Annotated in this window: 47 protein-coding genes (2 of these 47 only partly in view); 34 read left to right on the forward strand and 13 right to left on the reverse strand. The window is 43.4% G+C overall.

Annotated elements, in window-relative coordinates; all coding sequences use genetic code 11:
* From EJL04_RS02965 to EJL04_RS03015, 11 genes are all read left to right on the forward strand, one after another.
* Window positions 1-167, forward strand: partial view of an NADH-quinone oxidoreductase subunit D gene (locus EJL04_RS02965; protein WP_021854184.1) — the 3' end only. Its footprint begins 1,402 nt before the window's first position; the window shows 167 of its 1,569 coding nt (coding positions 1,403-1,569); its start codon lies beyond the left edge, outside the window; its stop codon occupies window positions 165-167.
* An 87-nt stretch (window positions 168-254) separates the two neighbouring features.
* Window positions 255-1,337, forward strand: coding sequence for an NADH-quinone oxidoreductase subunit NuoH (gene nuoH, locus EJL04_RS02970; protein ID WP_125104018.1), 1,083 nt, complete (start codon window positions 255-257; stop codon window positions 1,335-1,337).
* Window positions 1,338-1,434: 97 nt separating this feature from the next.
* Entirely contained in the window at window positions 1,435-1,965 is a 531-nt protein-coding gene (locus EJL04_RS02975; RefSeq protein WP_021854182.1) for a NuoI/complex I 23 kDa subunit family protein, read from the forward strand.
* Between the two features lie 15 nt (window positions 1,966-1,980).
* Window positions 1,981-2,493 carry an NADH-quinone oxidoreductase subunit J family protein gene (locus tag EJL04_RS02980; protein WP_021854181.1) on the forward strand — a complete coding sequence of 171 codons (513 nt, stop codon included), beginning with the start codon at window positions 1,981-1,983 and terminating at the stop codon, window positions 2,491-2,493.
* A gap of 6 nt (window positions 2,494-2,499) precedes the next feature.
* Window positions 2,500-2,808 carry an NADH-quinone oxidoreductase subunit NuoK gene (nuoK, locus tag EJL04_RS02985; protein WP_021854180.1) on the forward strand — a complete coding sequence of 103 codons (309 nt, stop codon included), beginning with the start codon at window positions 2,500-2,502 and terminating at the stop codon, window positions 2,806-2,808.
* Between the two features lie 6 nt (window positions 2,809-2,814).
* Window positions 2,815-4,794, forward strand: a complete 1,980-nt coding sequence (locus EJL04_RS02990; RefSeq protein ID WP_021854179.1) for an NADH-quinone oxidoreductase subunit 5 family protein — start codon at window positions 2,815-2,817, stop codon at window positions 4,792-4,794.
* Between the two features lie 15 nt (window positions 4,795-4,809).
* Entirely contained in the window at window positions 4,810-6,315 is a 1,506-nt protein-coding gene (locus tag EJL04_RS02995) for a complex I subunit 4 family protein (protein WP_021854178.1), read from the forward strand.
* A 15-nt stretch (window positions 6,316-6,330) separates the two neighbouring features.
* Complete coding sequence (locus tag EJL04_RS03000; RefSeq protein WP_021854177.1) at window positions 6,331-7,767, forward strand: NADH-quinone oxidoreductase subunit N; 1,437 nt, start codon at window positions 6,331-6,333, stop codon at window positions 7,765-7,767.
* A gap of 701 nt (window positions 7,768-8,468) precedes the next feature.
* A complete protein-coding gene (gene mnmA, locus EJL04_RS03005) occupies window positions 8,469-9,557 on the forward strand; it encodes a tRNA 2-thiouridine(34) synthase MnmA (RefSeq protein ID WP_125104019.1) in 1,089 nt (362 codons plus the stop codon).
* A 77-nt stretch (window positions 9,558-9,634) separates the two neighbouring features.
* Window positions 9,635-9,952, forward strand: coding sequence for a heavy metal-binding domain-containing protein (locus tag EJL04_RS03010; RefSeq protein ID WP_021854174.1), 318 nt, complete (start codon window positions 9,635-9,637; stop codon window positions 9,950-9,952).
* A 186-nt stretch (window positions 9,953-10,138) separates the two neighbouring features.
* Window positions 10,139-10,996, forward strand: coding sequence for an enoyl-ACP reductase FabI (locus tag EJL04_RS03015; RefSeq protein WP_125104020.1), 858 nt, complete (start codon window positions 10,139-10,141; stop codon window positions 10,994-10,996).
* Window positions 10,997-11,130: 134 nt separating this feature from the next.
* Here the strand turns inward: EJL04_RS03015 and EJL04_RS03020 are convergent, their stop codons facing one another.
* The 6 genes from EJL04_RS03020 to EJL04_RS03045 all read right to left on the reverse strand — a co-directional run bounded on the left by EJL04_RS03020 (window position 11,131) and on the right by EJL04_RS03045 (window position 18,374).
* The gene (locus EJL04_RS03020; protein WP_125104021.1) at window positions 11,131-11,865 is read right to left on the reverse strand and encodes an inorganic diphosphatase; all 735 of its coding nucleotides are present in this window, start codon (window positions 11,863-11,865) and stop codon (window positions 11,131-11,133) included.
* Window positions 11,866-11,984: 119 nt separating this feature from the next.
* Window positions 11,985-13,343, reverse strand: a complete 1,359-nt coding sequence (locus EJL04_RS03025; RefSeq protein ID WP_125104022.1) for a glucose-6-phosphate isomerase — start codon at window positions 13,341-13,343, stop codon at window positions 11,985-11,987.
* Window positions 13,344-13,365: 22 nt separating this feature from the next.
* A complete protein-coding gene (locus EJL04_RS03030) occupies window positions 13,366-14,361 on the reverse strand; it encodes an NAD(P)H-dependent glycerol-3-phosphate dehydrogenase (protein ID WP_053398469.1) in 996 nt (331 codons plus the stop codon).
* A 109-nt stretch (window positions 14,362-14,470) separates the two neighbouring features.
* Window positions 14,471-16,213 carry a lysine--tRNA ligase gene (gene lysS, locus EJL04_RS03035; RefSeq protein WP_125104023.1) on the reverse strand — a complete coding sequence of 581 codons (1,743 nt, stop codon included), beginning with the start codon at window positions 16,211-16,213 and terminating at the stop codon, window positions 14,471-14,473.
* 783 nt (window positions 16,214-16,996) lie between these two features.
* Window positions 16,997-17,683: a peptidylprolyl isomerase gene (locus tag EJL04_RS03040; RefSeq protein ID WP_125105285.1), complete on the reverse strand. Its 687-nt coding sequence runs from the start codon at window positions 17,681-17,683 to the stop codon at window positions 16,997-16,999.
* A 52-nt stretch (window positions 17,684-17,735) separates the two neighbouring features.
* Window positions 17,736-18,374, reverse strand: a complete 639-nt coding sequence (locus EJL04_RS03045; RefSeq protein ID WP_053398468.1) for an HD domain-containing protein — start codon at window positions 18,372-18,374, stop codon at window positions 17,736-17,738.
* Between the two features lie 275 nt (window positions 18,375-18,649).
* Between EJL04_RS03045 and menA the strand changes: the two genes are divergently transcribed.
* The 5 genes from menA to EJL04_RS03070 all read left to right on the forward strand — a co-directional run bounded on the left by menA (window position 18,650) and on the right by EJL04_RS03070 (window position 22,375).
* Window positions 18,650-19,552, forward strand: coding sequence for a 1,4-dihydroxy-2-naphthoate octaprenyltransferase (gene menA, locus EJL04_RS03050; protein ID WP_021854166.1), 903 nt, complete (start codon window positions 18,650-18,652; stop codon window positions 19,550-19,552).
* 12 nt (window positions 19,553-19,564) lie between these two features.
* Window positions 19,565-20,248, forward strand: a complete 684-nt coding sequence (locus EJL04_RS03055) for a hypothetical protein (RefSeq protein WP_125104024.1) — start codon at window positions 19,565-19,567, stop codon at window positions 20,246-20,248.
* A gap of 204 nt (window positions 20,249-20,452) precedes the next feature.
* Window positions 20,453-20,974 (forward strand): DUF4494 domain-containing protein, encoded by a 522-nt coding sequence (locus EJL04_RS03060; RefSeq protein WP_021854164.1) that lies wholly within the window; start codon window positions 20,453-20,455, stop codon window positions 20,972-20,974.
* The gene (locus EJL04_RS03065) at window positions 20,974-21,648 is read left to right on the forward strand and encodes a YggS family pyridoxal phosphate-dependent enzyme (RefSeq protein ID WP_125104025.1); all 675 of its coding nucleotides are present in this window, start codon (window positions 20,974-20,976) and stop codon (window positions 21,646-21,648) included. The genes EJL04_RS03060 and EJL04_RS03065 overlap by 1 nt, the downstream gene beginning before the upstream one ends.
* 103 nt (window positions 21,649-21,751) lie before the next feature.
* Window positions 21,752-22,375: a flavodoxin family protein gene (locus tag EJL04_RS03070; protein ID WP_021854162.1), complete on the forward strand. Its 624-nt coding sequence runs from the start codon at window positions 21,752-21,754 to the stop codon at window positions 22,373-22,375.
* Window positions 22,376-22,737: 362 nt separating this feature from the next.
* Here the strand turns inward: EJL04_RS03070 and EJL04_RS03075 are convergent, their stop codons facing one another.
* Window positions 22,738-23,523, reverse strand: a complete 786-nt coding sequence (locus EJL04_RS03075) for an EFR1 family ferrodoxin (protein WP_125104026.1) — start codon at window positions 23,521-23,523, stop codon at window positions 22,738-22,740.
* A gap of 249 nt (window positions 23,524-23,772) precedes the next feature.
* Between EJL04_RS03075 and EJL04_RS03080 the strand changes: the two genes are divergently transcribed.
* The 5 genes from EJL04_RS03080 (at window position 23,773) to EJL04_RS03100 (ending at window position 29,190) form a co-directional block, all read left to right on the forward strand.
* Complete coding sequence (locus EJL04_RS03080; RefSeq protein ID WP_125104027.1) at window positions 23,773-25,281, forward strand: ComEC/Rec2 family competence protein; 1,509 nt, start codon at window positions 23,773-23,775, stop codon at window positions 25,279-25,281.
* 178 nt (window positions 25,282-25,459) lie between these two features.
* Complete coding sequence (truA, locus tag EJL04_RS03085) at window positions 25,460-26,191, forward strand: tRNA pseudouridine(38-40) synthase TruA (RefSeq protein ID WP_125104028.1); 732 nt, start codon at window positions 25,460-25,462, stop codon at window positions 26,189-26,191.
* A gap of 47 nt (window positions 26,192-26,238) precedes the next feature.
* On the forward strand, window positions 26,239-27,156 hold the full coding sequence (locus EJL04_RS03090; RefSeq protein ID WP_021854158.1) for a DMT family transporter: 918 nt from the start codon (window positions 26,239-26,241) through the stop codon (window positions 27,154-27,156).
* Between the two features lie 100 nt (window positions 27,157-27,256).
* Window positions 27,257-28,141, forward strand: coding sequence for a 4-hydroxy-tetrahydrodipicolinate synthase (dapA, locus tag EJL04_RS03095; RefSeq protein WP_125104029.1), 885 nt, complete (start codon window positions 27,257-27,259; stop codon window positions 28,139-28,141).
* A 92-nt stretch (window positions 28,142-28,233) separates the two neighbouring features.
* On the forward strand, window positions 28,234-29,190 hold the full coding sequence (locus tag EJL04_RS03100; protein WP_125104030.1) for a lipocalin family protein: 957 nt from the start codon (window positions 28,234-28,236) through the stop codon (window positions 29,188-29,190).
* 588 nt (window positions 29,191-29,778) lie between these two features.
* Here the strand turns inward: EJL04_RS03100 and rbr are convergent.
* Together rbr and EJL04_RS03110 are read right to left on the reverse strand one after the other, a co-directional pair.
* A complete protein-coding gene (rbr, locus tag EJL04_RS03105) occupies window positions 29,779-30,321 on the reverse strand; it encodes a rubrerythrin (protein WP_021854154.1) in 543 nt (180 codons plus the stop codon).
* Window positions 30,322-30,492: 171 nt separating this feature from the next.
* Window positions 30,493-31,527 (reverse strand): asparaginase, encoded by a 1,035-nt coding sequence (locus EJL04_RS03110; protein WP_370799987.1) that lies wholly within the window; start codon window positions 31,525-31,527, stop codon window positions 30,493-30,495.
* Between the two features lie 170 nt (window positions 31,528-31,697).
* Between EJL04_RS03110 and uxaC the strand changes: the two genes are divergently transcribed.
* The 6 genes from uxaC to carB all read left to right on the forward strand — a co-directional run bounded on the left by uxaC (window position 31,698) and on the right by carB (window position 42,409).
* Window positions 31,698-33,101 carry a glucuronate isomerase gene (uxaC, locus tag EJL04_RS03115; RefSeq protein WP_021854152.1) on the forward strand — a complete coding sequence of 468 codons (1,404 nt, stop codon included), beginning with the start codon at window positions 31,698-31,700 and terminating at the stop codon, window positions 33,099-33,101.
* 151 nt (window positions 33,102-33,252) lie between these two features.
* Window positions 33,253-34,050: a polysaccharide biosynthesis/export family protein gene (locus tag EJL04_RS03120; protein ID WP_125104031.1), complete on the forward strand. Its 798-nt coding sequence runs from the start codon at window positions 33,253-33,255 to the stop codon at window positions 34,048-34,050.
* Between the two features lie 7 nt (window positions 34,051-34,057).
* On the forward strand, window positions 34,058-35,902 hold the full coding sequence (glmS, locus tag EJL04_RS03125) for a glutamine--fructose-6-phosphate transaminase (isomerizing) (RefSeq protein WP_053398456.1): 1,845 nt from the start codon (window positions 34,058-34,060) through the stop codon (window positions 35,900-35,902).
* Window positions 35,903-36,003: 101 nt separating this feature from the next.
* Window positions 36,004-37,893, forward strand: coding sequence for an amidophosphoribosyltransferase (locus EJL04_RS03130; protein ID WP_125105286.1), 1,890 nt, complete (start codon window positions 36,004-36,006; stop codon window positions 37,891-37,893).
* A 163-nt stretch (window positions 37,894-38,056) separates the two neighbouring features.
* Complete coding sequence (gene carA / locus EJL04_RS03135) at window positions 38,057-39,133, forward strand: glutamine-hydrolyzing carbamoyl-phosphate synthase small subunit (protein ID WP_021854148.1); 1,077 nt, start codon at window positions 38,057-38,059, stop codon at window positions 39,131-39,133.
* A gap of 45 nt (window positions 39,134-39,178) precedes the next feature.
* Window positions 39,179-42,409 (forward strand): carbamoyl-phosphate synthase (glutamine-hydrolyzing) large subunit, encoded by a 3,231-nt coding sequence (carB, locus tag EJL04_RS03140; protein ID WP_021854147.1) that lies wholly within the window; start codon window positions 39,179-39,181, stop codon window positions 42,407-42,409.
* Window positions 42,410-43,166: 757 nt separating this feature from the next.
* Here the strand turns inward: carB and EJL04_RS03145 are convergent.
* Complete coding sequence (locus tag EJL04_RS03145; protein ID WP_125104032.1) at window positions 43,167-44,102, reverse strand: helix-turn-helix domain-containing protein; 936 nt, start codon at window positions 44,100-44,102, stop codon at window positions 43,167-43,169.
* Between the two features lie 194 nt (window positions 44,103-44,296).
* On the opposite strand from EJL04_RS03145, the gene EJL04_RS03150 reads away from it, so the two are divergent.
* The 3 genes from EJL04_RS03150 to EJL04_RS03160 are packed head-to-tail and all read left to right on the forward strand — an operon-like array spanning window position 44,297 to window position 49,992.
* Window positions 44,297-45,403, forward strand: coding sequence for an efflux RND transporter periplasmic adaptor subunit (locus EJL04_RS03150; protein WP_125104033.1), 1,107 nt, complete (start codon window positions 44,297-44,299; stop codon window positions 45,401-45,403).
* A 27-nt stretch (window positions 45,404-45,430) separates the two neighbouring features.
* Window positions 45,431-48,625 carry an efflux RND transporter permease subunit gene (locus EJL04_RS03155; RefSeq protein WP_125104034.1) on the forward strand — a complete coding sequence of 1,065 codons (3,195 nt, stop codon included), beginning with the start codon at window positions 45,431-45,433 and terminating at the stop codon, window positions 48,623-48,625.
* Between the two features lie 2 nt (window positions 48,626-48,627).
* Window positions 48,628-49,992: a TolC family protein gene (locus tag EJL04_RS03160; protein WP_125104035.1), complete on the forward strand. Its 1,365-nt coding sequence runs from the start codon at window positions 48,628-48,630 to the stop codon at window positions 49,990-49,992.
* Window positions 49,993-50,959: 967 nt separating this feature from the next.
* Here the strand turns inward: EJL04_RS03160 and EJL04_RS16310 are convergent.
* Window positions 50,960-51,133, reverse strand: coding sequence for a PG1828 family lipoprotein (locus tag EJL04_RS16310; RefSeq protein ID WP_164511719.1), 174 nt, complete (start codon window positions 51,131-51,133; stop codon window positions 50,960-50,962).
* Window positions 51,134-51,612: 479 nt separating this feature from the next.
* On the opposite strand from EJL04_RS16310, the gene mtaB reads away from it, so the two are divergent.
* Complete coding sequence (gene mtaB, locus EJL04_RS03165; RefSeq protein WP_021854140.1) at window positions 51,613-52,950, forward strand: tRNA (N(6)-L-threonylcarbamoyladenosine(37)-C(2))-methylthiotransferase MtaB; 1,338 nt, start codon at window positions 51,613-51,615, stop codon at window positions 52,948-52,950.
* 1 nt (window position 52,951) lies between these two features.
* On the forward strand, window positions 52,952-53,986 hold the full coding sequence (locus tag EJL04_RS03170; protein ID WP_125104036.1) for a glycosyltransferase family 2 protein: 1,035 nt from the start codon (window positions 52,952-52,954) through the stop codon (window positions 53,984-53,986).
* 34 nt (window positions 53,987-54,020) lie between these two features.
* Here the strand turns inward: EJL04_RS03170 and EJL04_RS03175 are convergent, their stop codons facing one another.
* Both EJL04_RS03175 and proS read right to left on the reverse strand, forming a co-directional pair.
* On the reverse strand, window positions 54,021-54,563 hold the full coding sequence (locus EJL04_RS03175; protein WP_338142707.1) for a ComF family protein: 543 nt from the start codon (window positions 54,561-54,563) through the stop codon (window positions 54,021-54,023).
* 269 nt (window positions 54,564-54,832) lie between these two features.
* Window positions 54,833-56,314, reverse strand: coding sequence for a proline--tRNA ligase (gene proS, locus EJL04_RS03180; protein ID WP_021854137.1), 1,482 nt, complete (start codon window positions 56,312-56,314; stop codon window positions 54,833-54,835).
* Between the two features lie 411 nt (window positions 56,315-56,725).
* Here proS and EJL04_RS03185 point away from each other — a divergent pair, with 411 nt between their 5' ends.
* Both EJL04_RS03185 and mtgA read left to right on the forward strand, forming a co-directional pair.
* Window positions 56,726-57,403, forward strand: a complete 678-nt coding sequence (locus EJL04_RS03185; RefSeq protein WP_021854136.1) for a YiaD family glycine zipper/OmpA-like lipoprotein — start codon at window positions 56,726-56,728, stop codon at window positions 57,401-57,403.
* 17 nt (window positions 57,404-57,420) lie between these two features.
* Window positions 57,421-57,671, forward strand: partial view of a monofunctional biosynthetic peptidoglycan transglycosylase gene (gene mtgA, locus EJL04_RS03190; protein ID WP_021854135.1) — the start only. 493 nt of this gene lie beyond the right edge of the window; 251 of the gene's 744 nt are visible here — the first part of the coding sequence; its start codon is at window positions 57,421-57,423; its stop codon lies beyond the right edge, outside the window.

Here is a 57,671-nt window from a genome sequence, read left to right on the forward strand (position 1 = left end):
TTTATCTCAGAAGCGACGGCGGCAAGAATCCTTGCCGACTCAAGTTCCGTCCTATGGGTTTGCCGTTGGTTTCAGCCATGGATGAGATTTGCCGCGGTGAGAAGATTGCCGACCTTATATCAATCGGTGCAACTCTCGACTACGTCATCCCTGATATTGACAGATAATCAAAAGTATAAAAGTGCATGATGGCCGTATGGCTCTTGAATGCCTTTTATTATTTGAATTTCATAATATATTTAAATTTAAGCAAAGTGTTCGATTTTAGTATAGTAACAACGTGGTTTGACGGCCTTCTCAGAGATACTCTGGGATTGGGCAATTTCTTGTCAATCCTTATTGAATGCGTTTTGGTTGGGCTTATTATTCTTATGGCCTATGCCATGCTCGCCATTGTGCTTATATATATGGAACGTAAGGTCTGCGCCTTCTTCCAGTGCCGTCTTGGCCCGATGCGCGTAGGAAAATGGGGTATCTTCCAGGTCTTTGCCGACGTGGTTAAGATGCTTATAAAAGAAATCTTCCCTGTTGACAAGGCAGATAAGCTTTTGTATGCAATAGCTCCGTTCCTCGTTCTTATCGGAAGTGTTGGCGCTTTCTCTTTCATGCCATGGAACAAGGGAGCTGCTATTCTCGATTTCAACGTAGGTATCTTCCTGCTTACAGCTATATCAAGTATAGGTGTAGTTGGTATCTTCCTTGCCGGTTGGGGTTCTAACAACAAGTATTCTGTTGTGTCTGCTATGCGTGGAGCCGTACAGATGATATCTTATGAGATGTCTTTGTGCCTCTGCCTTATCACGGCTGTAGCCTTGACTGGAACAATGAGCCTGACTGGTATTGTTGAGTCGCAGAACGACGGATGGCTTGTTTTCAAAGGCCATATCCCTGCTATTATAGCTTTCCTCGTATTCCTCGTTGCAGGTAATGCTGAGGCTAACCGTGGTCCGTTCGACTTGGCTGAGGCTGAGAGTGAGCTTACCGCCGGTTACCATACAGAGTATTCTGGTATGGGATTCGGTTTCTTCTACTTGGCTGAATACCTCAACATGTTTATCATTGCAGGCGTTGCGTCAACAGTGTTCCTCGGAGGATGGATGCCTCTGCATGTAGCAGGACTTGACGGATTCAATGCCGTAATGGATTACATCCCCGGCATTGTATGGTTCCTGGCCAAGACTTTCTTCCTTGTATGGATACTGCTTTGGATCAAATGGTCTTATCCTCGTCTTCGTATCGACCAGATACTGAAGCTCGAGTGGAAGTATCTTATGCCGCTGAGTCTGCTTAACCTTGTGCTGATGACTATCGTCGTTGCTCTGGGATGGCATTTCTAAGATGTTAAATTACTGAAAATTAAAAATTATTGAATTTACAGATTAAATGCAGAAAACTGTTGTTCATTGATTCTTTAATTTCTTAACGTAAAAAATAATGGAAGATAATAATAAATCTTATTTTGGTGGAATTAAGTTTGGTCTGAAGTCTTTGCTTACAGGTCTTGGTGTCACCTTCCGTGAGTATCTTACAAAGAAGGTTACAGAGCAGTATCCGGAGAACAGAAAGACCACGCTCCATGTTTCGCCGCGCCATCGTGGACGCCTTATAATGCCACAGGATGCTGAAGGCAACAATAAGTGCATCGCATGCAAACTTTGCGAGATGGCTTGTCCTAACGGTACGATTAAAGTCGTACAGAAGACAATTGAGACAGAGGACGGTAAGAAAAAACGTGTCCTTGATGATTATATTTATGATTTGGGCGAATGTATGTTCTGTGAGTTGTGTGTAAACGCATGTCCTCATGAGGCCATTAAGTTTGTGAACGACTTTGAGAACTCAACCTTTGGAAGAGACAAGCTGGTCTTGCATCTTGACAAAGAGAAGTTTGAGCCTGCATTGCCGAATATCGAGGATGGCGGTACTCCATTGGAGATCGGTGTCTTTAATACTAAAATTAAATAAAAGGAGAACGTAGATATGGCTAATATGGTAATGTTTATAATTCTTGCTGTTGTCATTTTAGGTTCTGCACTTATGTGCGTAATGACAAAGCGGATAATGAGAGCGGCCACTTTCTTGCTGTTCGTTCTTTTGGGTGTTGCAGGTTTATACTTCCTTCTTGACTACACTTTCCTTGGCGCAGCCCAGATAAGTGTTTATGCCGGAGGTGTGACTATGATTTATATTTTTGCAATACAGCTCGTAAGCAAGCGCACATTGCAGGGACTTGTAGAGCGTTTGAAAGGTAGCCGCGTTGTATTTGGCGCGCTTATAACCTTGATAAGCCTTGTCACGGTCGTTGCAGTGTTCTTGAAGAACAAGTTTATCGATATGGCAGTGCAGATGCCTGATGAGGAAGTTTCAATGAATGTCATTGGCAACACTTTGATGGGTTCTGAGAAATATCAGTATGTGCTTCCGTTCGAGTTTATCTCTGTATTCTTGCTGGCTTGCATTATTGGTGGAATCGTAATATCTAGAAAGGAGTAATAATTTATGATACCAGTAGAATATTTCTTTGTGCTTTCAGCACTGTTGTTTTTTATCGGTGTATTCGGATTTATAACCCGTCGCAACCTGATTGCAATGTTGATTTCTGTTGAGTTGATTCTCAACTCTGTTGATATCAACTTTGCAGCATTCAACCGCTTGTTGTTCCCCGGACAGATGGAAGGTTTCTTCTTCACTTTGTTCAGCATAGGCGTAAGTGCTGCGGAAACAGCTGTTGCAGTGGCAATTATTATTAATGTTTACCGCAACTTCAATAGTGATCAGGTGAACTGTATTGAAAACATGAAAAATTAGTGCGTTATGGATTATGGTTTTGTATTTTTAATACTCTTGTTACCGGCGCTGACATTTATTTTACTCGGATTGGCGGGTATGAAGATGTCGCATAAAGTGGCCGGTCTTATCGGAACATGCTCTATCGCTGTTGTTACAGTGCTTTGCTACTACGCTGCGTTTGAGTATTTTCTGGTTCAGGGAAGAGACGCTGCCACAGGTCTTTATCCTACGGTAACGGCATTTGATATTACATGGCTTAGATTTTCTGAGCTGCTGACATTTAATATCGGTTTCCGCATCACTCCGATTTCTGCGATGATGCTTATCGTTATATCAACAGTCAGCCTGATGGTCCACATCTATTCATTCGGCTATATGCATGGAGAGAAGGGCTTTCAGCGTTACTATGCGTTCTTGAGCCTGTTTACAATGTCAATGCTCGGATTGGTTGTAGCTACAAACATCTTCCAGATGTATCTGTTTTGGGAGCTTGTGGGAGTTTCTTCTTATCTCCTTATCGGCTTCTACTATCCTATGCATGCCGCAGTGGCAGCTTCAAAGAAGGCATTTATCGTAACACGTTTTGCCGACTTGTTCTTCCTTATCGGTATTCTTATCTACAGCTTCTATGTAGGTACGTTTAATTACGATCTGTCTCAGATGTCACCTGCACAGATGACAGCGCTCAATCAGGCCGGTTGGATTATGCCTACTGCATTGTTCCTTATGTTTATCGGTGGTGCCGGTAAGAGTGCAATGTTCCCGTTGCATATCTGGTTGCCCGATGCTATGGAAGGTCCTACACCTGTCAGTGCACTTATCCACGCAGCAACCATGGTTGTTGCCGGAGTTTATCTCGTGGCAAGTCTGTTCCCGATATTTGTCAAGTTTGCGCCGGAGGCTTTGCACTGGGTTGCCTATATAGCAGCGTTTACAGCTTTCTATGCAGCAGCTGTTGCATGCTGTCAGAGCGATATCAAGCGTGTGCTTGCATTCTCAACAATTTCTCAGATCGGTTTCATGCTTGTTGCTCTTGGCGTATGTATGCCTGATCCTGAAACAGGAGCTGTTGCCATGACTGCAGAATATGCTGATGCAAACGGACTTGGTTATATGGCCGGAATGTATCATCTGTTCACACACGCCATGTTTAAGGCTTGTCTGTTCTTGGGTGCCGGTTGTATCATCCATGCCGTTCATTCTAATGAGAAGATGTACATGGGTGGACTGCGTAAGTATATGCCTGTAACACATTGGACATTCCTTATCTCATGTCTTGCAATTGCAGGTATACCGTTCTTCTCAGGATTCTGCTCTAAGGATGAAATCTTGGTAGCTTGCTATAACTTCTCACCTGTAATGGGTGCGATAATGAGCGGCATTGCTGCTATGACAGCATTCTATATGTTCCGTCTGTATTATGTAATCTTCTGGGGCAAGAGCTATTATGAAACTCACAAGGCAGAGGGCGCACATCAGCCTCACGAAGCTCCGCTGACAATGACAGTACCTCTTATCATTCTTTCTGTCATAACAATGTTGGTAGGTATCTTCGGTACATTGCATGTATTTGAGTTTGGCGAGTTTGTTTCTGCCAACGGTGTTGCATTCGGCACACATACCAACTGGTTTGTTGCAGGGGTCAGCACAGTACTTGCAATATGCGGTATCGGTCTTGCTACTTATATGTATAAAGGTGAGGAGACTCCTGTTGCAGACATGCTTGCCCGTAAGTTCCCGAAACTTCATCGTGCAGCTTACAAGCGTTTCTACATGGATGAGGTATGGATGTTTGTTACACATAAGATAATCTTCAAGTGTGTGAGCACTCCATTGGCATGGTTCGACCGCCATGTTGTTGACGGAGCTATGAACTTTATGGCTTGGGGTACGAATGAAGCCGGAGAAAGCATACGTGGCTGGCAGAGCGGTGACGTGCGCCAGTATGCAGTATGGTTCCTCACAGGTGCTATTGCATTAGTGTTGTTATGTATTTGTCTATAAAAGAAAACCGGTAAAATGAGTATATTAAGTTTATTTGTAGTTTTTCCCGTACTGATGCTGTTGGGTCTTTGGCTGGCCCGCAACCTTAATCAGGTACGTGGCGTAATGGTTGCAGGATCATCATGTCTTTTGATTTTGTCAATCTGGCTTACGGTAACATTCATACAGATGCGTGCTGGAGGCAACACAGACGAGATGTTGTTCACATACAGCATTCCTTGGTTTGCGCCGCTGAACATTGCCTACTCTGTAGGTGTTGACGGTATATCTGTGGTTATGCTTCTGCTTTCAAGCATCATCGTGTTTACTGGTACTTTTGCATCTTGGCAGCTGAAACCCATGACAAAGGAATACTTCCTGTGGTTTACTCTGCTGAGCACCGGTGTGTATGGCTTCTTCATCAGCACCGACCTGTTCACAATGTTTATGTTCTATGAGGTTGCCCTCATCCCTATGTATCTTCTTATCGGTGTATGGGGTAGTGGTAACAAGGAGTATTCAGCAATGAAGCTTACTCTTATGCTCATGGGCGGATCTGCATTGTTGATTCTTGGTATTATCGGAATCTATTTCGGTAGCGGTGCAACCACGATGAACATCCTTGAGATTGCAGCAATGCATAATATTCCTGTTGAAGTTCAGAAGGTGTTCTTCCCGTTCGTGTTTATCGGATTCGGTGTCCTCGGAGCACTGTTCCCGTTCCACACATGGAGCCCCGACGGTCACGCATCAGCGCCTACAGCTGTGTCAATGCTTCACGCCGGCGTGCTTATGAAGCTTGGAGGTTATGGCTGCTTCCGCATTGCCATGTTCCTTCTGCCTGATGCTGCTCACGAGCTTGGATGGATATTCCTGATCCTGACAACAATCTCTGTTGTATACGGTGCTCTGTCTGCATGTGTTCAGACCGACCTGAAGTATATCAATGCATATTCCTCTGTTTCTCACTGCGGTCTTGTATTGTTCGCATTGCTTATGATGACCAAGACAGCTTGCACAGGAGCTATTCTTCAGATGCTTTCTCACGGATTGATGACAGCCTTGTTCTTCGCCCTCATCGGTATGATCTACGGCCGTACACACACACGTGACGTACGCAAGCTTGGCGGTCTGATGAAGATTATGCCTTTCCTCAGCGTGGGTTATGTTATCGCCGGTTTGGCTAACCTCGGTTTGCCGGGCTTCTCAGGATTCGTAGCTGAGATGACAATCTTTGTCGGTTCTTTTGCTAATAACGATGTGTTCCACCGTACATGTACAATCGTAGCTTGTACAAGTATTGTTGTTACGGCTGTCTACATCTTGCGTGTTGTCGGCAAGATTCTTTATCAGAAGGTTGCTGATCCTCATTATCTGACACTTACCGACGCAACATGGGATGAGCGCGTGGCTGTATGCTGCCTTATATTCTGCGTAGCAGGACTTGGTCTTGCTCCGTTGTGGGCCAGTGAGGTTATCGACAATGCAATGATACCAATCCTTGACCAGATTAACAATGTTTCAGCTATTGCATCAATATAATAAATCAGCAGAAAAATGAATTACAGTCAATTTCTTAATATGATTCCGGAAGCCACATTGATGGCTATCCTTATTATCGTCTTTATTGCCGATTTTGCATCATCGCGCAACAGTGAGCGCAAGTGGTTCAATCCGCTGGTTTGCATTCTGATGCTTGCTCAGGTGATTATCAACATCTTCCCGCAGGAGCCGGTTTCGGCATTTGGCGGAATGTATGTTACAACATCGGCTGTGAACGTTATGAAGACTATTCTGGCTGCAGGTACACTCATTGTGCTCATTCAGAGCCGTAAATGGCTGAGCCGTCAGGATACATCTTTCAAAGAAGGCGAGTTCTACATGCTAACTGTTTCAACCCTGCTCGGTATGAACATGATGATGAGCGCCGGCCACTTCCTGATGTTCTTCCTTGGACTCGAAATGGCATCTGTGCCTATGGCATGTCTTGTTGCGCTCGACAAATACCGTCATAATTCAGCTGAGGCAGCAGCCAAGTTTATCCTTACTGCTACATTCTCAAGCGGAATAATGCTTTATGGTATTTCGTTCATCTATGGTGGAGTAGGTACTCTCTACTTCGATGACGTTGCAACAGTTCTTGCTCAGAAGCAGAACCTTACAATGAACGTAATGGGTATGGTATTCTTCATGAGCGGATTAGGATTCAAGATCAGCCTTGTTCCTTTCCACTTCTGGACTGCCGACACATATCAGGGTGCTCCTACAACGGTTACAGGTTATCTTAGCGTAATATCTAAGGGTGCTGCCGCATTTACACTCATGGCTATCCTCATGAAGGTGTTTGCTCCGCTCACTCCGTATTGGACTTACGTTATGTACGTGCTCGTTGTGCTCAGCATCACCATCGCCAACCTGTTTGCCATCCGCCAGAAAGAGCTCAAGCGCTTCATGGCCTTCAGTTCTATCTCACAGGCAGGTTACATCATGCTGGCAGTTATTGGCGACAATGCTCTTGGCGTAGCTGCCCTGTCTTACTATGTGCTGGTTTATGTAGTGGCCAACCTTGCAGTATTCACCGTAATCAGCGTTGTTGAGGAAAACAACAATGGTGTTACCAAGATGGATGCATACAACGGCTTCTATACAACTAATCCCAAACTGTCGTTGCTTATGACGTTTGCGCTGTTCTCTCTCGGTGGTATTCCTCCGTTTGCAGGTATGTTCAGCAAGTTCTTCGTCTTCATGGCAGCATTGGAGGAAGGTTCTGTACTTACTCACATAGTAGTGTTCGTTGCTTTGATCAACACAGTGATAAGTCTTTACTACTATCTTCTCATTGTTAAGGCAATGTACATCAAGTCTGCCGAGAATCCTCTGCCTACATTCAAGAGTGACTGCAACACAAAACTGGCTCTTGCCATCTGCACAGCCGGTGTGCTTCTTTGCGGTGTGTGCAGTTTCTTCTATGACTGGATATGGGCATCAATTTAATGTTGAAGTTTAGTTGACAAAAACATTATAACAAGCGTGGCCAAAGACATGGTTTTACACCGGTCTTTGGCCATGTTGTTTTTCAGAGCCTTGCATCTCAATTTATGTCTGCCTTGCATCCCATGTTTTTCCTTTGGTTATAAATCGTCCATTTCTGATAGATTTGCCGGTAAAAAATATTGTCAAAATTATTTTCCGTTCTAGAAAAACAAATCCACAATATTCTTGTTTCTTGCCGTTTTTCATGCACTTCAGCCTGCTTGTTCATGCATATTTTGTTGTTTTCTGCCTGAAACACATTGGTTTGCGCTGCAAAAATCAGCCTTTTGCGTTGCAAAAGACGGCTTTTTGCATTGTAAAATGTGCCCTTTTATGATGCAAAACGTGGTCTTTTGCATTGTCTGATTTCCGCTATATTTTCTTGTTTGGGCTAATCTCTTGATATACAGCGCGTTAAGCGTGAAGTGCGATTTTACGGTAAATCTTTCTTTTAGGCTGTTATTTTCTCGCCATGCCACTTTTGGAGCCCTTAACCGGAAAGGGGCTATTAGCTGCTTGTTCCTGAATATCCCATTCTGTTCAGAATATTTTAGCCGCAGTTGCGGCTCATTATTAGTGCATGTAAGCTCATATTTGTTGGTAAATTATCGTAGAATGTCGTTATTTTTATGTATGTTTGCATCACGAAAAAATGATTTGCGATGGAGAATCTGAAAGATAAAAAGATTGCAGTGCTGCTTTCCGGCGGAGTAGACAGCTCAGTGGTGGTTTATGAGTTGGCCCGTCAGGGATTGCATCCCGATTGCTTTTATATAAAGATAGGTCCCGAGGAAGAAGAGGAGTGGGACTGTTCGAGCGAGGAAGACCTCGAGATGGCCACAGCCGTTGCTGCCAGATATGGCTGCAGGCTGCAGGTGATCGACTGTCATAAGGAGTATTGGGAGCAGGTTACTAAATATACTATGGACAAGGTGCGCAACGGTCTTACGCCTAATCCTGACGTGATGTGCAACCGTCTGATAAAGTTTGGAGCTTTCGACCAGAAAGCCGGGCACGATTATGACTTGATAGCAACAGGGCATTATGCACAGACCGAAATCATAGACGGGCAGAAGTGGCTCGTTACAAGTCCCGATCCGGTGAAAGACCAGACCGATTTTCTTGCCCAGATATACGACTGGCAGTTGCGCAAGGCATTGTTTCCAATAGGACATTACATGAAGGAAGAGGTGCGCGAGATTGCCGAACGCGAACATCTTGTTAACGCCAAGCGTAAGGACAGTCAGGGCATCTGTTTTCTTGGAAAGATAAATTATAATGATTATATACGGCGCTATCTTGGTGAAAACCCCGGCGACGTGCTCGAGTTGGAGACAGGAAAGAAGCTTGGCAAGCACAAAGGCTTGTGGTTTCACACTATAGGTCAGCGCCACGGACTCGGTTTCGGAGGCGGACCCTGGTATGCGGTCAAGAAGGACATGAAGCAGAACATACTTTATGTAAGTAAGGGATATGAGCCGCTTACGGCTTATAAGAAAGACTTCAGCATACATGATTTCCATTTCCTTACATGCAATCCTTGGGGCGATGCCGGTGAGGTAAGCGTAACGTTCAAGATACGTCATACGCCCGAATATCATCCGGCAAGGCTCGAACGTAAGGCAGATGGCGAATATGTGGTGCATTCAGAACATCTTATACAAGGCGTTGCTCCCGGCCAGTTCTGTGTGGTTTATGATGAAGACCATCACAAATGTTTCGGCAGTGCTGAGATTTCATGGAGCGAATAGCTCGCTCCACGGATATTGTCGTCAGCAATTATTTTGATGTAAAGGAAAGAAATGTGTAACAGAAAAATCATACGATTATGTTATTGTCAACAACTCAGACCATTGAAGGCAGACCTGTAAGGGAGTATCTCGGCGTAGTGACGGGCGAGGTTATTGTAGGCGCCAATGTGTTTAAGGATTTTCTGGCAGGCGTCAGAGATTTCTTCGGAGGCCGTAGCAGCTCTTATGAGGGAGTGTTGCGCAAGGCTAAAGACAATGCGCTGGCAGAGATGACGCAGCGTGCCGAGGCTCTTGGAGCCAATGCCGTTGTCGGTATTGATCTCGATTATGAAACTGTAGGCGAGTCAGGCTCAATGCTTATGGTGTCGTGCAGCGGAACAGCAGTGATTCTTTAGGCTGTATGTCTGTGGCGTTATAGCCAATTTTGCTTTATTGATTTTTATGACGGCTGCTTATTCTGTAATGAGTTTGTAAGCCGTCAAGTGGCTTATGCTAATAATTCTTAACTTTAAATGTTTGCCTATTTTGTGTAAAAGTTGTAACTTTGCACTCTAAAATTAAATCAAAGAAATAAATTAAAGATGACTCACAATTTGTTGAAAGGTAAGCGCGGTATTATTTTCGGCGCGCTTAATGAAGAATCCATAGCATGGAAAGTAGCCGTGAAGGCTGTAGAAGAAGGCGCCTCAATAACCTTGAGCAACACAGCAATGGCGCTGCGCATGGGTACACTTGATCAACTGAGCAAGCAGCTCAACGCTCCTGTCATAGCAGCTGATGCTACAAGTGTTGAGGATTTGGAGAAGGTATTTGCCGAGTCTGTTCAGCTGCTTGGCGGAAAAATCGACTTCGTGCTCCATTCTATCGGAATGAGTCCTAACGTGCGTAAGCACCGTACATACGACGATCTTGATTACAATTATCTGCAGAAGACTCTCGACATTTCTGCCATCTCTTTCCACAAGATGTTGCAGGTTGCCAAGAAGCAGGATGCCATTGCCGAGTATGGTTCAGTGGTTGCCCTCACTTATGTTGCAGCTCAGCGTACATTCTTCGGTTACAACGATATGGCAGACGCCAAGAGCATGCTTGAGAGTATAGCACGCAGCTTCGGATATATTTATGGACGTGAGAAGAATGTCCGCATCAACACAATCTCTCAGTCGCCTACACCTACTACAGCAGGTAAGGGAATTAAGGACATGGACAACCTGATGGATTTTGCCAACAAGATGTCTCCGCTCGGCAACGCTGATGCTGAAGAGTGTGCAAACTATTGCGTAATGATGTTCTCTGACTTCACACGTAAGGTGACAATGCAGAATCTTTATCATGACGGTGGATTCTCTTCAATGGGTATGAGCCTTCGTGCCATGAACCAGTATGCTAAGGACCTTGCTCCTTATGAAGATGAAAACGGAAAGATAATCTACGGATAATACGTTTTTTCAACAGTACTATTATAAGCGAAAGGACAATGCCCATGTGGGTATTGTCCTTTTATTTATGTTTGCCAACTAAAGATTTTTTGTTCTTTACAGTTATTCTGGTCCTGCGGTATTTTGTTTTTTCGTTAGCGGTTTTTCCAGTTTTCGCTTAGTAAATTCCACGAATCCCTGAATGACGGCATGCTTTCAAATATCAAGTTGGCTCCTTCGTCTGCAAGCATCTTTTGTGGCAGCGGACCTGTGTTTACGGCAACGGTGAATACGTTGGCAGCAACTCCGGCTCTTACTCCCAGGGGAGCATTTTCAACAACAATGGCTTCCCACGGCATGACGCCCGCCTTCTTCAGTCCGCATAGGTAGGGCTCTGGGTTGGGTTTTCCGTGTTTCACGTCAAAGCTGCTGATTATCAGTTCATGGTGTATAAGTCCGTTGAACTCGCTTTCTAATTTTTCCAGCAAACTTCTTTGCCCGCTTCCTGTTACAACAACAATTTTTAGACCGTCAGTTTTTATTTTTCTCATAAGTTCTTCAACGCCATCCATCTTCTCTGCTTTGGGGCATTTTCTGAACTCGTTTGATTTCTCTTCATACATGTTGGCGGCTTCTTCGTCTGTCAGTTCTTTGTTCCATTGGCGCTTGGCCAATAGCTTTATCGTTTCAACACCCCTCATCCCTTCATATTGGTAGGCTTCTTCCGGTGAGATATTCAGTCCGAATCTCTCCATCGACTTATGCCAACTGACAGCATGAAAGGGCATGCTGTTATATAGAACTCCGTCCATGTCAAAAAGAACGGCTTTGGGCTTAAAAGCCTCAAAGCCGTGTCTTTCTAGATATTGTTTAATTTCTTTTTCAAACATAATATGTCATATAGTTTGATTATACGCACATACGCAGATTTACTTGCGCTTATTTTGCGCTTTTAGCGTACCTTCTTAGTCCTTTATCCATGAATCACTCATGGCTTTTCCGGATATGATTATTTCTCTTTTGCGAGGCGTTCTTTTATTGCCTTGCTGTCTTCCTCGTATCCGGGTTTGTCAAGAAGGGCAAACATGTTCTTCTTGTAAGCCTCAACACCGGGCTGGTTAAACGGATTGACTCCTAATATATTGCCGCTTATACCGCAGGCTTTTTCAAAGAAGTAGATAAGCTGTCCGATGTAGTATTCATTCAGCACAGGAACTGAAATTCTGATGTTTGGCACACCTCCGTCAACATGTGCGAGGCGTGTTCCAAGCTCTGCCATCTTGTTCACTTCGTCAACACGTTTGCCGGCAAGGAAGTTCAGACCGTCAAGATTTTCCTCGTCGTTAGGGAAGAGGAGTTTCTTTGCAGGCTCTTCAATGCTGATAACAGTTTCGTATATTGAGCGTTCGCCCTGCTGAATCCACTGTCCCATAGAGTGAAGGTCTGTCGTGAAATCGCATGAAGCAGGGAATATACCCTTGTTGTCTTTACCTTCACTTTCGCCGAACAGCTGCTTCCACCATTCGCTGATGAAGTGCAGTTTGGGCTGGTAGTTAACCATTATTTCGATTTTCTTGCCTGCCTGATCATAAAGTCCGTTGCGTACAGCAGCATAAACGGCAGCAGGGTTCTCTTCATAGGCAACATCCTTTCCGCAGGCTTTTTCCATGTCGGCTGCACCTTCAACAAGTTTGGTAATGTCAAATCCAGCACATGCTATTGGCAGAAGACCTACAGGAGTGAGCACAGAGAAGCGTCCGCCTACGTTGTCTGGAATAACAAATGTCTTGTAGCCTTCCTTGTCGGCAGCTGCTCTTGCAGCACCTTTCGTTGCATCAGTAACGGCAACTATGACTTTCTTTGCCTCTTCTTTGCCTCTTTGCTCCTCGCATTGTTTCTTCAGCAGTCTGAATGTGAGGGCCGTCTCTGTTGTTGTTCCTGATTTAGATATGTTGATTACGCCAAATTTCTTGTCTTTAAGATATTCAGTCAGCTCATACAGATAGTCTTCGCCGATGTTGTTTCCTGCGAAAAGAATTGTTGGGTTGCTCTTGTCGCCGATTAACCATGAGAAAGAGTTGCTCAAGGCTTCAATCACTGCACGTGCTCCAAGGTAGCTTCCGCCGATACCTGCAACGACAATAGCCTCGCAGTTTTCGCGTAAAGTGTTTGCGCAGTCTTGTATTTCTTTCAGAAATTCAGGTGTTATAGATGATGGCAAATGTAGCCAGCCTAAGAAATCATTGCCAGGGCAAGTGCCGTTTTCAAGAGCCTCTTGTGCCTCTTTTACTTTAGCTTCATAATTTTTTACTGTTCCTTCTTTAAGAAACTGAACGGCTTTAGATACATCTAATGTGATATTTTTCATTGCTTATTGATTTTTGTGATTCTTATCTGAAAGAATCGGTTAATAGCTTTATTTCAATTTGTGGAGATATGCGTTCGTACAAAATGTTGTAAACGGCATCAAGGATAGGCATGTTTACATGGCAGTGGCGGTTAATCTCTTTCATGCATTTTGTGCCAAAATAGCCTTCGGCAATCATTTCCATCTCAATCTGAGCACTCTTTATGCTGTATCCTTTGCCGATCATTGTTCCGAATGTGCGGTTTCGCGAGAAGTTGGAATATCCTGTAACAAGCAGGTCGCCAAGATAAACTGAGTCGGTTATGTTACGGTCTATAGGATGTATTGTCTTGAGAAAGCGCGACATCTCCTGTACAGCATTGGACATAAGTACCGATTGGAAGTTGTCTCCATACTTAAGGCCGCTGCATACTCCGGCTGCGATCGCATAGACATTCTTCAGCACTGATGAGTATTCAATGCCGATAACATCGCTGCTGATTTTAGTTTTGATGAATTCGCTGGCCAGTATCTCAGAGAACGCCAGCGCCTTTTCGCGGTCGCTGCATCCTACAGTCAGGTATGAAAGACGCTCAAGAGCCACTTCTTCCGCATGCGACGGACCTCCAAGACATGCCAAGTTTTCGTAAGGAACATCATAAACCTGATGGAAATATTCTGAACACACCAGGTTCTCGTCAGGCACAATACCTTTTATTGCGGTAATTACGAATTTGTCTTTAATTCGTGTCTTCAGCTTTTTCAGATGATTCTTGAGGTAAGGTGAAGGTGTAACGAATATAAGAGTGTCGTATGCCTGAACGATTTTGTTGATGTCGCTCGAGAATTCTATTTCGTCAATGTTGAAGCGAACGCTTGTAAGATATGCCGGGTTGTGTCCGAGCCTCCTGAAGTCTTCTATGCGGTCGTCACGGCGCATATACCATCCTAAATGATGTGTGTGCCCCACCACAATCTTGGCAATGGCGGTAGCCCAGCTTCCGCCGCCAATAACTGCTATTCTTCCGCAATCGTACATCTTTTCGATTTATGATTTATTGTTTATAATCCGTGCATAAAATGTATTTATGCATTGCGGTGACAAGCCGGCAGACTTTATGGCCTGCCGGTGTGTCACCGCATAAGAATTATTCGTTATCAGAATTGTTTACGTTCTCAATCCATTTCGCAAAATCGTCTACTTTGGGATTATCGTAGCCGAGTTTGTATTTCTTGTTTATTCCGCATACGTCCATTTGCAGTTTCTGCGGATTAACATCCTTGATGTCTGATGTAAGATTATAGCCGCATTTGTTGAACACGGGCACCCATTCTTCAGGCACACCAATAGCCTGCCATTCGGCAACGGTGCTCTTCGGAGCCTTTTTCTCCGGGCGCATCTGCGGGAAGAACAACACTTCCTGAATAGACATTTCGCCTGTCATTAGCATAACCAGACGGTCGATACCGATGCCGATACCGCTTGTAGGCGGCATTCCGTACTGCAGCGCGCGCAGGAAGTCTTGGTCGATAATCATTGCTTCGTCGTCGCCCTTGTCGGCTAGTTTCATCTGTTCGATGAATCTTTCCTCCTGGTCAATCGGGTCGTTAAGCTCAGAATATGCGTTGGCAAGCTCCTTGCCGTTTACCATAAGCTCAAAGCGCTCTGTCAGTCCGGGCTTGCTGCGGTGCATCTTTGTAAGCGGAGACATCTCTACAGGGTAGTCGATGATGAATGTTGGCTGTATGAATGTACCCTCACAGAATTCGCCGAATATCTCGTCTATCAGCTTGCCTTTGCCCATGGTGTCGTCTATTTCCATGTTGAGCTTCTTGCATACTTCGCGTATCTGGTCCTCGTCCATTCCGTTGAGGTCGTATCCTGTCTTCTCTTTGATGGCGTCAAGGATAGGCAGACGGCGGTATGGAGCCTTAAAGCTTATCACGTTGCCGTTGACTATGCTTTCGGGCTTTCCGTTTACGGCGATACATATTTTCTCAAGCAGCTGCTCTGTGAACGACATCATCCAATTGTAATCCTTATACTGTACGTACAGCTCCATGCAGGTGAACTCGGGGTTGTGAGTGCGGTCCATACCTTCGTTGCGGAAGTTTTTGCCTATTTCGTAAACACCTTCGAATCCTCCTACAATGAGTCGTTTCAGATACAACTCTGTTGCGATACGCATATACATCTCAACGTTCAGCGCGTTGAAGTGGGTTATGAACGGGCGTGCAGATGCTCCGCCTGGGATAGACTGCAGTATTGGGGTTTCAACTTCAGTGTATCCTGCCTCGTCGAGAGAGTTTCTCAGAGTTCTCAACACGGTGGCACGTTTCAGGAATGTCTCCTTCACGCCGTCGTTGACAACGAGGTCTACATAGCGCTGGCGGTAGCGCAGCTCCGGGTCTTCAAACTTATCGTATGCCACGCCGTCTTTATATTTAACGATAGGCAGCGGCTTTAAGCTTTTCGACAGCAGTGTCAGGCTCTGTGCGTGTACGCTGATTTCGCCTGTCTGTGTTCTGAATACGAAGCCTTTAACGCCGATGAAGTCGCCGATGTCGAGCAGTCTTTTGAAGACCTTATTATACATGTCCTTGTCTTCGCCGGGGCAGATGTCGTCGCGTGTGATGTAAACCTGTATTCTTCCCTTTGAGTCTTGAATCTCGGCGAAAGATGCTTTACCCATTACGCGGCGGCTCATCATGCGGCCTGCTATGCATACCTCTCTCTGCGGCTCTTCGTCTTTGAATTCCGCTTTAATGTCTGTTGAGAAAGCATTTGTTGGATACTCGGCGGCAGGATACGGGTCGATTCCCATATCGCGCAGCTCCTGAAGACTTTGGCGTCTGCCAATTTCCTGTTCACTTAGTTCTAAAACGTTCATACTTAGAATTGTTCTTTTTTGATGAATGCAAAGTCTTCTCGCTTACGGTGACTGATAGGTCTGTCAGCGGAGCAGACTTTTCATACGGTAAACAACCTGGACCTAATGCAGACAAAAGACTTTTGTCTGAAAAGATGTTGTTTGGCTTGTGCAAAAATACAAAGAATTTTGGAATATATGGACGTTATTTTGAAGAATATCTCAAAAATATCTTAAATAGGTGATGTTGTCCTTCGGCGTAGTGTTGCGTGTGGTTCGCATTTTCCGCTTTTTGCTTTCTTTTTGATTTTTCATGACGCTCTCATACTGCATAATTCTGTATTCTAAATCTTTTTTGCGTAAATATCGCAGTTTGGAGTGTGCATGCGTAAAGTGCAGTATGCCAACGGTATACTGCCAATGTTATGCAAAGTGTGCAGTTGGGCGATGCCTTATATAATGCAAAAGGCCACCTTTTGCACTCTAAAAGGTAGCCTTTTACGCCTTAATATGTAGTATTTTATATGACGATTTATATTGTTTTATCCCCCCAAAAAGCTATGTTTTAGCATGGCTGATGCCTGATTTTAGACTGAAAATGGTCGTTTTCCGCGCTCAAATGGCACGTGTGCTGCCGTTCCGTTTGCTGTTTTGCCTGCCTGAGAGTGCATACAGTCAACTTACGTTTTGTGCGGAATGCAGCCGGTATTCTTACATTCTGCATTCTTATGTTGCCTCCGTATACGGCCCGTCGCATATGTTGCCGGCTTGGCGTCAGACATGAGTTTCTGTCGGTTGGACGTGTTATTTTATCACCGATGCACGTATGATTTTTATGTCTTCAATGGGGCGGTCGTTCTTGTCGGTCTCAACCTGTTGTATGCTGTCAACGGTTTCAAGCCCTTCAATTACTTCTCCGAACACCGTATACTGTCCGTCAAGGTGAGGGGTACCGCCTAAGCGCTTGTAGGCTTCCCTTATTTCGGGTGTCAGTTTCACTGTTCCGCCTGTGTTCTTGTCCAGTTTCAGCTGCACGTCGTCGAGCATGCTGTCGTTGAAACGGCGGCCGTAGACGATGTAAAACTGAGATGCCGACGACTCTCTTTCTGGGTTTACATTGTCGCTTTCGCGTGCTGCTGCCACGGCTCCGCGCTTGTGGAATAGGGCAGGATACATTATTTCGGCCTTCACCTTGTAGCTTTCGGGCGAGTCGCCAAGCAGCTGTCCCGGGGCGGCATGTCGGCTCGCGCTGTCGCCTGTCTGTATCATGAATCTGTCTATCACGCGATGAAACAGCAAACCGTCATAGAATCCTTCCCTCACAAGCTTGATAAAGTTGTCGCGATGGCGCGGCGTCTCGTTGTATAGTGCTATGCGTATGTTTCCCTTTGTCGTTTCAAGCATCACCTCATGGCGAAGCGTGTCTGCCGTCTGTGCCTGTCCTGCAACAGACATCAGCAGGGCCAAGGCTGTTATTATAAGTGTCTTCATCTTTATCCTTTGTTTGCTGTCGTTGTTCTTATGGTCGTCTGTCGTGGCATAGTCATTCTGCAGTCTCCTCTGCATATATCCTGTCGAATATTTCTTTCAGCCGCGCAGGCTGTATTATCAGGTCTCTTATCTGCTTCAGGCTTTTCTCGTTCTCCGAGCCGGGTATCCAGAGCTTGATATATCCGTGGGCCGAATACTTGTTTTCAAGATGTTCGCAGAAGCGTTTCCATTGTTCCTCTTTGTTCTTTTCAGGATAGTGGTCTATGCCATATTCTATTGTCCTTCTGAACACTGTCTCTGGCTCTAGGTCGCGGTCAGCCTCGGCCACTATCTTTCCGTAGATGCTTCGTGGCGCGTGCGAGGCTGATGCTCTGTGGTCTTCAACGGCCTCTTTCATTATTTTTATCTGCTCTGTCGAGAACCATTTGCGCAGGCGCATGTCGGCAGCCAGAATCTTTCCGCTCGTTACGTGGTGTATGGCGCGCGGCCCTTCCAGTCCAAGGTCGTGGTATGCTGCCGTGGCATAAGCCATGTTGACGTCGGCTCCAATCTTCTGCGCCAGCTTGATCGAGCGGTTTATCACGCGTGTAACATGAGTAAGATTGTGAGCTTTGTCAAATTCGGCATAGCGAGGCAGTATATCTGTTTCGATAAAAGCCATAAGGTCCAGACTTACATTCTTGTCAATCATAGCTTTAAGAATCATTAATTTCTTGCAAATATACGATATAATGTTTACTTTTGCAAGTGATTCGCCCGTGGATGTTACCTGAAGCATTAATTTATAGGTGTAGTGGCTTGATAAGGGTTTTACCCGGCAGCATGCCGTTGCTTGTCATCCCTTCTGTGCGCCATGAAGTACGCCGGCATGCCTTTCTCTTGGAGAAGGTAGCGTGTAAGGCCTTGCTTGTTTACGTCCGGCGGCATTGCGGTCTGTCCTATGGGCATAATATAAAAGATTAAATCATGAACGAAAAACAAATAGATACAAACTCGGCAAAAGCGTGGATGCTGGCCTCGCGTCCGAAGACGCTTACTGGTGCAGCCGTGCCTGTTATGATAGGTTTGGCATTTGCGGCAAGAGATCTCGGGCTCGACGATTTCGGTTGGATGCCGGCCTTGTTGTGCGTGTTGTTTGCATTCATTATGCAGATTGACGCCAACTTCATTAACGACTATTTTGACTTTGTCCGTGGCAACGACGATGAGACGCGTCTCGGGCCGCGCCGTGCGTGCGCACAAGGCTGGATAACACCCAAAGCCATGCGCCGTGCAATAATAATAACAACGGTGATAGCCTGCTGTATAGGCCTGCCGTTGGTGATATATGGCGGCTTGGAGATGATACTTGTCGGGGCGTTCTGCGTGGTGTTTTGTTTCCTTTACACCACATTGCTGTCATATCTTGGTCTTGGAGATGTGCTCGTATTAGTGTTTTTCGGCATTATTCCCGTGTGTGTTACCTATTATCTCCAGACCGACAGATTTACGTTTGAGGTTTTTATAGCCTCGTTGGCCTGCGGCTTTGTCATCGACACTTTGTTGCTTGTCAACAACTATCGCGACATCGACAACGATGCAAGGGCAGGCAAGAAGACGCTCATTGTTAGGGTAGGTGCCGAAGCCGGGCGCACTGCCTATCTCTGTTCTGGCATAATGGCATTGGTCTTTGGCGTTGCGTTTTTGCTCGAAGGACACATCTGTGCGTTTTTGCTTCCTTTCCTTTATCTCATACCTCATTACGCGGCTTACCGCAAGATGGTGCGTATAAATAAAGGTAAGGCTCTCAACATGGTGCTCGGCGACACCGCACGCAATATGTTTATCTATGGTCTGCTCCTTTCTGTGGGCGTATTGTTGAATTGGTAATAATGTCATTTTATGAGAAAAATATTATTCTTGTTCCTTTTTGCTGCGTTTTCGGCCTGTGCCGTTGCTCAGGAAACGCGCGACCCTGAAAACGATCATGTACGTCTAACTCTTACAGACGGAAGTACGGTGGAAGGATATGTTCAGACTTATTGGGTGGACGGCAAGCTGTTTAAGCGCATGAACACATCGTTCACGCTGTCTCCTGCGCCCGACGGCAATAATGCCGTTTCATATAGCGCCGACAATGTGAGAAGTATAGATTTTGTGAAAAAGACGTCGGCCAGCGGCAAGTATGACCATCTTGAGTCGCATCTTGTGGCTAATCCGTCTCTGCTTAAACCCAAGAAAACCATACGGCAGTTTGTATATAAAGAAGGTGAAAACGAAGTCGGCAAGATGTATTGGTGGAATGGGGTAGACTCGCAGAACATGCAGCTTGGCAAGATGAACATATCTACAATCTACGGCATAAGCCTTGCCGGCGACAGCGTTGTGGTTCCGTTCATGACGGGCAACGTCATAAGTCTTAATGCCATGCGTATACGTTACAAGAAGACAAATCCTGAACTTGTTGACTATGTGGACAAGCGTGTGCTTAAGGGGGGCAAACGGTTGTGGGAGACAATAGCCGCTGAACCAATGCTGTTTTTAGAGATTTGCAAAGATTTCTTTAATAAAAAGAAGAGCCTTTAAGGCCGTTGTTTGGTTGATGCTGACCGGATGGCGTGGTCATGGATGCCGTTCGTTTTAATTAAAGAAATATTAATATATGCCCTTCAATTTATTATTTCTGATTTTGTGTTGTCGGGATATTTAATTACTTTTGCACGATTTTATCAGCCCGCAGGGGTAAGATAAATATAGTTTTTTATCAGATTTAATTTTATAAAGGATAATATGAGAAGTAGAACATCAACATGGTTTGAGTGCAAAATACGTTACGAAAAGACGATGGAAGACGGAAGTCAGAAGAAAGTAACGGAGCTGTATGTTGTCGATGCGCTCAGTTTTACAGAGGCAGAGGCAAGCATAATTGAAGAAATGTCATCTTATATCAGTGGCGAGTTTGAGGTTAAGGATATTAAGAAAGCCGCTTATGGTGAAATTTTCTTCAGCGACTCTCCTTCTGCCGACCGCTGGTACAAGACCAAATTGCAGTTTATCACTATTGACGACAAGACTGAAAAAGAGAAAAAGTCTAACGTAAATTATCTCGTTCACGGCAGCACATTGCCCGGAGCAGTAAAGAGCATTGACGAGGTTATGGGCGGAACAATGATCGACTATGTTATCGCCAGCATTGCTGAAACTCAGATCATGGACGTGTTTGAGCACAATCAGATGCTGAAGAAGCCTGAAGTTGACGACAAACCTGAGTATGAACAGGACGGACAGAAAGCGGAGGAGGCGCTTCAATAATGAATGTTGACGTTGCGGCTAATCTGAAAAAAATAACAGACACTCTGCCTCAGGGCGTGCGCCTTGTGGCCGTGAGCAAGTTTCATCCCGATGAATATGTCGAGGCTGCATATAATGCCGGGCAGCGCGTTTTCGGTGAAAGTCATGAGCAGGAACTGTCAAAAAAGCAGCAGACCTTGCCTGATGACATCGAGTGGCACTTTATAGGACATCTTCAGACCAATAAGGTGAAATACATAGCACCTTATATTTCGATGATTGAAGCTGTCGATTCTCTGAAACTTCTGAAGGAGATAAACAAGCATGCCGCAAAGCATGACCGCGTAATCAAGGTGCTGCTTGAGCTGCATATTGCCGAAGAGGCAACCAAATACGGGCTCACCCTTGATGCCTGCCGCGAGCTACTTGAGGCAGGTGAGTGGCGCGAGCTTCACAATGTTCAGATCTGCGGCTTGATGATGATGGCCTCTAATGTTGACGATGAGGATCAGATTAGGCGCGAGTTTAACACGGCAGCCGAATTCTTTGATGAGGTTAAGGCCCGTTATTTTGCCGATGATGATGCTTTCTGCGAGCGTTCATGGGGAATGAGCGACGATTATCAGATTGCCGTTCAGTGCCGCAGCACGATGGTTCGTGTAGGTACAGCCATCTTCGGTCCGCGTGTATATTGAATGAAAATAATATACCTTTTGGGGACGGACATGTCTGAGAACTCTCGGGCAGTTCGTCCTTCTTTATTTTACTGAAGTAATTTATATTAAAGACACAGATATTATGAAGGTTTTATTGGTAAACGGAAGCCCTAAGGCTAACGGATGCACACATGCCGCTTTAGAGGTTGTTGCAGGAGAGTTGGCCAAGTGTGGCATTGATACAGAAATATTCTGGTGCGGCAATAAGCCCATAATGGGCTGTATAGGCTGTGGAAAGTGCAGCCAGACAAAGCGCTGCTGGTATGACACAGACACAGTGAACAGATTTCTTGAAAAGGTTGACGAGGCAGACGGATTTATCTTTGGCACTCCTATTCACTTTGCCGGTCCGTCGGGTTTCATAAAGCCGTTTATGGACAGGGCATTCTGCAGCAAGGCATCGCTTTATACCAACAAGCCGGCAGCAACGGTTGTAAGTTGCAGGCGTGGCGGCGCCTCTGCCGGATTTGACGACCTTAACAAGTATTACGGTATATGCAACATGCCTACAGTGCCTTCTGTTTATTGGAATCAGGTGCACGGCAATAAGCCGGAAGACGTGTTTATGGATGAAGAGGGCATGCAGACCATGCGCCGTCTTGGGCAGAACATGGCCTGGCTGCTTAAATGTATAGAGGCAGGAAAGAAGGCCGGGGTAAGTCTGCCTGAAGTTGAACCTACTATACGCACCAACTTTATAAGATAACTGCTGTTGTCTTTTTCAGCAGATATTTCCGTTGCTGTTGTTATAGTTATGGTAAAATATCTTACGAAAAAACTCATCACACACAACATACGTCAGTAAGTTGCTTAAACTCAGATTGTTGTCGTGTGATGAGTTTATGATTCAAGTCATCACGCCATAATGTATTCGTAGCCAGATTGTTACATGTCTTTGTGATGAGTGATGACTTTTTATGCTAAAAAACATTTGCTCACGTTCTTTAGTGTGAGAGCATAGGTTTCGTTTTGCGATTAATGCCAAATGGAGCTCTCAAAGGGCATCTTTTGTATTGCAATATGCGGCTTGTTGTATTGTGCTTGGATATGCCCGCTTTGACGTAACTTTTACCGTCTTTCGTTCTTTTCGAAGAAATATTGTCCCTTATTCTTTGTCCTGCCGCCGTATTCTATGGCATGTTTGGGGCAATGATGATAGCAGGCGAAGCATGACAGACACGAACCGTTATGCTTCCATTTAGGCATGGAGCCCTTACTCCAGATTATGTCGTTTACAGGACATGCTTCGGCACATTTGCCGCATCTGATGCATAAGTCTTCTGTTACATGGAATGGCTTGTCTGTTATAAGGTGCTTTACGAAAATACTGCCGATGAGACGGCTGTTTATTTTTGGCCATCGCCCTATGACAAGGTCTTTTACGCCAGTCTGGCGCTTCATGATCATATCGGTAAAACGTTCAAGGTCTTCTGTCGCCTTTTCTTTTTTCTGTTTTTCTTTGTCGCGTGTGTCAACATCCATGAAGGGCAGACCGACATACGATTCGGGCATGATAAGCGAGAAGGCGCTGTCTAGATGAACACCAATTCTTTTGAGGTCTCTTTCGAAAATGTCAACAGCCTCGCCGACGTTGTCGCCAGTTGTACAAAGGACATAGCAATAGTGGCCTTCAGCATTTATTATTGAAAGCCTTCTGATGAAATTTCTTACAATGAGCGGCGGCCGCCATCCATGCACAGGAAAGCAGAAGCCAAGGCGTTCGCCTTCCTCGAGTTTATAGCTTACATCGGTTCCGGCGATGTCTGTTATGTCAATGAGCTTTTCGCCTGTCTTTTCACTGAGAGTGGTGGCTGCCCATCTTGTGTTTCCTGTTCCAGAGAAATATATAATCATATCGCAAAGATAATGTAAAGCCGGCGCAAAACAAAACGAAAGTCGCAGTTTTTTCTTTTTGTTATGTTTTGTAATGGTCTTGGGTGTTGTTTTAAATAAAATAGTCGTGACATGTTTGTTTTCTGTCTGTGCTTTTAACGTAAATATTATAACTAAAAACCTTATGCCATGGTGGTGGCTTTAGAGATAAATTTGTATATTTGCATAACTGCAAACGGCTATTCAGTATAGTCTTGTTGGCCTTAATAAATGAAAACAAACGGACAAATACAGCTTTATCCTGTCTTGCGTGTGGCTTTGTTCCTTATTGCAGGCATAGTGTCGGGCGAGCTTCTTTATGGGGCTGTGTCTTGTGATGCGTGGTTTGCGGCGACGGCTGTGTCTTTAATGTTTGCTTTATTAGCGTATAGGCGTTGTGTGTTGCAGACTGTTCTTATCTTTCTTACTTGCTATTTCCTCGGAGCCATGCTTGTGTGTAGAGAATTGGATGAAGTCAATATGTCCGTGCCAGGAGAAAATACGGCATATTCGGCTGTGGTGGTCAGTCAGCCTGTCGTTGCGGGAAAAGTCGTGAAATGCGACTTGATAACGGTAAATACGCATCGTCCTATGAAGATAAAGGCCAGCATATACAGAGACGGACGTGCAGACAGACTGCGTATAGGCAATGGTATAGAGGCTGTCTCGTTACTTGAAAAGCCAACAAATTATGCTGGTACTGATTTTGACTATGCGCGGTATTTGCTTTATCACGGATATGTTGCCACCACATTTATATATATAGACGAATGGAAAGGGGCTGCGGTTGACCTCAGTCGGCTGTCTGTTGTTCAGCGTGCACGCATATCCGCATTAGTTTTCCGTGACAAACTGCTGCAGCGTTTTAGTGACATGGGCTTCAACGGGCAGGCGTATGCCGTGCTGGCGGCAATGGCGTTAGGCGATAAATCCTCGCTCTCGGATGAGTTGAAAGAGGAGTATTCTGTGTCGGGAGCGTCGCACGTACTGGCTTTGTCGGGTCTGCATCTCGGCATAATCTACGCAATATTGTCGCTGTTGTTTTCGCGCCGCCGGTGGCAGATTGTTTCTCAGGTGCTGATTCTGCTTGCAATATGGTCTTATGTCTTTATCGTGGGTATGTCAGCTTCCGTGGTTCGTTCAGCCGTAATGCTTACGGTCTATTCGTTTGTAAGCTTGCTTAACCGCAACAGACTGTCGCTCAACACGTTGTCTGTGGCTGCTGTTGTCATATTGGCCGGCAGTCCGCTATATCTTTATGATGTAGGCTTTCAGATGTCGTTTGCCGCCGTATTGTTTATCATCATATTCTATCGTCCGCTTCTGGAAGTTATGCCCGGCAGAATCCGCAACATTCCTATAATAAAACAGATATGGCAGATGACGGCTGTATCAGTGGCTGCACAGATAGGAGTGGCCCCCCTGATAGCGTTTTATTTTGGCCGTTTCTCATGCTATTTCCTCCTTACCAATATGATTGTAGTGCCTGCAGCCACAGTTATCCTTTATGGGGCTGTACTGACGGCTGCTGTGAGTTTCCAGCCTTGGCTTCAGACGTTGTTGGCCGGACTGCTGCTTAAAGTGGTGATATTGCTTAATGCCTGCGTATCCTTTGTGGCGGCTTTGCCCGGGGCAAGTGTTGACGGCATTAGGATAGGACTGCTGCAGCTGCTTCTTATTTACATTCTGATATTTGCTTTGTCTGTGTTGGGGCATTATTGCAGGAAGATGATAAGATAAGTATCTGTGCCATTGTGCCGGCGAGTTTAGTCATAAAAACTTACGGAAGGAGAGCTGTAAAGGCTTATGGAAATGTCCGTCAAGATGATTTATTTGTTTTCTTTCGCTCGTCAATATATCTTTAGTTTATGAAAAATATGTAATTTTGCACACGGATTATTCATATAGTGCGTAATACATGCAGAGATATTTTGTTTATTTTAAATATGACGGCACGGCTTATCACGGATGGCAGGTACAGCCCAATGCCGTTTCTGTTCAGGAAAAGTTGCAGGATGCCTTGTCAACTCTTCTGCGTGAAGAAATACAAGTGGTAGGAGCAGGCCGTACAGACACCGGTGTTCATGCCAGAATGATGGTGGCTCACTTTGACACGGATAAAGATGTTGACGGCCCACAGCTGGTATATAAGCTGAACAGACTTTTGCCGAGAGATATTTCTGCAGATAAGGTTATTCCTGTCAGTCAGGATATGCATGCTCGTTTCAGCGCCAGGTCGAGAACCTATCATTATTATGTTCATCAGCATAAAGATCCGTTTTTGCGCCATTACTCATGCGAACTTTTTTACGACCTTGATTTCGGAAAGATGAATGAGGCGGCCGCGATGCTGCTGGAGTATGACGACTTTGCCGCATTCTGCAAGAGCAACACCGACGTGAAGACCACTTTGTGTGATGTAACAGAGGCCAGATGGGTGAAGGACGGCGAGTATAGTTGGCATTTTGTCATTACGGCCAACAGATTTCTGCGTAATATGGTAAGGGCTGTTGTTGGGACTTTGGTTGATGTTGGCCGAGGGCGGATAAGTGTGCAGGATTTCAGAGCTGTTATAGAAGGTCGCCGGCGTTCGGGTGCCGGTGAGAGTATGCCCGGCAATGCTTTGTTTCTGGAAAATATCGAATATTAAGCCATCGCGGCTATAATGTAAATAGGTAAATATAATTTTTAAGGTAAATGTGGTTATTATTAGCTTTTATGTCGGCAGCCCTATTGGGCTTTTACGACTCGTTTAAGAAAAAGGCATTAGACGGCAATGCCGTAATACCGGTATTGTTTCTCAACACGCTGTTTTCATCGCTTATTTTCCTTCCGTTCATAATCCTTTCGTATAATACGAATGTTCTTGACGGAAGCATATTTCATGTAGGAGGCGGAGGATGGGAAGTTCATAAATATATTGTCCTGAAAAGTCTCATTGTCTTGTCCTCGTGGATTTTCGGATATTTCGGAATGAAGCATCTGCCCCTGACCATAGTAGGGCCGATTAATGCCACTCGTCCGGTAATGGTGCTGGTCGGTGCGTTGCTGGTGTTTGGCGAGCGTCTTAATGTATATCAGTGGATAGGTGTGGCTCTTGCGGTGGCGTCATTTCTTATGCTCAGCAGGAGCGGAAAGAAAGAAGGCATTGACTTTAAGCACGACCGCTGGATATATTTCATCGTGCTTGCTGCCGTACTCGGTGCTGTAAGCGGACTTTATGACAAGTATCTTATGGCTCCGGTAAGCCAGGGCGGAGTTGGGCTTGACACGATGATGGTGCAGAGCTGGTATAACATATATCAGTGTGTCATGATGGGCATCATGCTGGTTGTGCTATGGCTGCCAAAGTCAGGACAGACCACGCGGTTCAGATGGGACTGGTGCATAATCCTTATAAGTATTTTTCTTAGTGCGGCCGATTTCGTTTATTTCTATGCCTTGAGCATTCCCGGAGCAATGATAAGCATTGTCTCTATGGTAAGACGTGGAAGCGTTATTGTGTCGTTCCTGTTTGGAGCAGTGCTCTTGCATGAGAAAAACTTAAAGAGTAAAGCTGTTGACCTGTTGCTGGTATTGCTCGGAATGCTGTTCCTGTATATAGGTTCTAATTGACACCATTAATTAGCGATATGTGTAAAATACGGCTTTTTATTTTGTGTTTTGATATAAAAAGTTTATTTTTGCATTCAATTAATAAGATGGAAATTGTTTTATGAAGCAAAATATTTTTAAAGGTTTAGGCATAGCTTTGGTTACTCCTTTCGCCTCAGACGGTTCGGTTGATTGTGATGTCCTGAAAAATTTGTTGGACTATCAGCTGAAGAATGGCGCCGATTTCTTTTGTATTCTTGCCACAACAGGAGAAACTCCTACGTTGACAAAAGATGAAAAGCAAAAGATTAAAGAGCTTGTTGTTGAAAAGGTGGGTGACAAGGTTCCAATCTTGATTGGATGCGGAGGAAACAATACGGCTGATGTTGTAAACGAGCTTCAGACGGCAGATTTCTCTGGCATTGACGGCATATTAAGTGTTTGTCCCTATTATAACAAACCGTCTCAGGAAGGTTTGTATCAGCACTTTAAGGCTATAGCCGGGGCAACAAATATGCCTGTTGTGCTTTATAATGTACCCGGACGGACGGGCGTTAACCTTAAGGCTGAGACAACAGTGCGCCTCGCACGTGACTGCGAGAACATTGTAGCCATAAAAGAAGCAAGCGGAAGTCTGGAACAGGTGGACGAAATTATTAAGAACAAACCGGACGGCTTTGATGTCATCAGTGGTGACGACGCACTCACGTTTCCGATGATAGCATGTGGCGCAGCCGGTGTCATTTCGGTTATCGGCAACGCTCTGCCTAAAGAGTTCTCAAGGATGATACGTCTTGAGATGAAAGGCGAGATAGAGAGTGCAAGAAAGATACATCATAAGTTTACAGATTTGTTTAATCTGTTGTTCGTTGACGGCAATCCGGCAGGAGTGAAGGCCATGCTTCATGAAATGGGCATGATCGAGAATGTTCTCAGGCTTCCTCTTGTGCCAACCCGTCTTACCACGATGCAAAAGATAAGCGACTGTCTGAAGTTCAGACTGTAATCGCATTTTATAAAGAAACGAGTCTTTTTATCTTAAATAGCAGGCGAATATGTTCGCCTGCTAAATTATTAACCTTATTTCATATATTTGCTATGAAGAAAAATTTCATAATTGTGGCAGCATCAGTGATGGCACTGATGTCGTGTGGCGGTGGAGAAAAATTATATACAGAGGAACAACTGTTGGGTAAATGGCATGAAGTAATGCCGGTCAACAAGCATATTGTGCAAGGCATGTTGCTCGATAAAGCAAACAAGGCCTCTTCTGTAGGAATGGCTACATTAAAATATAATAATTGGAAGTTGGTCAAAGGAAAACACCAAAAAAGCTGTATTGTGTTGTGTGGCGAAAGCATCGGAAACGGACAGACCATACAGTTTTGTGACACCCTTAATATAATAGCATTGCAGAACGACATGCTTACCTTGGGAAAGGGTGAGATGTATAGGATAGAGTATCGTCGTTCGCAAGAGAACACTACGCCTTTGATTGGTGGAAGTGATGCGGCGATGGGGTATACCTATTCTAAAGTCTTGGACAAGAAGATAAGAATATTTGAAGCCGGAACCCGTTTGTTGTCAGCCGTAGACCAATATTCATCATCCGCAGCTTATGTCGTATTCTCTTCTGATTCAGCTAAGGTTGAAGTGTTTATGCCTGAAGAGACTGTTGTCCTGGAGAAACGTGTGCGCCCTGATGGTTCCGCTGTATGGAATGTCGAGGATGATGATTCGTATATGCTGGAGAAGAGCAACGACGAGTGGATTGTGTCACGGAGAGGTAAAGTTGTTTATTCTTCTACCGGTTTTGAGAATATAATAAAGGCTGATTTTAAAAATAATAAAGGTGAGCAACTTGCAGCTAAGTTCTTTACAAAGGCCGGAGTCGCACAGGTAACCTATTTAGGCGTTGATTATTTGCTTTACCAGTATGTTACGGCGTCGGGTTATGGATATAAGAATTCTTTTATTGATATAAGAGGCAAGGGTAAAGACATGACACTGACTTTTGTCGGGAAGGATACTTCTGTTGAGTTTACCGAACAGTGACATGCTGCGCTCCTTGCGGCAGTTGTGGGTGCGTAATTTGAGTTTGACATGAATACATTAATGAATGCAGATATTATCAGCATGGATAAAATAATCAGATGTATTTGCTATGTCAGACGTGTCCGAACTTGGATGTATTGTTGCGGATATTCATTCCGGTCAGAAAAACTATAAGAAAATATGCTTATATGTCTTATAGATAGCTTGAATATGTGCTTGATTTTGAGTAAACTTTAAGTAAAAGGCTGCTTGCTGGTTCTAAATCATTAACCTATTGTTTTCGTGTCGTAACTCAGTCACTTTCGGATAAAAAGTGGCTGAGTTACGACACGTAGATTAATGACTTTTTGTTACTCATGCAGAGACTTTGTAGATTAACCACAAGTAGGGCATTTAGATTCTGCAAGGTTGCCGTTAAATGTTTTTATTCTGAAACAGGGTTGAACCAGGACGCTTGTTGATGACATCTCTAGTTTTACTACTTGTCTGAAGCAGTCTGTCGTTATATTTACGTGAGCTTTGTTTATATAAATATAAAAGGGGATGTGCCGAAGACACATCCCCTTTTTGTCGTATTGTTTTTGTTTATTAATAGTTTCTTGCTTCAATCTGGAAGTAAGCCTGAGCGTGGTTGCAAACCGGGCAGATGCTAGGAGCTTCTTTTCCGATTACAATGTGTCCACAGTTAGAGCATTGCCAGATGCAGTCTCCGTCCTTAGAGAATACCATCTTGTCCTGAATGTTTTTCAGAAGCTTGCGGTAGCGCTCTTCGTGATGTTTCTCAATTTCAGCTACGCCTTCGAATTTAGCAGCAATCTCGTCAAATCCTTCCTCACGAGCTTCTTTTGCCATACGGGCATACATATCTGTCCATTCGAAGTTCTCACCGGCAGCAGCATCAGCAAGGTTAGCTTCTGTTCCGTTGATTTTGTTTCCGTTCAGATATTTATACCATAATTTTGCGTGCTCCTGCTCGTTTTTTGCAGTCTCCTCGAATATGGCGGCAATTTGTACATATCCGTCTTTCTTTGCTTTAGATGCAAAATATGTATACTTGTTGCGTGCCATTGATTCACCTGCAAATGCTTCCTGAAGATTCTTTTCTGTCTTTGTTCCTTTTAATTCTTTCATAATCTTTTTGTTTTTAATTGTCTGTTAAATCAGATATAAAGTATTAATTTTCAATTTATGATTTTAATGCCAATGATTATATATGTGGTACATTTTCATTTAAGACATTTATGTAGGCAAAGATATTCAATAATATTGAAACAAACAATTTTGTTATGCTTTTTTATTATTTTAAATTGTTATTTCGCCACATATTGATTTGTTCATGTAGCTTTTCACAATTTTATTGTCTGTAAATCTTGCCTGTAGGCACATGAGTTTCGTAACGGCACATTCAACGGTGCTGTCATATCCGCTTATCACTCCGGTGCTCTTGAGTCTGTAGCCGGTGTCGTATCTGGTCATTTCCACGCTTCCCGCAAGACATTGGCTTATGTTTACGATTGTCACTCCTCTTAGGCTGGCCTCTTTCAGAATTCTGGTTAGCCATGGAGCTTTTGGCGCATTGCCGCTTCCGAAGCTTCTCATTACAATAGACCTCAGTTCAGGTGCTTCGAGAACATGGTATATAATCTTTTCCTGTAATCCTGGGAACAGCGAGAATACCACGACATTCGGGTCGATTGCTGTATGCGGCACCATGGGCTTGCTGTAATCAGGCTTCAGTATATATTCTTCATGATATATAATGTTCACTCCGGCTTCTGCAAGATGCGGGAAGTTGAACGACTCGAAGGCGTTAAAGCCGTCGGCATTGGTCTTTGTCGATCTGTTTCCGCGAAGCAATTTGCCGCTGAAGTAGATGCAAACCTCTGGTACCATGGCTGTGCCGTCAGGATGAGACGCTGACGCAATCTCAATACTTGTTATCAGGTTTTCTTTGCCGTCTGTCCGCAATTGGTTAATAGGTAATTGGCTGCCTGTAAGCACAACGGGTTTTGTCAGGTTTTCGAGCATGAAAGAAAGTGCAGACGCGGTATAGGCCATTGTGTCTGTTCCGTGCAAAATAACAAATCCGTCATATTGGTCATATCGCTCAGCAATGATTCTCACCAGCTGCGACCAGAATCTAGGCGACATATCGCTTGAATCTATAGGCTGCGTAAACTGATAAGTTTCGATACCTGTTCTCAACATTGAAAACTCAGGCAGACAACTCACAAGGTGGTTGAAGTCTAAGGGTTCTAACACTCCTGTATCCGGGTTCTTTCCCATACCGATAGTTCCACCTGTGTATATAAGCAAAACTCGGTTTGATCTTGTTATTTTTGACATGGCTGATATTAAATTATTCTTATACGGACATCGTTTATGTATTTTATTTTGTGCAAATATAATTTAAAATAATCTGAAATCAAAAAAAAAGATGTATATTTGCATAAATAAAATAGTTAAATTTAAAAATTATAATTAACGCTTTTAATAAAAAAACAAACATGAAAAAATTTATGGATGAAAACTTCCTGCTAGAAACATCTACTGCACAGGATCTATTTCATAATCATGCGGCAAAAATGCCAATTATTGACTATCATTGCCATTTGATCCCTGAAATGGTCGCTAACGACCACAAATTCAAGAGCATAACAGAGCTGTGGTTGGGCGGTGATCATTATAAATGGCGTGCTATGCGTACTAACGGCGTTGACGAGAAGTATTGCACAGGAACAGAAACTAGCGATTGGGAAAAATTTGAAAAATGGGCTGAGACTGTTCCTTATACATTCAGAAACCCGCTTTATCATTGGACACACCTTGAGCTGAAGACTGCTTTTGGCATAGACAAGCTCTTGAGTCCGAAGACAGCCCGTGAAATATATGATGAATGTAACGAAAAACTTCAACAGCCTGAATATACAGCAAGAGGCTTTATGCGTCGTTACAACGTTGAATGTGTTTGTACAACAGACGACCCTATTGATGATCTGAGATATCATAAGCAGACACGCGAGAGCGGATTTGAAATCAAAATGATTCCGGCCTGGAGACCTGACAAGGCTATGGCTGTTGACAATACAAAGAATTTTGCTGAGTATGTAAATAAGCTGGGCGAAGTTGCAGGCGTTTCAATTGCTAAATTCCAGGATATGATTGACGCATTGCAGAAGCGTCATGATTTCTTCCACGAGAATGGTTGCCGTCTTTCTGACCACGGAATTGAAGAGTTCTATGATGAACCTTACACTGACAGCCAGATAGAAATCATATTTGAAAAAGCTATGCGCGGTCAGGAGCTTTCACAGCAGGAAATTCGTCAGTTCAAGCATTGCATGCTTACAATCTTTGCTGAGATGGATCATGCAAGCGACTGGACACAGCAGTTCCATTATGGCGCAATCCGTGATAACAACAGCCTGATGTTCAAGAAACTCGGACCTGATACTGGTTTTGATTCTATCGGTGAATTCAATACAGCAAAGGCAATGAGCCATTTCCTTGATCACCTTAACGCTGAAGGTAAGCTTACACGTACTATATTGTACACACTGAATCCGTGTGCAAATGAAGTTATAGCTACAATGTTAGGAAACTTCCAGGATGGTTCTTGTCCGGGCAAGATTCAGTTTGGTAGCGGCTGGTGGTTTAATGATCAGCTTGACGGCATGACAAGACAGATGAATGCATTGTCTGTGCTCGGCTTGTTGAGCCGCTTTGTCGGAATGCTTACCGACAGCCGTTCATTCCTGTCTTATCCTCGTCATGAGTATTTCCGCCGTTTGCTCTGTAACCTGCTTGGCAATGACGTAGAGAAAGGACTCCTTCCTGACGACAAGGAAAGCCTGTATCGCATGGTTGAGGATATAAGCTACTATAACGCGAAAAACTATTTCAAGTTTTAATGCTTGAAGCATGAATATGGAGCCTCTTTTGCTGAGTCTGTACGGATTATGCAAAAGAGGCTTTATGATTTTTAATTATTGAAATATTTGCCAATATCAAAAAATAGAACTATTTTTGCAAAGTTTTACGATATACGTCACATTTTGTAATATGAGAAAAAATCTTTTTTTTATAGTTTTTGCCGTTTTATGCATGACGTTAGGCAGTTGCGGAAGCAGCAAGCAAATTGCTTATTTTCAGAATGCTGATTCATTGAACTATGCGGCGTCAAAAGGTTTGTTCGATGCAAAAATAATGCCAAAGGACTTATTGACGATAACTGTCAGCACCACGGATCCAAAGGCTGCAACGCCTTTCAACCTTTCTGTAACCAACACACTAAATGCAACTGGATATTTGTCTACAGGAGCAGGTTCACTGCAGACTTATCTTGTTGACAACGACGGCTTTATTAATTTTCCTGTTGTCGGACAGCTGAAAGTTGGAGGTATGACAAAGAGACAATGTGAAAATTATATCCGAGACAAAATACTTCCGTACATGTCAAAGACGGAAAACCCTATAGTTACTGTTAAGATGGCCAGCTTTAAAGTTACTGTAGCCGGTGAGGTTAAGGCTCCGGGTGTATTTAATGTTGACCAGGAAAAGATTAGTGTGATAGAGGCTTTGGCCAGAGCTGGAGACCTTACAATCTATGGTAAGCGTGGTAATGTCTTGCTTATACGTGAGGATGCTACTGGAGAAAAGTCTGTTCACAGACTTAATCTGAATGATGCAAATCTGATAAATTCACCATATTATTACCTTCAGCAGAATGATTATTTGTATGTTGAGCCAAACAGCGTTCAGGCAAAGAACTCTGCAATAGGTTCAAGTACGACAATATGGATTTCTGTTGTCAGTATCCTGACATCTGTAGCTTCGTTGGTGGTTAATGTGTTGAAGTAAGTAAAGTATGTGTGGAATTGTTGGTTATTTAGGTAAGAAAGACGCTTATCCGGTGCTGATTAAGGGACTGGGCCGGTTGGAATATCGTGGATACGATAGCGCAGGCTTGGCTTTGCTTAATTCAGACGGAGGACTGAATGTATATAAAACTAAAGGTAAAGTAAAAGATTTAGATACATTTTGTAAAGACAAAAATATCTCAGGAACTGTGGGTATTGCTCATACACGATGGGCAACCCATGGTGAACCTTCATCTGTAAACGCACATCCACATTATTCAGAGTCTAAGAATCTTGCAATTATCCATAATGGAATAATTGAAAATTATGCAGATTTAAAGAAAAAGTTGCAGTCAAAAGGCTTGACTTTCCGTTCTGATACGGATACTGAAGTACTTGTGCAACTGATTGAATATATTCAGAACAAGAAAAAACTCGACCTTTTGTCATCTGTTCAGGTTGCGCTCCATGAAGTTATCGGTGCATACTCAATTGCCCTGCTTGATAAGCGTGAGCCAGATCAGATTATTGCTGCTTGCAAACAAAGCCCTTTGGTTATTGGTGTAGCAGAAGATGAATTCTTCCTTGCTTCAGATGCAAGCCCGATAATTGAGTATACTGATAAGGTGGCCTACCTTGAAGACGGCAGTATTGCTGTAATGAAAAGGGGAGAGAACTTGAAGGTCGTTGATATATTAAATAGGGAACTGTTCCAGAAAATACAGACTGTTGACCTGAATTTAGGTCAGATAGAAAAAGGCGGATATCCGCATTTTATGCTGAAAGAAATCTTTGAACAGCCCGAATGTCTTACTAACTGTATGCGTGGCCGTATAAATGTTGAGGCTACAAATGTTACGTTAAGTGCCGTCATTGATTATAAAGAACGCCTGCTGGCTGCAAAGAGAATAATAATTGTTGCATGTGGAACCTCATGGCATGCCGGACTTATCGGAAAGCAAATAATAGAAAGTTTATGCCGTATACCTGTCGAGGTTGAGTATGCAAGCGAATTCAGATACCGTAATCCTGTAGTTACAGACAATGACGTTGTCATAGCTATATCGCAGAGCGGTGAAACGGCAGACACTTTGGCCGCAGTGAAGCTTGCCAAACAACATGGAGCTTTTATCTATGGCATTTGCAATGCGATAGGATCAAGTATACCGCGTGCTACTGATACAGGTTCTTATATTCATGTCGGACCCGAGATTGGAGTCGCTTCGACGAAAGCTTTTACCGGTCAGGTGATCGTTCTTACTATGTTGGCTTTGGCTTTAGCGAAAGAAAAGCATACTATAGATGAAGATGTATATACGAAAATAGTTAAGGGGCTAAGCAATATTCCGGAAAAAATGGAAGAAACCCTGAAACTTAATGACAGAATATCACGGCTAAGCCGTATTTTTACTTATGCAAGGAATTTCTTGTATTTAGGGCGTGGATATAGTTATCCCGTGGCGTTGGAAGGAGCATTGAAACTGAAAGAAATCAGCTATATACATGCTGAAGGATATCCTGCTGCGGAAATGAAACATGGCCCGATTGCTCTTATTGACTCAGATATGCCGGTTGTCGTTATTGCAACGCGTAATGCAATGTATGAAAAGGTCTTAAGCAATATACAGGAAATAAAGGCACGTAAGGGAAAAGTCATTGCGTTGGTTTCAAAAGGTGATGAGACTATAAGTAAAATCGCTGATGAGGTTATTGAATTGCCTGATACAGAAGAATGTCTTGAACCTCTATTGGCTACGATACCATTGCAGTTGTTGGCTTACCATATTGCCGTTTGTAAAGGTAAAAATGTTGATCAGCCTCGAAATTTGGCAAAATCAGTAACAGTTGAATAAAAATATATTAATGAAAAAGCTAAAGAATAATATTAGAAATCCTAGAATCTTGCAGATGATTTTTATATTATGAATTAGCTTTTTAATTTATTATAACGATGATGGAACCATTGAAGCATGAATGTGGAGTTGCAATGGTAAGGTTACTTAAACCATTGGAATACTACCAACAAAAGTATGGCACCTGGATGTTTGGGCTTAACAAGCTCTATCTGATGATGGAGAAGCAGCATAACAGAGGACAGGAGGGAGCAGGCATGGCATGTGTGAATTTAGATGCTGTGCCTGGTTCTGAATATATGTTCCGTGAGCGTGCTGAAGGCTCAAATGCTATAACAGAAATATTTGCTAATGTTCAGAAGCAGTTCAGGAATGTTACGCCTCAGCAATTGGCTGACGTTGATTATGCAAAAAGGAATTTGCCTTTCGCCGGCGAATTATATATGGGACATCTGCGATATTCAACAACAGGCAAGAGTGGCCTTTCTTATGTGCATCCGTTCTTGAGGCGCAATAACTGGCGAGCTAAGAATCTTTGCTTGTGCGGCAACTTCAATATGACCAATATTGAAGAGATTTTTGACAAGCTTGTGAAACAAGGACAATATCCCCGAATTTACAGTGACAGCTATATTACACTTGAATTTATGGGGCACAGATTGGACCGTGAGGTTGAGCGTAATTTTATAGAAGGTCAGAAAAAGGGACTTAAGGATCAAGACATAACACGTTATATAGAGGATAATATAAAGATTAGCAATGTCCTTAAATCTACAATGGCCGATTACGACGGCGGTTATGTAATGTGTGGACTTACGGGTAGCGGCGAAATGTTCTCTATGCGTGATCCGTGGGGCATACGTCCGGCTTTTTGGTACAAGAATGATGAGTTTATTGTTCTTGCGAGCGAACGTCCTGTACTTCAGACAACATTTGAACTTGAATGTGATGACATAAACGAGCTGGAACCTGGATGTGCTTTGATTGTAAAGAAGAATGGTGAAAGTTCTATAGAACGCATACTTGAACCGAGGGGTGATGCTAAGTGTTCGTTTGAGCGCATTTATTTCAGTCGCGGTTCAGACAGAGATATTTATAAGGAACGTAAGAAACTTGGTGAACAATTAACTTCATCGATCTTAAAGGCTGTCAATTACGATACCGAGCATACTGTTTTCTCGTTTATACCCAATACTGCTGAAGTCGCATTCTATGGAATGCTTGGAGGTTTCAAGCGTTATATAAACAACCAGAAGATAGAAAGAATACGTAACTTGGATCATAAGCCGTCTTATGAAGAACTCGAAGAGATTCTGCATCAGTATGTGCGTAGTGAGAAAGTTGCAATCAAGGATATAAAACTCCGTACATTTATAACAGAAGGTGCATCGCGTAATGATCTTGCCGCGCACGTATATGATGTAACCTACGGATCTCTGGTTCCGTATGTGGACAATCTTGTTATAATAGACGACAGTATTGTGCGTGGAACAACATTGAAAGAAAGTATCTTGAAGATTCTTGACCGCTTGCATCCTAAGAAAATAATTATTGTAAGCAGTTCGCCTCAAATCCGTTATCCTGATTATTACGGAATAGACATGCCTAATCTTGAGGAATTCTGTGTATTCCGGGCAACTATTGAGCTGCTGAAGGATCATGGTATGTGTCAGCTGCTTGAAGATACATACAACAAATGTAAGGAAGAAATTCTTAAGCCTAAGAGCGAGATGCGTAACTGTGTTTGTGATATATACAAACCATTTACTGTAGATGAAATAAATAAAAAGATAGTAGAAATGCTTCGCCCGGAGGGAATGAAGACACCGGTTGAATTGGTTTATCAGTCTATCGAAGGATTGCATACGGCAATACCTAATCATAAAGGCGACTGGTATTTCACGGGAAATTATCCTACACCTGGCGGAGTGAGATTGGTAAATATGGCATTTATCCGTTTCTATGAAAGTGTGTATCAGTGTGAACGTTAGTTCTGAATGTGTTGGTAATACAAATTATTTAAAAATAAGAGTAGTTGAAAGAACAAAAAGATTTTGAATGTTTCCTGCTGTGCGCATTATTATTCTTTCAAAGAACAGATGTTGACGTACAGATTGATTTCGTTTAAAAATCTTTTTATAAAAGAGAGCAAATATGAAAAATGTAACTTTGGTCTTAGAGGATGGCACAAAATTTCGTGGAAAGTCATTCGGATATGACTCTCCCGTAGCAGGCGAGGTGGTGTTTAATACGGCTATGATGGGTTATCCCGAGAGTCTGACAGACCCATCTTATGCAGGTCAGCTGATGGTGCTTACGTATCCGTTGGTAGGAAACTATGGTGTACCACCGTTCACAGTGGAAAACAATGGAATTGCCACTTTCATGGAAAGTGATAAGATATATGCATCGGCAATAATTGTTGCAGATTACAGCGAGATGTATTCTCATTGGAATGCTGTTGAAAGTCTTGCAGACTGGCTTAAGCGCGAGCACGTTCCGGGAATAACGGGCATCGACACGCGTGAGCTTACAAAGGTATTGCGCGAGCATGGTGTAATGATGGGCAAGATTCTTTTTGATGATGAGCCTGACAATATCCCGACAGCAGACTATGAAGGTGTTAACTTTGTAGACAAAGTAAGCTGCAAGGAGATTATACGTTACAACGAAGGAGCCGGAAAGAAGGTTGTTCTTGTTGACTGCGGCGTAAAGAATAACATTATCAGATGTCTTCTGAATAGAGGTGTAGAGGTTATACGCGTTCCGTGGAACTATGATTATACGGATATGGACTTCGACGGACTGTTCCTTGCCAATGGCCCCGGCGATCCTGATATGTGTGAGGATGCCGTAAACATTATAAGAAAGCAAATGAGCCTTTCTACAAAGCCTATTTGCGGTATCTGTATGGGTAATCAGTTGCTGGCAAAAGCCGGTGGCGCTACGATTTACAAGCTTAAATATGGTCACCGTTCTCATAACCAGCCTGTGCGTATGGTTGGAACAACCAATTGTTATGTAACAAGCCAGAACCACGGATATGCCGTTGATGCTTCTACTTTAGGGAAAGACTGGGAAGAGCTATTTGTAAATATGAACGATGGCAGCAACGAAGGTATACGTCATAAGACGAATCCTTGGTTCTCAAGCCAGTTCCATCCGGAAGCATGCTCTGGTCCTGTAGATACAGAGTTTATGTTTGACAAGTTTGTTGATGCGTTGAAATAATTTGTTTAACAGGCAGTTAGTGTAATTGCAATAAAAAGAAAAGACATGAAATATAATGATATAAAGAAAGTTCTGCTTCTTGGTTCCGGCGCATTGAAGATTGGCGAGGCCGGCGAGTTTGACTATTCCGGTTCACAGGCCTTGAAGGCGTTGAGGGAAGAAGGCGTTAAAACTGTTCTCATAAATCCTAACATTGCAACCGTTCAGACATCCGAAGGTGTTGCAGACCAGATTTATTTCTTGCCTGTTCAGCCTTATTTCGTAGAGCGCGTTATAGAGAAAGAGCGTCCTGACGGCATATTGCTGTCTTTTGGTGGTCAGACAGCTCTTAACTGTGGTGTTGAATTATATAAGAGCGGTGTGCTCGAAAAATATAATGTTAAGGTACTTGGAACTCCGGTTCAGGCCATTATGGATACAGAAGACCGTGAACTGTTCGTCGACAGGCTTAACGAAATTGACGTAAAGACCATCAAGAGTGAGGCTTGCGAGACTATAGAACAGGCACGCAAGGCTGCAGCTGAGCTTGGATATCCTGTCATCATACGTGCTGCTTATGCTCTCGGCGGACTAGGCAGCGGATTCTGTGACAATGAGGAAGAACTTGACAAACTTGCAGAAAAAGCATTCTCGTTCTCTCCGCAGGTGCTGGTTGAGAAGAGTCTTAAAGGCTGGAAAGAAATAGAATATGAGGTTGTACGCGACCGTTACGACAACTGTATAACAGTCTGCAACATGGAGAACTTCGACCCGCTTGGCATCCATACAGGCGAGAGTATCGTTATTGCTCCTTCACAGACACTTACTAACAGCGAGTATCACAAGCTGCGTGCACTTTCAATAAAAATTATACGTCATATCGGTATCGTAGGTGAGTGTAACGTTCAGTATGCTTTCGATCCGAAGAGTGAGGACTATCGTGTTATCGAGGTTAACGCACGTCTTAGCCGCAGTTCGGCTCTTGCATCTAAAGCTACAGGTTATCCTTTGGCATTTGTGGCAGCAAAACTCGGTTTGGGCTATGGTCTCTTTGAGCTGAAAAACTCTGTAACAAAGACAACAAGCGCATTCTTTGAGCCCGCACTCGACTATGTTGTATGTAAGATTCCACGTTGGGACTTGAGCAAATTCCGTGGCGTTGACCGTGAGCTTGGCTCGTCAATGAAGTCTGTAGGTGAGGTTATGGCTATCGGACGTAACTTTGAAGAGGCTATACAGAAAGGTCTGCGCATGATAGGACAAGGCATGCACGGCTTTGTTGAGAATAAGGAACTTGAGATAGAAAATATCGATGCAGCGCTTCGCGAACCTACTGACAAGCGTATCTTCATCATATCTAAGGCTATGCACAGAGGTTATACAATCGACCAGATACATGACCTTACGAAGATAGACAAATGGTTCCTCTACAAGCTGAAGCACATTATCGACATAGATGAGACACTGAAGAAGTGCAAGAGCGTTAATGTTCTTGGAAAAGACTTGCTGCGCGAGGCTAAAGTATATGGCTTTACTGACTTCCAGATAGCACGTGCCGTAGGTCTGGAGCGCGAACTCGGCAATATGGCCAAGGCCGGACTTGTTATCCGCCAGCTCCGCAAGAGCTATGGCATCCTGCCCGTTGTAAAGCAGATCGACACACTGGCGGCCGAGTATCCGGCACAGACCAACTATCTTTATGTTACATACGCAGGTGTCAAGAGCGACATTACGTTTGAGAACGACAAGCGTTCTATCATTGTTCTTGGCTCTGGTGCATATCGTATCGGAAGTTCAGTTGAGTTCGACTGGTGCGGAGTTCAGGCGCTTAACACAATACGCAAGCAGGGCTATCGCAGCATAATGATAAACTATAACCCTGAAACCGTGTCTACCGACTACGACATGTGCGACCGTCTTTACTTTGATGAGCTTACATTCGAGCGTGTCATGGATATTATCGACCTCGAATGTCCTTATGGCGTCATTGTTTCTACGGGCGGACAGATTCCCAACAACCTTGCAATGCGTCTCGATGCACAGAATGTTCCTATCCTCGGTACATCAGCCAAGGATATCGACAATGCAGAGGACCGTGCCAAGTTCTCTTCAATGTTAGGACGCAACGGCATAGACCAGCCTGAATGGAGCGCACTGACTTCAATGGATGACATCAACAAGTTTATCGACCGTGTAGGCTTCCCTGTATTGGTTCGTCCTTCTTACGTCCTTTCAGGTGCGGCAATGAACGTATGTTCAAACAATGAAGAACTTGAGCGCTTCCTCAAACTTGCAGCCAACGTTTCAGAAGATCATCCTGTTGTTGTAAGTCAGTTTATCGAACATGCGAAAGAGGTTGAGATGGACGCAGTTGCTAAGAACGGCGAAATCATTGCCTATGCAATCAGTGAACATATCGAGTTTGCCGGAGTTCACTCAGGCGACGCAACAATACAGTTCCCGCCCCAGAAACTTTATTGCGAGACAATACGCCGTATAAAGCGCGTCAGCAAGATGATTGCTCAGGAACTGCATATCAGCGGACCGTTCAACATACAGTTCCTTGCACGAGAGAATGATATAAAGGTTATTGAATGTAACCTGCGTGCTTCACGTTCGTTCCCGTTTGTCAGCAAGGTGCTTAAGATAAATCTCATTGAACTTGCCACAAAGGTTATGCTTGGTCTGCCGGTAGAAAAGCCGGAGAAGAACTTGTTCGACCTCGACTACGTTGGTATTAAGGCAAGTCAGTTCTCTTTCAACCGCTTGCAGAAGGCCGACCCTGTGCTTGGTGTCGACATGGCTTCTACAGGTGAGGTAGGATGTCTTGGTGATGATACAAACACGGCGTTGCTTAAGAGTATGCTGTCTGTCGGCCACCGCATACCTAAAAAGAACATATTGCTCTCTACAGGTGGCGCAAAGCAGAAGGCTGCCATGCTCGATGCGGCCCGTCAGCTTGTAAGCAACGGATACAAGCTGTATGCAACTGTTGGCACATCAAAGTATCTTACAGAGAACGGCATAGAGAACACGCTCGTTTACTGGCCGTCAGACAGCGATAAGAAACCTCAGGCTCTCGACATGCTTCACAATCATGAGATAGATATGGTGGTGAACATACCGAAAGACCTTACTGTCAGCGAGCTTTCAAACGGATATAAGATTCGTCGTGCAGCTATCGACCTTAACGTGCCTCTTATCACAAACGGTCGTCTGGCAAGTGCGTTTATCAATGCTTTCTGTCGTGTTAAGCTTGATGACATCGACATCAAATCATGGGAAGAATATAAATAAGAGATATTTTATCATGTTTATTATCAAGGAGGTGACGTCTTGTGGCGTCATCTCCTTTATTGTTTTAATTCAAACGGCTCATAATGATTAACCCCAAATCGGGCATTATAGCGCATATTACTTTATCAATTTTGTGCATTGATGCTTTCAGCCTGTCTTTTTGTTTCTATTGTCGTCTTTTTGTCAGATTTTTTTTGACATAGCTCACTATGCCTGCGAAAAATCTAACGAAAATCCGCTCAATATAAAGCAAAAATCCCGACCGAATCCTAATGGCCTATTTGTGTTAAACAGGATTTATGTTTATATTGAGCAGTTTCCCATAAATCATATGTCAAAGAGTTTATGGATATATGGGTCTGGACATCATTATCCTTGCTTAAATGTTGCCCTTTTACTGAAGATGCGTAATATATTGAAAACCAATGGCTTATGCCTCTATTACGCGTATTGCAGACAATGTGCCGGTTAGCTTTATTTCATTGATTTGCAAAAGCATACCTTTTAGCGCGCGATTTGATGTCTTTTGCATTGTAAAAGGTGCTCTTTCGCAATGTAAAAGGGCACCTTTTGTAAAACAGTAAAATATATGCTGAAATGTTATCTGAAAACCACTGATTTAACATTGCTTATTCAGTGATTTTTGGTATGAAACTCATTGAGTTTTGTATTCAGTTATTTTGGATACACTTTGCTACTATTCATGATGCCTGATGCCTGTGCCATTATATGCCAATATGACTGTTCGTTGTTTCTGCTATCTGTTTTCGTTTTTTTCAGTCTCTGTTTTTCCGTCTTCGTTTTTTATGATATTGTTGCGATACTCAGTTGGCGATATGCCTGTATGCATCTTAAAGAACTTGGAAAAGAAAGAGTTGTTAGAAAAATTAAAGTCGAATGCAATCTGCTTAATGTTCTTGTCAGAATATTTCAGTTCTGCAATGATGTGTTCAATGGCGTTGTCGTTGATAAGCGTAAGAGCATTCTTGCCACATACCTTTTTGACAATGGTTGAAAGATATTTTGGCGTATAGCAAAGCATTTCGGCATAATATCCTATTGTCCGGTGCCTTCCCTTATCTGCCGTTACAGCCTCCATGAAGTTGTTGAATATGTAGTCAGATTGCCTGAGACATTCTTCTGAACTGTCGTCTGTGCAGTCTTCATAGCTGTTCTGATATGCTATGGCAATCATTTCCGTAAACATCGCCGATGCGATATGCATGAGTATGTCTTTCTGGAATTTGTCTGCGTCAACGTCTATTTTGTCAGAAATTAAGTCGATATATTTTTTCAATACAACACATTCGTTTTTGGTCATATGCCTGACAGGACAGACGTGCAGATGCTCCATCATTTTCCATGTCCCTTTTTCTGTTTGAGTCATGCGGTGTGCCAAGCGGTTTGAAAAGCATATTATTATAAGCTTATTCTCGCTTTTTTCTTCAATTAGGTTTATGAGCGAGTTAGGCAGACATACCAGTATGTCGTTTTTATGGAGACAGAAAACAGTGTTGTTTAACTCTATTTTAAGTTCTCCTTTTTCGCAGTAGACAAACGTGAATTCTTCAATTTTTTCACTTTTGCTTTCATGAAAGATATAGTCGAGTCGGTCAGTTATTTTCACGTAGTCGTTGTCATAAAAATTTTTGCTTGTTTCTTGATTATAAATATTTCTTATGTCTTTGTTCATCTGTTCTGATTTTGTTTGCAAAGATACTAAATTACGGCTTACCTGTAATATTCCTTTTTCCTCAGCCTATGTTCTATTTTCTTCTTTTCTTGCAGGCAGAAGTCAAATTGAACACATCTGAAGGAAATGTTGTTACTGATTCTGCACGGCAAATTGTTACTTTCGCGGCGAAAATCAGATAATATATTAATGATATGAAGAAAAAGATTTTAAACTTGAATGTATGGCTTGTTGCCTTTACATGTTTATTCATTGCAACATCATGCAAGAACAAACCTGCTGAAGTTAACAGGCAGACTTATGCCACGAAGAAAGTGGAGGGGAAGACAGACAAAACAATAACAACTTCTTATTCTGCATCAATTGAAGGTATGCAGGATATCGATATTTATCCAAAAGTTTCAGGATATATAGTAAAACTTAATGTTTCAGAGGGACAGACAGTACGGAAAGGACAAGTGCTTTTTGTTATAGACCAGGTTCCATATCAGACGGCACTTGCCACGGCTGTAGCCAATGTGAAGGATGCTGAGGCAAATCTTGCCACGGCTGAGCTGACATATCAGAGTGCCAAGGAGCTTCATGCACAGAAAGTGGTGTCAGACTTTAACCTGAAGACAAACCGTAATGCATATCTGACGGCCAAGGCTAAGCTGGTACAGGCGCGGGCAGAGGAGAGGGATGCACGTAACAATTTGTCTTATACAGAGGTGAAGAGTCCGAGCGACGGTGTTGTTGGAATGCTGCCGTATCGTGTAGGAACATTGGTCAGTCCGTCGATGACAAAGCCTCTTACAACAGTTTCGGATAACTCTAAGGTGTATGTATATTTCTCAATGCCGGAAAATCAGCTTCTCACCATGGTGCGTCAGTATGGCACTAAGGACAATGCAATAAAGCAGATGCCGGAAATACAGCTTCAGCTTAACGATGGTTCGATATTCGATGAGAAAGGCAAGATAGAGTCGATAAGCGGAGTGATAGACAAAGAGACCGGAGCGGTAGGCCTTAGGGCTGTGTTCCCGAATAAGTCCAGGTTGCTTTACAGCGGTTCGTCTGGCAATGTCCTGATACCGAGCGAGTTTAAGAATTGTATTGTTATTCCGCAGGAAGCCACAGTGCAGCAGCAAGACAAATACATAGTGTATAAAGTGGTAAACGGCAAAGCTGTTTCAACACTCATAACGGTTGCCCCCTATAACGACGGCAAGGAGTATATCGTCACAGGCGGTCTGAGCGTAGGAGACGAATATGTTTCAAAGGGTGCCGGACTTGTGCGCGAGGGAACTATTGTGAAATGATAAAAACAAAAAGGGAAAAAGATTTTTATGAAAGGAAACATCTTTATAAAAAGGCCGGTTATGGCGCTGGCCATATCCATATTGATAGTTTTAGTTGGTCTTATCTCTCTCTTCACCCTGCCGGTTGAGCAATATCCTGACATTGCTCCTCCTACGGTGAGGGTTGAGGCTACTTATACAGGAGCTGATGCCGATGCTGTTATGAACAGCGTGATAATTCCTCTTGAGGAAAGCATCAACGGAGTAGAAGACATGATTTATATAACTTCAACGGCAACCAACTCAGGAACAGCTGAGATTATGGTCTATTTCAAGCAAGGCACTGACCCGGACATGGCTGCCGTGAATGTGCAGAACCGTGTGTCTAAAGCTGAAGGCAAACTTCCGTCGGCGGTTAAGAGCATCGGTGTCAGCACGACAAAGCGTCAGAACGGTTTCTTGCAGATAAACTCTCTTGTAAGCAAAGACAAGCGTTACGACGAGACCTTTCTTGCCAATTATCTTGACATAAATGTCATACCGCGTCTTAAGCGTATTCAGGGCGTAGGCGATGTCCTTGAGTTGGGTGATACATACAGTCTGCGTGTATGGATGAAGCCAGACGTGATGTCTCAATATGGGCTTATTCCTGCAGACGTAACTCAGGCTCTTGCAGAACAGAACATTGTTGCCCCGGCCGGTTCGCTTGGCGAGAACTCCGATCATGTTTATCAGTATACAATGAAGTATAAAGGCCGACTTAAAGAGGTGCCTGAATTTGAAAACATCGTAATCAGGTCGCAGAAAGACGGAACTGTGCTCAGACTTAAGGATATCGCAGATGTTGAACTCGGAAAGCAGTCGTACAGTTATCATGGCGAAGTAGACGGTGTGCCCGGAACAACGTTTATGGTGTTTCAGGTGGCCGGAGCTAATGCTACGGCTGTGAACCAGCAGATAGCCGGTGAACTTGATGACATGTCGAAAGATCTTCCTGCGGGCTGTGAGTTTGTACAGATGATGAGTGTGAACGACTTCTTGTTCGCATCAATCGACACCGTGGTAGAGACGCTTGTTATTGCTATTCTGCTTGTAATAATGGTTGTTTATTTCTTCCTTCATGATTTCAAGAGTACCATTATTCCTTCGATATCTATTATCGTTTCACTCATCGGAACATTCTCTTGCTTGCAGATTGCAGGTTTCAGCATTAACATCTTGACGCTGTTCGCCCTTGTGTTGGCTATCGGGACTGTTGTTGACGATGCAATTATCGTTGTTGAGGCGGTTCAGGCAAAGTTTGAAGTGGGGCATACATCGCCATATCTGGCAACGAAGGATGCCATGCACGATGTGTCAATGGCTGTTGTAACGTGTACGCTTGTGTTTATGGCCGTGTTTGTTCCTGTAACGTTCATGGGCGGAACGTCTGGTGTGTTCTACACTCAGTTTGGTGTCACCATGGCTGTCGCTGTGGGCATATCCTGCCTTAACGCCCTCACACTCTGTCCCGCATTATGCGCGATGTTGCTTAAACCAGAAAGCAATAGCGGAGTTAAGAAAGGATTTAATGCGCGGATTAAGGCTGCATACAATGCATCGTATAAGGTGATGTTGGGCAAGTATAAGCGTGCTTTGATGTTCTTCTTCCATCACAGATGGATGGGGTGGGCATCGCTTGGTGTTACGGTAGTCTTGCTTGTTTACCTTATGAATACGACAAAGACCGGTTTTGTCCCTCAGGAAGATCAGGGAACAATCATGCTGAACGTAAGTACTTCTCCGGGAAACTCTCTGACCGAAACCAATAAGGTTATGGACAAGGTGCAGGCCATTTTGCAGAAAACTCCAGAAGTAGACCATTTCTCACGCATTACGGGCTATGGCCTCATTTCAGGACAGGGCACATCATATGGTACAGCCATTATAAAGCTGAAGACATGGGATGAACGCAAGGGCAAGGAGCATAATGTTGATGCCGTGATGGAACGCCTTAACAGACAGCTCAGTGAAATAAAGGAGGCTCAGATATTCTGTTTTCAGCCGGCCATGATACCCGGTTACGGAACGGGTAACTCTACCGAGCTGTATCTGGAGGACAAAACCGGCGGCGACATAGCGAAGTTTTATGATACTACGGTAAAGTTTGTAGCTGAGTTGAACAAACGTCCAGAGGTTGCCATGGCATATTCTTCTTACTCAATGTCATTCCCGCAGATTGCCGTTGATGTTGATGCTGCAAAATGTAAGCGTGCCGGAATATCTCCTAATGATGTCCTTGATGCTTTGGGAAGCTATTGCGGAGCTTCGTATGTGTCTGACTTCAATAAGTTTGGAAAGGTTTATCGTGTACAGATTCAGGCTTCGCCAAAGTTCCGTCTTGATGAACATGCCCTTGACAACATGTTTGTACGCAATGGAGACGAGATGGCACCGCTAAGCCAGTTTGTAACAATAAAGAATGTTCTTGGTGCTGAGCTGGCACAGCGCTTCAATCTGTATAACACGATTCCGGTTAATGTCAATGCTGCAGACGGATATTCTTCGGGACAGGTTCAGACTGCAATTAAAGAGACTGCCGAAAAGATGCTGCCGTCGGGCTATGGATATGAGTATGGAGGTATGGCACGCGAGGAGGCCGGAAACAGCGGTGCGCAAACGGCGTTTGTATATTTCATGTGCGTCATTCTTATTTATCTCATTTTGTCATGTCTTTATGAGAGTTTCCTGTTGCCGCTTGCGGTCATCTTCTCAGTGCCGTTTGGACTTATGGGCTCGTTCCTCTTTGCAAGACTGTTTGGCATAGAGAACAACATTTATCTGCAGACCGGTGTGATAATGCTTATCGGATTGCTTGCCAAGACAGCTATTCTTATTACGGAGTATGCCGTTGAGCGTCGCCGAAAGGGATTAGGTATAGTTGCTTCGGCCTATTCTGCAGCCCAGGCCCGTTTCCGTCCTATTGTCATGACGGTTCTGTGTATGGTCTTTGGCATGCTGCCGCTTATGTTCTCGTCGGGTGCAGGAGCCAACGGCAACAACTCTTTGGCTACTGGTGTGGTTGGAGGTATAACCATAGGTACCATAGCTTTGCTTTTTGTAGTGCCTCTGTTCTTTATAGTCTTTGAATATCTGCAGGAGAAGATCAGAACACCTCTGCAAGAGGAAGACGACTTGCAGTCGGTTGTAGAAAAAGCAAGGACAATGATAGAAAAAGGTAAGTTGAACATTGAAAACAAATGAAAATGAGGAAAGCGTTTTATATGATATTTGCGGCTGTTATGATGTGCAGTTGCGGAATATATACAAAGTATGAGCCGCAGACTTCAGTTCCTGACAACCTGTATGGTGACTCATTGTCGTATGGCACGGACACTGCAAGTCTTGGCAATGTATATTGGCGTGAATTATTTACGGATACACTGTTGCAGAATCTGATAGAAGAGGGACTGGCAAACAACACAGACTATAAGTCGGCTCAGCTTAGGATTGAGGAGGCTGAGGCTACATTGTTGGCTGCAAAGTTGGCCTATCTGCCTTCGTTTGCCTTTGCCCCGCAAGGCTCTGTAAGCAGTTTCGATAATCAGAAGGCAACGCAGACTTATCAGTTGCCTATTACAGCAAGCTGGGAACTGGATGTGTTTGGACGTATACGCAACGCCAAGCTGCAGGCAAAGGCTCTTTATGCCAAAAGCATAGATTACAAGCAGGCTGTGCGTACGCAGCTCATCGCAAGTATTGCTAATGCTTATTATACATTGCAAATGCTTGACGCTCAGCTTGATTTGACTGAACGTACCATGGCTTCATGGGAAGAGACTGTTGAAACAGCGCGCGCCTTGATGAAGGCCGGGCAATATAATGAGGCAGCAGTTGCACAGATGGAGGCATCCCTTCATGGTGTCAGGGCGTCTGTGCTTGATATAAAGGAGCAGATAAATCAGACAGAAAACAGCCTGTCTATTATATTGGGCGAGGCTCCTCAAAAGCATCAGCGTGGGAAGCTGTGCCAGATGCAGCTTGATTGTGACATAACCGTTGGTGTGCCTTTGCAGATGTTGTCTAACAGACCTGATGTAAGAAGTGCGGAACGTAGCCTTGAGGCTGCGTTCTATGCCACCAATCAGGCACGTTCGGCCTTTTATCCTCAGATTACGTTGAGCGGTTCTGTCGGTTGGACAAATGCTGTAGGTTCGGCAATCCTGAATCCGGGAAAGTTTTTGGCAGAGGCTTTAGGCTCGTTGACTCTGCCTCTGTTCAACAAAGGGCAGAATGTTGCACAGCTACGTATATCAAAGGCGCAGCAGGAAGAAGCTCGTCTGGCTTTTCAGCAGGCATTGCTGAATGCCGGCAGTGAGGTTAACGATGCTCTTACTGCTTATCAGACAAGTCATGCCAAAACGTCTATTTACAGCAAGCAGGTGGAATCGTTGCAGACAGCATTACGCAGCACGAAGCTTTTGATGCAGCATGGTAATACTAATTATCTTGAGGTGCTTACGGCGCAGCAGTCGTTGCTTAATGCCGAACTTCAGCAGGTTGCCAATATGTTTACTGAAGTGCAAAGCGTGATAAGCCTGTATCAGGCTTTAGGAGGAGGACGTGATTAACTATTTGTCAGATTCTTATGTGCCAGGGCTAATTTGCTGATGTGTATCCGCTTGCTAGTCCGGGTAGAAAGCAAACGTCAGCGGATAATAATGACAGACTTGACATAAATAAAAAATATTGGGATTATATGCGCAAGTTTTAATGTTAGTTTGTTTTGGTTTGTATGCCGGCAAGTATTATTGTCGTATGCTTGTTTGATATTTGGTATAGCAATAGTATCATTGCCGGCATCTTTTGATGAGTTATTATTAAATTGAAAGTGTTTGTCGTTTGATTTGATATATCCAAGATCAGCACAAAAACATGACTTTATTTCATACTATTTTCTATTAATTCTTTCCGTCAGACTTTTAGTCTGGCGGATTTTATTTCATTCAGGCTGAATATTTTGCTTATTGTTATGTGTAAGGCTGTGATGTAGTCAAGATTGATAGAGTGGTGCTGATTGTTCTTTGGTGTTGTTTCAAAGGCAATCTGATAGATGTCTTGTTATGCAATAAAGCGTAAATGATTTTTTATAAAAAGTCATCACTCATCACATTCGTATGTAACTTGTTGATTTTGTGTACTATAACGTGTGATGAGTTGATTTTCCAACTCATCACATATATTATTGTCACAGCTTGACTTATTGAACTGATTTTATTGGTGATAACGTTATAACAGACTTATTGTCAAAGTGTTATGTAATAAAATATTTAGGGTGATGATGAAAATCGTTTTTGATGATTTTTCTTGTTGCAAAAGCATAGTTCTTGCATTGTAATATGTGGCATATTGAAAGCTAAAAGCATACCTTTTGCATCGTAATTTGCCGTGTTTTACATAGCCGTCATGCAGGCTTTAAAATTTAGTCTTGTGTAGATGGTGATTTATTAAGTCTTTTGATGACTTGATTATATAAAAGCAAAAACCGCAAGACTGTGTCCTGCGGTTTTTAATCTCCTTTTAACTGTTGTAGCTAAATTATTTAGCTGTGTCAGCAGCAGCTGTGTCAACAGCAGCTGTATTAACAGCAGAAACAGTGTCAACAGCAGCTGTATCTGTTGTGTCAGCACCCTCAGCCTGAGCTGTTTTGTTACCACAAGATGCGAAAGAGATAGCTGCGATAGCTACGAACATTAAAACTAATTTTTTCATTTTCTTTGCTTTTTAAATCTGTAAAACAATCATTTGTTTATTAAAACGATGCAAAGGTAAACATTTTTTTGATACGTTGTTCTGCTTTTAGTAATTTTTTTCATTCATTTTTGTAACTTTTTTGTAAGTAATTGATTGTCAATCAAATACGAAATGTTAATTTCTTTTAATTAGGGATGGCGCTTAATAAATAGTTTTTACTGTGTCTGTTAATTCCTACTTTTTATTATCTTTGCATCGAGAAAATCATAGAAATATCAGAAGAAAAGCAGATGTATGCATTATATATAATAAGGTGTGTGCATGGCAGGATATTTGAAACGGCACAAATGTGCCTGAATTTATATGTGTCAGGGAATGTGCAGCCGGATGGGCGTTGGTAAATGCCAGTGACATTGCTTTCTTTTCTGATGGTTGATAATACAGGTCCGATAAAATTGCAATATTAAAATCGGACGGAAAAGTAGAAAGATTAGATTATGATAGATACATCAGCCTTTCAAGGTAAAAAGGCGGCCTTTTTTACATTAGGCTGCAAATTAAATTTTTCAGAGACATCCACCTTTGGCCGTTTGTTGTCAGAGATGGGGGTGAGTACGGCAGATGAAGGCGAGGTTGCTGACATTTGTATAATAAACACATGTTCTGTTACAGAAGTTGCCGATCATAAATGCCGACAGGCCATACACAGGATGGTGCGCAATCATCCGGGAGCCTTTGTCGTTGTAACCGGATGTTATGCTCAGCTGAAACCTGAAACAGTGAGCCAGATAGAAGGAGTTGACCTGGTGCTTGGAGCTAACGAGAAAGCCAACCTTATTCAGTTCTTGTCTGAAGCATGGGGAGGCGTAAAAAACGGTGAGGCGCTGCACAGATATCATACACAGAAGACAAAAGACATTAAGACTTTTGCACCGAGCTGCTCGCGTGGTAATCGTACGCGTTATTTTCTTAAGGTGCAGGATGGCTGCAACTATTTCTGTACATATTGCACCATTCCTTATGCCCGTGGCTTTAGCCGTAATCCGAGTATTGCGTCGCTTGTTGAGCAGGCTGAGCAGGCTGCGGCAGAAGGAGGCAAGGAGATTGTTCTCACCGGCGTGAATATCGGAGATTTTGGCGAAACAACGAATGAACGTTTTGTTGACTTGGTAAAGGCTTTGGACAAGGTAGAAGGTATAAAGCGCTATCGTATAAGCAGCATTGAGCCAGACTTGCTGGATGATGAACTTATAGAATATTGTGCTCAGAGCAGGGCTTTCATGCCTCATTTCCATATACCGCTTCAGAGCGGATCAGATGAAGTGTTGCGCCTTATGCATCGCCGTTACGATACAGCGTTGTTTGCTCATAAGATAAATCTGATAAAGAAAGTAATGCCCGATGCCTTTATCGGTGTGGATGTGATGGTTGGAACACGCGGCGAAAAGCCTGAGTTGTTTGAAGAGACTTACAACTTCCTTCAGTCGCTCGATGTTACTCAGCTTCATGTGTTCCCTTATTCAGAGCGTCCGGGTACAATGGCTTTGAAGATACCTTATGTAGTGTCTGATGGCGACAAAAAACTGCGCAGCAAGCGTCTTCTTGATATGTCAGACAATAAGACTCATGCTTTTTATGAGCGTTTCATTGGATATGAGGCTGAGGTGTTGTTTGAGAAGGCTGCCAGAGGAAGAGCCATGCATGGGTTTACAAAAAATTACATTCGTGTAGAACTGCCGCCGTCACCTGACAACGACAGGCTTGACAATCAGCTCGTTAAGGTGAAGCTGGGTGACTTCAATCATGATAAAACAGCACTAAAAGCTTTATTGTAAAATGGAAAAAGTTGCTATCGTAATATTAAACTGGAATGGGGCAGAGATGCTGAAACGCTTTTTGCCTAATGTGCTTGAATATTCGCGTAAGGATGCAACTGTTTATGTTGCAGACAATGCATCTACTGATGATTCGCTTGAAATACTTAAACAACGCTTTCCTGAAGTTCGCCTGGTGCTTCTTGAAAAAAACAGGGGCTTTGCCGAGGGATATAACAAGGCTTTGGAGCAGATTGAGGCAGAATATTATGTATTGCTGAATTCAGACGTTGAAGTTGCCCATCATTGGCTGGCACCTTTGGTGGAGTTTATGGACAACCATCCTGAGGCTGCAGCCTGTCAGCCAAAACTGTTGTCTGAGAAAGATCATGATTCTTTTGAATATGCAGGAGCCAGTGGCGGATATCTTGACCGTTATGGCTATCCTTTTTGTCGCGGCAGAATTTTTGATACTGTTGAGGCTGACAACGGACAATATGATTACGATGCTGAAGTGCTGTGGGCTACGGGAGCATGTATGATGATACGTTCTTCAGATTTTAAGTCGTCAGGAGGTTTTGATGCCAGGTTCTTTGCCCATTGCGAGGAGATTGATTTGTGCTGGCGCCTGCGTTTGATGGGACGTAAGATTTTCTGCATACCAGACAGTTTTGTCTTTCATGTCGGTGGCGGCACTTTGCCTAAGAACAATCCGATGAAGACATATCTTAATTTTCGCAACAATCTGTTGATGCTTTACAAGAATTTGCCTGAAGACAGGTTGCGTAGTGTGTTCCGTATGCGTTTGTTCCTTGATTATGTCGCTGCGTTCAAGTCATTGGCCACAGGCTGCATAGGTGATTTCAAGGCAATACTTAAAGCCAGAAGAACATTCAGAAAATGGCTTCCTGAATATCGTGAGATAAGAAAACAAGTGCAGCAGATGCGCAAGACGGATAACGTGGAAGGTATATTCGGTTTCTCTATATTATGGCAATACTATGCTAAAGGGCATAAAAAATATTCTGAACTGAACATTAGCAGAGACCGCCACTGATTCTGCTTACGTGCCGGAATGTGCTTGTTTGAGCTCAGTTTTTGGTAAAGCCTAAAGATAAGACACTGAATTTTATGTTATTATAGTGTGCTGAGATTTTCTGCGCACATGATATTATTGTAGAACCGCTTGTAACGACATCATCAATCAGCAGAATATGTTTGCCGTCAAGGTCATGTTCTTTATCTATGCTGAAAACGTCCTTAACGTTGTCCTGTCGTTGCCAGCGGTTCATTTTTGTCTGGCTTTGCTTAAATGATTTTCTTTTTACGGCATTGCCGACAATCTTTATTTTAGTTATTTCGTTTATTCCTCTGGCAATTTCCATACTTTGATTATATCCTCGTTCCCTTTGCCTTTTCTTTGTCAAAGGTATAGGAATTATCAGGTCTATGCCGTCAAAAAATCCGTCTTGTCTTATCTCTTCTGCCAGCATACGCCCCATAAGTTCGCCTGTTTCCGGGTGGTTGAAATATTTTAAAGAAAGTATTATACGGCTCATTTCTGAATGTGGCTCGTAAAAGAACAATGCTGCAGCCTTTTCTATCTTAATCTGCCCCCAGAAAAGTTTTGCCATTTTGTTTTCATAGGGATTTTTTGAGAATAACGTTCTTGGCATGTGCAGGTTGCATACAGCACAGATAACGTCTTCGCTTATAGTAAGTCTTTTTCCACATACGACACACTGTTTTGGTGCTATGAAATTAAGCAGGCGTACAATGTATTCAATAAAAATACTCATGGAAAAATATAGTTTTACGTGTTTTTGAAAAGTATCAGAATAAAATATGAGAATGCAAGAAGGCATAATCACCTCTGCATTCTCATATTCATATTTCTAAGCAATTAATAGCTGCGTGCAATAATAACTCTGCATTTTGCAGGTTTGCCTGAAACCATGTCTGTTCCAGGTGTTTGCTCAACGCCGAAAGGCACACATCTTATCGTAGCTTGAGTTTCTTCTTTTATCTTTGCTTCTGTTTCTGCGGTACCATCCCAGTGGCACAGGAAGAAGCCTCCCTCCTTTACCTTCTCCTTGAACTCATCGTAGTTGTCACATTCATAGATGTGGGCATCACGATAAGCTTTGGCTTTCTTGAACATGTTGTCCTGAATTTCTTTCAGCAGATTTTCAACTCGTTCAACTATGCCGTCAACGGGAACTGTTTCTTTCTCAAGAGTATCGCGGCGCATAATTTCGAGAGTGTTGTTCTCGAGGTCGCGTCCGCCCATAACAAGACGTACAGGAACACCTTTGAGTTCATAGTCGGCAAACTTGAAGCCAGGGCGTTTGTTGTCGGCATCGTCATATTTAACAGATATTCCGGCATTGCGAAGAGCAGTGATAATCGGAGAAAGCTTTTCGGTGATGGCCTGCAGCTGTTCGGCTCCCTTTGTAATAGGGATAATAACAACCTGAATAGGAGCGAGTTTCGGAGGCAGAACCAGTCCGTTGTCGTCAGAGTGAGTCATTATTAATGCACCGATGAGACGTGTTGAAACGCCCCATGATGTTGCCCAGACATATTCAGGCTTGTTCTCTTTATTAAGATAAGTAACGTCGAAAGCCTTTGCAAAGTTTTGACCAAGGAAGTGGCTTGTTCCGCTTTGCAGGGCCTTGCCGTCCTGCATCATTGCCTCAATAGTGTAAGTGTCAAGAGCACCGGCAAATCTTTCTGTTTCGCTCTTTACACCCTGAACAACAGGTACAGCCATCCACTGTTCTGCAAAGTCGGCATATACATGAAGCATCTTCTGTGCCTCTGCTTCAGCCTCTTCACGTGTGGCATGTGCAGTGTGGCCTTCCTGCCACAAGAACTCTGATGTACGGAGGAATGGGCGTGTACGCATTTCCCAGCGCATCACGTTGCACCACTGGTTACACATCAGTGGCAGATCGCGCCATGAATGAATCCAGTTTTTGTATGTATTCCATATAATGGTTTCAGATGTTGGGCGTATAATCAGTTCTTCCTCAAGACGTGCTGCGGGATCAACTTCAACGCCGCTTTTGTCTTCTTTTGCGCGTAAGCGGTAATGTGTAACAACGGCACATTCTTTTGCGAATCCTTCAACATGTTCGGCTTCTCTTGAAAGGAATGATTTCGGGATAAGCAACGGGAAGTATGCATTCTGTGCTCCTGTTTCTTTAAACATCAGGTCAAGCTGGTGCTGCATCTTTTCCCAAATTGCATAGCCGTAAGGTTTGATTACCATGCATCCACGCACGGCAGACTGCTCGGCCAGGTCAGCCTTTACTACAAGGTCGTTATACCACTGACTGTAGTTGTCAGCTCTTTTTGTCAGTTCTTTTAGTTCTTTAGCCATGATAAAAATTGCTTTCTTATTCTAATTTGACTGCAAACTTACTAAAAATAGCTGAATTATGCTAATAAAATAGTGTAAGAAAGATATTTTATGATAATTAAATCATGCTCAGGTTGACAACATAAATGTCTTTGGTGATTATTTTAAATAAAATAATTTATATTTGTCATAGACAGATGCATACTTTGTTTTATCTTCCGGTGCATTGTATAGGTTTTTGTGTGATATTGCAGCTTCATGTTCTTTTAAAAAATGTTGTAATTAAATCAATATGTTAGGTTAAAAAATGTTCAATTTAATACATTATTAATATCATTATGTGGTTTTAATTATAAAAACATGTTTTTAATATTGTTTGGTATAAAAAAAAATTGTACTTTTGTCTATGTGAATTTTTAAATATTTTAGATTATGAAGAAAATTAAAGTTGTAATATTTGCCCTTTGCGCGGCTGTTGTAGTAAGTTGTAGTACAAAGGCAGGAACCGGTGCGTTAATCGGAACTGGTGGTGGAGCATTGGTCGGAGGTATTATTGGTAAAATAGCCGGCAACACAGCAGTAGGTGCCGCAGTAGGTGCTGCAGTAGGTGCCGGTACCGGTGCTTTGATCGGCAACCACATGGATAAAGTAAAGAAAGAGGCTGAGGCACAGCTCGATAATGCCAAAGTAGAAGAAGTTACTGACGCAAATGGTCTGAAGGCTGTAAAGGTGACATTTGATTCAGGTATTCTTTTCGCTCTGAATAAGGCAGACCTTAACACAGCATCAAAGAATGAGCTTGCAAAGTTCTCTAGCGTATTGAAGAATAACAGCACATGTTCGGTTGACATTCAGGGATATACTGATTCAACTGGTAATGATGCAATAAACGTTCCTCTGAGTCAGAAACGTGCTGAGGCTGTTTCTTCTTATCTGAAGTCATGTGGCGTTAGCTCAAATCAGATTCAGAAAGTTCAGGGCTATGGCTCTGCTAATCCTGTAGCTGATAACTCAACATCAGCAGGACAGGCTCAGAACCGTCGTGTTGAGGTATATCTGTATGCAAGCCAGGAGATGATTGACGCTGCAAATAACGGAACATTGAACTAATTTTTGATACTTATTAGATGAGCAAGTTCAGATTTCTGAGCCGCATAATACGTTGGATGGTGGTAGCTTTCTTTGGCTCCACCATTCTTGCTGTTGTATTGTTGCGTTTTATTCCCGTATATTTCACGCCGCTGATGTTTATCCGTTGTGCAGAGCAGATAAAGGACGGTGAAAGTATCAAGATGCATCATCATTGGGTGCCGTTGGATAAAATATCACCTCATCTGCCGGTTGCTGTTATGGCAAGTGAAGACCAGCGCTTCTTGCT

The organism is Prevotella marseillensis (assembly GCF_900625065.1).
GTDB lineage: Bacteria > Bacteroidota > Bacteroidia > Bacteroidales > Bacteroidaceae > Prevotella > Prevotella rara.

Bases quoted from the DNA above. Each gene is read 5' to 3' on its own strand.
- mtaB (WP_021854140.1), top strand. From the start codon at position 51,613: ATGATAGATACATCAGCCTTTCAAGGTAAAAAGGCGGCCTTTTTTACA.
- EJL04_RS03080 (WP_125104027.1), top strand. From the start codon at position 23,773: ATGAAAACAAACGGACAAATACAGCTTTATCCTGTCTTGCGTGTGGCT.
- glmS (WP_053398456.1), top strand. From the start codon at position 34,058: ATGTGTGGAATTGTTGGTTATTTAGGTAAGAAAGACGCTTATCCGGTG.
- EJL04_RS03160 (WP_125104035.1), top strand. From the start codon at position 48,628: ATGAGGAAAGCGTTTTATATGATATTTGCGGCTGTTATGATGTGCAGT.
- EJL04_RS03000 (WP_021854177.1), top strand. From the start codon at position 6,331: ATGAATTACAGTCAATTTCTTAATATGATTCCGGAAGCCACATTGATG.
- dapA (WP_125104029.1), top strand. From the start codon at position 27,257: ATGAAGCAAAATATTTTTAAAGGTTTAGGCATAGCTTTGGTTACTCCT.
- truA (WP_125104028.1), top strand. From the start codon at position 25,460: ATGCAGAGATATTTTGTTTATTTTAAATATGACGGCACGGCTTATCAC.
- EJL04_RS03130 (WP_125105286.1), top strand. From the start codon at position 36,004: ATGGAACCATTGAAGCATGAATGTGGAGTTGCAATGGTAAGGTTACTT.
- EJL04_RS03070 (WP_021854162.1), top strand. From the start codon at position 21,752: ATGAAGGTTTTATTGGTAAACGGAAGCCCTAAGGCTAACGGATGCACA.
- EJL04_RS02980 (WP_021854181.1), top strand. From the start codon at position 1,981: ATGGCTAATATGGTAATGTTTATAATTCTTGCTGTTGTCATTTTAGGT.
- EJL04_RS03150 (WP_125104033.1), top strand. From the start codon at position 44,297: ATGAAGAAAAAGATTTTAAACTTGAATGTATGGCTTGTTGCCTTTACA.
- EJL04_RS02995 (WP_021854178.1), top strand. From the start codon at position 4,810: ATGAGTATATTAAGTTTATTTGTAGTTTTTCCCGTACTGATGCTGTTG.
- carB (WP_021854147.1), top strand. From the start codon at position 39,179: ATGAAATATAATGATATAAAGAAAGTTCTGCTTCTTGGTTCCGGCGCA.
- EJL04_RS03185 (WP_021854136.1), top strand. From the start codon at position 56,726: ATGAAGAAAATTAAAGTTGTAATATTTGCCCTTTGCGCGGCTGTTGTA.
- EJL04_RS03100 (WP_125104030.1), top strand. From the start codon at position 28,234: ATGAAGAAAAATTTCATAATTGTGGCAGCATCAGTGATGGCACTGATG.
- nuoK (WP_021854180.1), top strand. From the start codon at position 2,500: ATGATACCAGTAGAATATTTCTTTGTGCTTTCAGCACTGTTGTTTTTT.
- carA (WP_021854148.1), top strand. From the start codon at position 38,057: ATGAAAAATGTAACTTTGGTCTTAGAGGATGGCACAAAATTTCGTGGA.
- EJL04_RS03015 (WP_125104020.1), top strand. From the start codon at position 10,139: ATGACTCACAATTTGTTGAAAGGTAAGCGCGGTATTATTTTCGGCGCG.
- EJL04_RS03065 (WP_125104025.1), top strand. From the start codon at position 20,974: ATGAATGTTGACGTTGCGGCTAATCTGAAAAAAATAACAGACACTCTG.
- EJL04_RS03170 (WP_125104036.1), top strand. From the start codon at position 52,952: ATGGAAAAAGTTGCTATCGTAATATTAAACTGGAATGGGGCAGAGATG.
- EJL04_RS03030 (WP_053398469.1), bottom strand. From the start codon at position 14,361: ATGTACGATTGCGGAAGAATAGCAGTTATTGGCGGCGGAAGCTGGGCT.
- EJL04_RS03020 (WP_125104021.1), bottom strand. From the start codon at position 11,865: ATGTTTGAAAAAGAAATTAAACAATATCTAGAAAGACACGGCTTTGAG.
- mnmA (WP_125104019.1), top strand. From the start codon at position 8,469: ATGGAGAATCTGAAAGATAAAAAGATTGCAGTGCTGCTTTCCGGCGGA.
- EJL04_RS02975 (WP_021854182.1), top strand. From the start codon at position 1,435: ATGGAAGATAATAATAAATCTTATTTTGGTGGAATTAAGTTTGGTCTG.
- EJL04_RS03060 (WP_021854164.1), top strand. From the start codon at position 20,453: ATGAGAAGTAGAACATCAACATGGTTTGAGTGCAAAATACGTTACGAA.
- EJL04_RS03045 (WP_053398468.1), bottom strand. From the start codon at position 18,374: ATGATTGACAAGAATGTAAGTCTGGACCTTATGGCTTTTATCGAAACA.
- EJL04_RS03075 (WP_125104026.1), bottom strand. From the start codon at position 23,523: ATGATTATATATTTCTCTGGAACAGGAAACACAAGATGGGCAGCCACC.
- proS (WP_021854137.1), bottom strand. From the start codon at position 56,314: ATGGCTAAAGAACTAAAAGAACTGACAAAAAGAGCTGACAACTACAGT.
- EJL04_RS03010 (WP_021854174.1), top strand. From the start codon at position 9,635: ATGTTATTGTCAACAACTCAGACCATTGAAGGCAGACCTGTAAGGGAG.
- EJL04_RS16310 (WP_164511719.1), bottom strand. From the start codon at position 51,133: ATGAAAAAATTAGTTTTAATGTTCGTAGCTATCGCAGCTATCTCTTTC.
- rbr (WP_021854154.1), bottom strand. From the start codon at position 30,321: ATGAAAGAATTAAAAGGAACAAAGACAGAAAAGAATCTTCAGGAAGCA.
- uxaC (WP_021854152.1), top strand. From the start codon at position 31,698: ATGAAAAAATTTATGGATGAAAACTTCCTGCTAGAAACATCTACTGCA.
- lysS (WP_125104023.1), bottom strand. From the start codon at position 16,213: ATGAACGTTTTAGAACTAAGTGAACAGGAAATTGGCAGACGCCAAAGT.
- EJL04_RS03090 (WP_021854158.1), top strand. From the start codon at position 26,239: ATGTGGTTATTATTAGCTTTTATGTCGGCAGCCCTATTGGGCTTTTAC.
- EJL04_RS03145 (WP_125104032.1), bottom strand. From the start codon at position 44,102: ATGAACAAAGACATAAGAAATATTTATAATCAAGAAACAAGCAAAAAT.
- EJL04_RS03120 (WP_125104031.1), top strand. From the start codon at position 33,253: ATGAGAAAAAATCTTTTTTTTATAGTTTTTGCCGTTTTATGCATGACG.
- menA (WP_021854166.1), top strand. From the start codon at position 18,650: ATGAACGAAAAACAAATAGATACAAACTCGGCAAAAGCGTGGATGCTG.
- EJL04_RS03155 (WP_125104034.1), top strand. From the start codon at position 45,431: ATGAAAGGAAACATCTTTATAAAAAGGCCGGTTATGGCGCTGGCCATA.
- EJL04_RS02990 (WP_021854179.1), top strand. From the start codon at position 2,815: ATGGATTATGGTTTTGTATTTTTAATACTCTTGTTACCGGCGCTGACA.
- EJL04_RS03055 (WP_125104024.1), top strand. From the start codon at position 19,565: ATGAGAAAAATATTATTCTTGTTCCTTTTTGCTGCGTTTTCGGCCTGT.
- EJL04_RS03025 (WP_125104022.1), bottom strand. From the start codon at position 13,343: ATGAAAAATATCACATTAGATGTATCTAAAGCCGTTCAGTTTCTTAAA.
- EJL04_RS03175 (WP_338142707.1), bottom strand. From the start codon at position 54,563: ATGGCAAAACTTTTCTGGGGGCAGATTAAGATAGAAAAGGCTGCAGCA.
- EJL04_RS03040 (WP_125105285.1), bottom strand. From the start codon at position 17,683: ATGAAGACACTTATAATAACAGCCTTGGCCCTGCTGATGTCTGTTGCA.